We start from the raw sequence: 57671 nt of genomic DNA, 5'->3' as shown, positions 1-57671 counted from the left end.
TGCCTTTGATTCCGCACTCGAAAATCGGCGATAAAGGTTCTATATGGGCCCGCAAAGGAAGGAATATTCATGGCCCGCAGAGACCAGAGCGATGATTGGCGGGACCGCCATGCGCCGACGATCAGCACCTTCGAGTCGCTGGCAATGGAGGCCTACAGCCATCTGCCGGATGAATTCCGCCAGCTGACGACCAACCTCACGATCGAGATCGAGGATTTCCCCGATGACGACGTTTTCGAGGACATGGCGCTGGAAACCCCTTTCGACCTGCTCGGCCTTTTCGAGGGCAGGGGCATTTCCGAACGTTTCACGGTGGAAACCGGCGAGATGCCGAACCGCATCCGCCTCTACCGCCGCCCCATCCTCGATTACTGGGCTGAGAACGATGAGACGCTCGGCGATATCATCACCCATGTCCTGATCCACGAGATCGGCCATCATTTCGGGCTGAGCGACGATGACATGGAGCGGATCGAGGCCAGCGCCGAGGAAGCCGCCGAGCGCTAAACCGCGCGTTTGGCAGAACGCGCTACTGCTCGGAGAGCTTCATCTCAGGATCGTAATCCTTGCCTTCGACATGTTTGACGACGGCCTGGCCGCACTGCATCGCGCCGGTTGCGGCATTGAAGGCATAGGTCGGCGAGCCCTCCAGCGACCAGCCCTTGTTGAGGGCGGCGGTAACCTTGTGGCAGAAGGAAGCATCGTCGGGACCGGTCAGGAAGCGGTAGAGTTTCATCACATCGTCTTTCGTGCTGCAGCCTGGCGGGCTGCGATCAGGCGGGCTTTATGAACCAGACTTTCCGCCTGGACAAGATGCAGCCGCTCGATCATCCGACCGCCTGCATTGATGACGTTCAGCCCCTCGGAAGCGGGATCGGCAAAGGCTGATATGATCGCCTCCGCTTCCGCAATCGCGGCCGGATCCGGGCCGAAATGGCGATTGGCGGGCTCGATCTGCGCGGGATGGATCAGCATCTTGCCGGTAAAGCCCATGGCCCGGCCCTGCTGACATTCGGCATCGAAACCCTGCTCGTCCCTGAAATCGTTGAAGACGCTGTCGATCGCATCGAGCCCGTAGGCGCTGACCGCAAGGACGACCTGCATCAGCCACGGCACGAGATAGCTCCGTCCCGGCTGCGGCAGCACGTCGGTTTCCTTGCGCAGGTCGTTGAGCCCGACGACGAGACAATCGAGCCGCGAGCCCGGCGTGCGCCCGGCCTCGGCGATATCAGCCGCATTCAGGATGCCGCGCGGCGTCTCGATCATCGCCCAGATGCGCAGATCTTCGGGCGCATCCGCCTCGGAGAGAAGGTCGCTGATATCAGTGACATCCTGCGGCTCGTCGACCTTCGGCAGCAGAACGGCATCGGGACCAAGCGCCGTCACCAGCTTCAGATCGGCCAGGCCGAAATTGGACGACAGGCTGTTGATACGGATGATCCGCTCCTTGCCTTGGAGCGGCCGATCCGAAAAAAAGCGCCTCAGGTTTTCCCGCGCTTCCGCCTTCTTTTCCGGCGCCACCGAATCCTCGAGATCGAAGATCACTGCATCGCAATCGACCGCATGGGTCTTTTCGAGGGCGCGGGGGTTGATGGCAGGCACGCTCAGCACCGAACGGCGCAGGCGAGGGGTCACGGGGTTTCGGCTCATGGCGAATTAGTGCCAAGCTTTGACAGCCGAAGCAAGCAACCTGCCCCAGAACATCCAGCAGAACAACAAAAAGCCATGCTTGCCTTGCAGAGAGGAAAGAGAAGGACCACATTCCTTTCCGAAGAAAGGTCTCTAACCATGCAGAACATTCGCTCCATCTTCCTCATGCTTGCCGGCGCCACCGTTTTCGTGGCCATGCTGCTTCTCACCTTTTCGGTGACGCTTGCTGTCGGCGGCATCCTGACCGTACTCATGGTCGGGCGCGCGCTGTCGATGAAGATGAAGCCCGCTCCGATCCGTGCCAAGGCAAACAACAATAAGCCGGAGATGCGGGTGTGGAACGACGGCCGCGGCACGATCATCGATCTCTGATCACCTTTTCACTGAAGATTTCGTTCGCTGAAAAATTTCGGCCGACACTGTCGGATCACGCTTCCATGCTGCGTCCTTGAAGCAGCCAGGCATTCAGCCGGCGCTAAAAACGAATGGAGGACAAGCATGGATGCGACAGAGAGCAACCCGACCAAGATGCCGCCGGTCAAGAATGGCCTGCTGCCCTATCTGACGGTCAATGGCGCGGTGAAAGCTGCGGAATTCTACACGAAGGCTTTCGGCGCCGAAGAGGCCTATCGCGTGCCGGTCGACGAAAACGGCAGAACGATGCATGTGCATCTCTACATCAACGGCAGCTCCCTCATGCTGTCGGATGCCTATCCCGAATACGGCCATCCCTTCAAAGGCCACGAAGGCTTCGCCATCCAGCTGGTTATCGACGATATCGATTTCTGGTGGGATCGCGCGGTTGCGGCCGGCGCCGAAGTCGTCATGCCGGTCGAACTGATGTTCTGGGGCGACCGCTACGGCCAGCTTCGTGATCCGTTCGGCGTCCTCTGGGGGTTGAACGCACCGTCCAAATAAGGGGACCGGCGCAATCGGCAGGCCGCGCGAAACGTCGCGTGGCCGCCATCTGTGAAAGATTCTCCTTCATTTCGACGAAAAACTGGACTAGATGCAAATTCAGAAAGTAGATTTGCTGAAATGGAGCATGGATCATGGATAAATTCGTGAAGCTCACGGGCGTTGCAGCGCCGCTGCCGGTCGTCAACATCGACACCGACATGATCATTCCGAAGGATTATCTGAAGACGATCAAGCGCACCGGCCTCGGCACCGGCCTCTTCGCCGAAGCCCGCTACAATGAGGACGGCTCGGAAAACCCGGATTTCGTGCTCAACAAGCCGGCCTATCGCGATGCCAAGATCCTCGTTGCCGGCGACAATTTCGGCTGCGGCTCGTCGCGCGAGCACGCGCCCTGGGCGCTTCTCGATTTCGGCATCCGCTGCGTGATCTCGACCAGCTTCGCCGACATTTTCTACAACAACTGCTTCAAGAACGGCATCCTGCCGATCAAGGTCAGCCAGGACGATCTCGACAAGCTGATGGACGACGCCTCGCGCGGCTCCAACGCCATCCTGACCGTCGACCTCGAGAGCCTCGAGATCACCGGCCCCGATGGCGGTTCGATCAAGTTCGATCTCGACGAGTTCAAGCGCCACTGCCTGCTGAACGGCCTCGACGATATCGGCCTGACGCTCGAAAAGGGCAAGGCGATCGACAGTTTCGAAAAGAAGAACGCCGCTTCGCACCCTTGGGCGGCCTGAGCACAATCCAATAATTGCCGATCAAGCCGGGCTTTCGCCCGGCTTTTTCTTTACAGTACCGAATTGCCGCAGATCAGAGAAACTTCTCTTTCCAAGCTCTGAGCTTTTCGAGCGATACGCCGATGCCGCCGCAGACTTCGATCAGCGGATTGTCGAAGCGCTGAAGCAGCCCGGCATGCACATCGGCAACGGCAAGGGCGGCACCGCAAGCCGGCTCGACCAGAATGCGCTGCGCATCGGCGAATTTCAGGCAGGCGGCAACGGCATCGGCGTCGCTGACGACGATACTTTCGATCGGATGCTGCTTCGGCAGGTCGAAGACATGCTGCGCCACCTGCCGCGCCCCGAGCGAAGTGGCAATCGAGGTAATGGCGGGAAGGGTGATACGCTCATTCGCCTTGAGGCTGGCGTTCAGCGAGGCCGCCCCTTCCGTTTCGACGGCGATGACGGGCACATCGGATAGCCCGTTTCGCTGCAACCCCGCGACAATGCCGGCAAGCAGCCCGCCACCACCGACGCTGGTGACGACGCAATCGAATTTTGCACCCTTCGCCACCACTTCGTCGATCAGCGTGGCATGGCCATCCCACAGCAGCGGATGGTCGAAGGGGTGCACATAGGTCGCCTTACGGCTCCGGGCGAGTTCGACGGCATGGGCATTGGCTTCGTCGAAGACCGAACCATGGACGAGGACATTGGCGCCCGTCGCGGTAATCGTCTGCCGCACATCGGCCGTCGTCGTCTCCGGCACGACGATCGTGACCGGTATGCCGAGCGCCCGGCCGGCATAAGCCGCGGCAATCCCGGCATTGCCGCCGGAAGCACAGAAGATCTCGCGCGCCCCATTTTCCACCTCGTGCTGGCAAAGCCTGCCGACGCCGCGCAGCTTGAAGCTGCCGGAAGGCTGCAGCGCATCAAGCTTCAGCCAGAGCCGTTTGCCGCTGGCGCTATAACCGGATGCTGTCTGAACCAAGGGCGTGTCGAGATGGAGAGGTGCGAAAGGCATGGGCAACATCCAGGGAAAGAAAAGGGTAGGCCCGCCGTTTCTAATCCGTTTGCAGGCACGGGAGCAACCATCGCGGCGAAGAGCGAAGCGTACCGATTCACCTCTTCTCTCGCTTGAAATGCCCATTTCCGGGGTCTAAGAAGCCGCAACTTGTTTTTCCCAGGAGGGTTTCATGACAGCGCGCAATCTTTTCCTGCTGCCGGGTGACGGCATCGGTCCCGAGGCCATGGGTGAGGTCCGCAAGATCATCGCCTATATGAACGAGGCGATGAACGCCGGTTTCGTCATCGACGAGGGCCTTGTCGGCGGCTCTGCCTATGATGCGCATGGCGCGGCGATCTCGGAAGCCGACATGCAGAAGGCACTTGCCGCCGATGCCGTTCTCTTCGGCGCCGTCGGTGGCCCGAAATGGGATAGCGTGCCTTACGAAGTGCGTCCGGAAGCCGGCCTGCTGCGCCTGCGCAAGGATCTGCAGCTCTTCGCAAACCTGCGTCCCGCCATCTGCTATCCGGCCCTGGCGTCAGCCTCGTCGCTGAAGCCGGAACTGGTCGAAGGCCTTGATATTCTGATCATCCGCGAGCTGACGGGTGGCGTCTATTTCGGCGAGCCGAAGGAGATCATCGACCTCGGCAACGGCCAGAAGCGCGGCATCGACACACAGGTCTACGATACCTACGAGATCGAGCGCATCGCCGGCGTCGCCTTCGAAATGGCCCGCACCCGGCAAAACCGCGTCTGCTCCATGGAAAAGCGCAACGTCATGAAGTCGGGCGTGCTCTGGAACCAGGTGGTGACCGAGACGCACAAGGCGAAATATTCCGACGTCCAGCTCGAACACATGCTGGCCGATGCCGGCGGCATGCAGCTGGTGCGCCAGCCCAAGCAGTTCGACGTCATTGTCACCGACAACCTCTTTGGCGACATGCTCTCCGACGTCGCCGCCATGCTGACCGGTTCGCTCGGCATGCTGCCGTCGGCCTCGCTTGGCGCGCCTGACGGCAAGACCGGCAAGCGCAAGGCGCTCTACGAGCCGGTGCACGGCTCGGCTCCCGACATCGCCGGCAAGGGCATCGCCAATCCGATCGCCATGATCGCCTCCTTCGCCATGTGCCTGCGTTACTCCTTCAACCTGGTGAAGGAAGCCGACGACCTGGAAAAGGCGATCGCCAACGTGCTCGACAAGGGCATCCGCACCGGTGACATCATGGCCGATGGCGCAAGGCAGGTCGGCACCGTCGAGATGGGCGATGCGATCCTGGCCGAGTTCAAGACGTTTTCCGCCTGATATTTCACGTGAAACAGTTCCGGCCCTTCGCATGATGCATGCGGAGGGCTTTTTCTCTCAGGAGCGCGAGCCGCATCGGCTTGGTCGAATTATCCCAACCGGACTATTCTCGGCCACAATCTCGTGTATTTTTGCGCCGGATTTTAACCAGCGCATGACCTCGAAATCGGAAGCGATATTCGGCAAGCATTATGCGCCAATTCAAGTGATAAAACGTCCTTAGCGCGTCCTGTAGGATATGGCGGCGCTCCAGGACAAAATTCGAATGGACGACGGCATGCGGGCATTTTGGGCTTCCCTGGACAGGCGCTGGCGCCGGAGCAGCGCCGGCATGCCGCCTTTGCGCTGGCAGGCCTGCCTCTTCATCACGCTCAATGCCGTCATTCTCTCCATGCTGCTCTTCGATGCGCCGATCGGCGCCAGCGAAGTTCCTGCACCGGTGAAGCAACTCGGCCAGATGCTGACCGGTTTCGGCGATTCCGCCTGGCTGATCTACACCAGCATCCTGCTGTTCTTTCAGGGGCGGGCGGGTTACAAGCTTGTCAAGACGGCGCGCTCCAAGGCGCAGGCGCTCTATGTCAGCTGGATCGGCGCCTATCTCTTCATCACGGTCGTCTTCTCCGGGCTTCTCGCCAATCTGCTGAAACGAGCGATCGGCAGGGCACGTCCCGATCATTTCCACGATTATGGCATGTTTTCCTTCACGCCTTTTTCAGGCCATGCCGCTTTCGAAAGTTTTCCATCCGGCCATTCCACAACGGTCGGCGCTTTCTTCGCCGCATTCGCGCTGCTGTTTCCGCGCTACCGCGTCGCCTTTATCGCCTGCGCCATCTGGCTCGGCATGACGCGTGTCATGGTCGGCGCCCATTATCCGAGCGATGTCATCGCCGGCCTTGCCTTCGGCGCCTGGTTCTCGCTGCTGACGGCGATCGTCTTCGCCCGCTGTGGTCTGCTCTTCACACTGGCGCCGGATGGCTGGCCAATCGCCAAGTGCCTGTTCTCTGACACGAAAAAACCCGGCGCCATGTGAGCGCCGGGCCTTTTCTCAAGTGGAACGCGGCTCAGCCAACCGCTCAATCCATTGCGTGGATATCCCTGTTCTTCGTTTCCGGCAGGAAGATCAGGCCGATCACCAGCGTGATCGTCGCAAAGACGATCGGGTACCAGAGACCGTAGTATATATCGCCCGCGGCAGCGCTCATCGCGAAGGCCGTCGCCGGCAGCAGGCCGCCGAACCAGCCGTTACCGATGTGATAGGGTAGCGACATGCCGGTATAGCGGATGCGGGTCGGGAAGAGCTCGACCAGAAGTGCGGCGATCGGCCCGTAGACCATCGTCACATAGAGGACGAGGATGAACAGGATGGCGATCGTACCGATCCAGTTGACGCGGGCGGGATCGGCGGTCATGGCGAAAGTGCCGCCATTGGCGATGTTGTAGACCGCCATGTCGGTGACGCCATTGGCCTCATCCGCCGTCAGCAGCTTGGTCTCGACCAGCTTGGCGGCCGGCACGGTTTCCTTCGTACCGGCGCGCACGGCATCGGCATTGAGCGACAGTTCCGGATTGGCGGCGATGAAGGCATCGAGCTTGGCATCCGCCACCTTGGCGGCGCCGCGGTTCAGCGGATAGCCGGCATCGTGAAGCGCGATGTTGACGCCCTTTTCGAAGGCGGCGGTCATGCCCTTGGCCTTGTCGCCGGCAGCGACGACGTCAAAGCTCGGGATCGTCGCGTTGCCGACCTTCACCGTTGCCGGCTGTCCGGCTGGACCCGGCACGACATCATAAGGCACCGAATTTCTGGTCAGGAATGCCGTCGCCACGTCGCAGGAACTGGTGAACTTCGCCGTGCCGGTCGGGTTGAACTGGAACCGGCAATCCGCCGGATCAGCCGTGACCGTTGCCCGGATCGAAGCCTGCGCTTCGGCAAGCGCCGGATTGGCCGTCCAGGTCATCGCCTTGAACAGCGGATTATACGTCACCGCCGCGATGAGAAGGCCTGCCATGATGATCGGCTTGCGGCCGATCTTGTCGGAGAGGCCGCCGAAGATGACGAAGAATGGCGTGCCGAGGAGAAGTGCGATCGCGACCATGACATTGGCCGAGAACAGGTCCACCTTCAGCACGTTCTGCAGGAAGAACAGCGCATAGAATTGGCCGCCGTACCAGACGACCGCCTGGCCCATTGTGGCGCCGAGAAGCGCGATGATCGCGATCTTGGCATTTTTCCATGTCCCGAAGGCTTCGGTCAGCGGCGCCTTGGAGCCCTTGCCTTCCGCCTTCATGCGCTGGAACGCCGGCGATTCGTTCATCTTCAGGCGGATCCAGACGGAGATGCCGAGCAGGACGACCGACACCAGGAACGGAATGCGCCAGCCCCAGGCGGCGAACTCAGCCGCACCCATCAGATATTGAACCAGGACGATGACGATCAGCGACAGGAACAGGCCGAGCGTCGCCGTCGTCTGGATCCATGAGGTGAAATAGCCGCGGCGCCCGTTCGGCGCATGTTCGGCGACATAGGTTGCCGCACCGCCATATTCACCGCCAAGCGCCAAGCCCTGCAGCAGACGCAACGCGATCAGGATGATCGGGGCTGCGATGCCGATGGTGGCCGCGCCCGGCAGGATGCCGACGAGGAAGGTCGACAGACCCATGATCATGATCGTCATCAGGAAGGTATACTTGCGGCCGACGAGATCGCCGAGACGGCCGAACACCAGCGCGCCAAAGGGGCGCACCAGGAAGCCGGCAGCAAAGGCGAGCAGCGTGAAGATGTTGCGCGTGGCCTCGGGATACTGGGTGAAATAGGTCGCGCCGATATAGGTGGCGAGCGAACCGTAGAGATAGAAATCATACCATTCGAAAACGGTGCCGAGCGAAGAGGCGAAGATGACCTTCTTCTCCTCGCCGGTCATCGGACCGGCCTTCGCGCCGTCGATGCTTGCGACATTTGCCATTGTCTGTCCTCCACAGAGTGATGAGCAACGCGCGCGACCTACTCTCCTCAAAGCAGACCCCTGGCCGCGACACGCCTGACGGGAGTGTGCCAGAAACGGCAGATCAAAAAGAGAGATGCTTTGGGATTATGACTTTAGTCTAATGATGCCGGGCAGTGTCATGCAGATCCGGCCCTCCGCCGCCGGAGGTTGGATCCGTTACGCTCTCAGCGCCTGCGCCGGCGATTGGCGATAGGCAAGCACTGCCGGCAAAGCGGCGAGGACCGTGGCAAAGACAAGCAGAACCGCCGCAAGCCCGGCATCTTCACGGGCGAAGACGACCGGCATGGTGATCCCGCTCGTCTCGGAGAACATGTCGGACAAGAGGAGGGCCGCAGCATAACCGAGGGCGAATCCGAGCCCAATGCCGACTGCCACCAGGAAGAAGAATTCCAGCCAGACAATGCCGAAAATCGCCCCACGCGGCGCGCCGAAGGCCCTCAGCGCGCCGATCTGGCGGCGACGCTGGCCGATATGGATGACAGTGACCAGCACCAGCGAGGCCGCGACGAGAGCTTGCGCTCCGGAGGCGACCGCGACGAGGATCTGCTTGGCGTCGCCGAGCGTGGCGTAGAGATTGGTCAACACCTCGCCGGGAAAAACGGCGACGGTATTGCCGCTGCGATATTCCTGCCGCAGCTTGTAGGCATCGGCGATCGTCTTCGGCTTGACGAGAATGGCGGGAAGGCCGGGAGCGTCGGCAGTCCAGCTCTCGTCGAGTGCGGCATCCGGGTCAAGCTTGCCGTGATGCTCATGTCCATCGTGATGCTCGCCGGCTTCCTCATGCTCATGGCCATGTTCGGCCGTACCCGTGCCGGACGCCGCTTCATGCTCGTGCTCGTGCTCGCTCTCGGCCCCTTCCTCCGCATGTTCCTCCGCCGCCAGGCCATGGATATGCCAGACGGCCTGGATCGGAACGAGAATAGCCCGGTCCCAGGCGGTCCCGGTCGGCCGCAGGCGGCCGGCGATATGATAGACGAGTTCGATGTGGGTCTCGCCGCCCTCTTCCGGCAAACCGTGCATCGGCTTGATCTCGCCGCCGAGCGACAGTTTGACGGCGGAGCCGATCACCGCCTCGCCCTCGCGCGCAAAAATCTTGCCCTCGATCAAGCCGCCGGACAGGTTTTGCGCCAGCATGGTCGTCGTGCCGACGATCGGATAGCCGGAGAAGGAATCCCCGAAGCCGATCGGAGCGGCCCAGTCGACACGCGGATCCGCGGCAAGCTTGCCCAGCACCTCGCCCCGCATGAGCGGTAAAGGCGAGGGCTGCAGGAAGACGGAAGACAGCACCAGCTGCGTCTCGCTGCCGCCTGCGCCGATGACGAGATCGAACTTGTCGGCGGCGCGCGCGCTGCCGAGGCGAAGCGCCCGTTCCTGCAGCACGACGGAAACGCCAAGCGCGGTCGCAAGCGCCACCAAAAGCACCACCACCAGCGACCCCGCCCAGAGGCGACGAAGATCGGAAAGGATGAAGCGGATCATGCAGCCTCTCCCGCCGTTGCCGTGGAATCTTCGCTGATCCGGCCGGAGCCCAAGGTGATGCAACGGTCGAGGCGGCTGGCCAGGCGCTGATCGTGTGAAACGACGATCAGCGTACTGCCTTCGGCAATGGCAAGATCGAGAATGAGATCGCCGACAGCCTCGCCGCTTTCGGCATCGAGGCTTGCGGTCGGTTCGTCGGCGATGATGACGCCGGGCTTGCGCAGCAGCGCCCGGCCGATCGCCACCCGCTGCATCTCGCCGCGCGACATGGTTTCGATCTTCTGGCCGGGGCGGGAAAGACCAACCGTGCTCAAAAGCGCATGCGCCCGCTCGATGATATCTGCCGTGGCGGCGCCGGCAAACCGCGCCGGCAGAAGCACGTTTTCCAGCGCCGAAAGGCCGGGAAAGAGATGAAACTCCTGCATCACCAGGCCGATATTGGCGGCACGGAACCGGTCGCGCCGGCTTTCTGAAAAACCCGCGATATCCTCGCCGTTCCAGCGGATGCGGCCTTGCCGTGTCCGCTCCAGCCCGGCAACGATATTGACGAAGGTGCTCTTGCCGGAGCCGGACGCCCCTGTAATGGCGACCCTGCTGCCGGCAGCGATCGACAGGTGGCCGATCGCCAGCGCCGGCGAGGACAGGCCAGGGAAGACAACGGAAAGGTTTTCGATATTGAGAGCGAGCATATCGGTTCAGACGGCGGAATATTCGGCCTGGCGGATGCGCAGCAGGCTGACGAAGCCGGTGTCCGGATCCGTCCACGAACCATGTTCCAGCATGCCGCGCACTTCGATGGTCTGGCGCGGCTGCACGAAGGTTTGTTTCTCCAAGAGATAGACGACGACGATATTGTCCGGCCAGTCCGTATCCGAGGAGCAGAAGGGGCAGAGCGACATCGGCACTTCGGTGAGCACGAAGAACTGGGCTTCGGCTTTCAAGGGCGGCGCCATGAAACCTTTCATGCTGACATCTTTGCCGGCAAGGCGCTTCACCTTGTCGGAGAATTCGAGGCCGAGCACGCCGAACTTGCCGTAGAGCTCAGCGAAGCTGATTGAGGAATCCGCAGCAAAACTCGGGCGAACCACAGCCGCGAAAGCCAGCGTACCGATGGCGCCGATCAGGCCGCGGCGGCTGAGATGCCGCGAACGGAGCTTTTCCATGGCGATCTCCAAGAATGAAGTCCCGGCCGTTAGCATCGGCCCGAAAATCGGAACGATTTTCGGAAAGCACGATGCTAGCTTCAAAGTGTTACAGCGTCCTTTTGCGCGTCTGAAAGACGCGCGGCGCTGTAATCGGCCGGGACCATGATCGATGAAAGAGGCAAGGCCGGCAAGCGACCTTGCTGAACGGGCTTCAGATCAATTCGTCTGCTTGGCGCCGAGCGCGAAGGTGTCGGCGAGCACGCGATAGACGTCGCTCTGTTCCATGTAGCCATGGAAACCTTCAGCGCCCGGACCGGCCGACTGCAGGACGACGTCGTCAGCGGCGTGCACGCCGGAGTCGCCGCTCTTCGGAATATTGCCCTGGACGAAGACGGCGCCCGGAACATCCTTATACTGCTCGTTGGCGACATATTCCTTCTTTTCGTTCTGGACAGCCGGAACGAACGGACCGTCGAGCTTCGGACGGAAGGTCTCGTAGTGATCGGGGCCGTTATTGGCACTCAGGAACAGCCGGCGGCTGACGTCGATCCTGTCGGGATAGCCGTCGCCGTTTTCATCCTTGTAGTTCGGGAAGCCGGCCTCGGCATAGATCCCGACCTTTTCGCGCATTTCCGTGCCGGGCTTGTCATCATCGACGGTGCCGATGATCGATACACCATGCGCATGGTCGCCGGTGACGACGATCAGAGTGTCCGGATGGGCCTTCTGGAATTCGCGGGCAACGCCGATGGCCTGGTCGAATTCGATGGTTTCCACGACGGCGCGGTCCCAATCGAGCGGATGGGACATCTTGTCGATCGAGGAACCTTCGACCATCAGGAAGAAACCATCAGGATTCTTGGAGAGGCGGTCGAGCGCAACCTTGGTCATGGCGACGAGACCCGGCTGGTTCGGGAACTTGTCGACGGTGCCCTTCTTCAGGAACTCGCGATCGAGCGTCACGTCCATATTGCCGGTGTGGAAGAGACCGAGCAGATTGCCTTCCGCCGATGCATTGGCTGCGAGCTCGTTCTTGTCGGTCGCAAGCTTGTAGCCGGCATCCTGAAACAGCTTGATGTAGTCCTGGTTGTCCTTACGCTTGGAACCGGCGACCTCCTTGCCGAGGAAATAGGCCGAGCCGCCACCAAGCAGGATTTCGGGCTTGACGTCGAGCAGCATGCCGACCACATCGGCCTTGTCGTTGCGGTTGCGGGTATGGGCAACGACCGCAGCCGGCGTAGCGTCCTCGACCTCGGCCGTTGCAACGATGCCGATCGACTTCTTGGTCAGGCGGCGGACGGCTTCTGCGAAGGTTTCGACACGCGGGTCATCGAGTGAGGCCGGCGTACGGTCCGCGTAGACGCCGATCGCGTTGACTGCCGTCTTGTGGCCCGTCATGTAGGCCGACATTGTATTGGCCGAGTCCGTATCGACGGCGTTGGTCGCCGACGTGCCGATAAAGGCCATGCGCTCGAGATCGTCCATGTTCAAGCGGCCATTCGCCTTCCCTTCAGTCATGCCCTTGGACATGATGCGGGCAGCGGTGCGATGCGCAACGGAAAGCCCGTCGCCCAGCAGGAAGATGATGTTCTTGGCCTTCGGCTGGGCTACGGTTTCGTAAACGTTCCAGGTGACGGACTTCGTCTCGTCTCCGGCAGCAACTTCGACCTTGTAGTCGCCCGGCGCGGAAATCTTCAGGCCGCGCAGCAGGAGAGCAGAGCCGAGAGCCTTGTCATCCTTGCCTTTTTCCAACTCGACGAACTGCGCTTCGCCCCCGAGCACGGTCTTGTAATCCTGGCCGTTGACGGTGATCTTCACGTCTTCGGGCTTGACCTGCTTGTTGAGCTCGATCTTGAAATCGAATGGCGAACCGACGAGGATCGTCGCGCGATCGAGCGGATAGACCGTTGTCGCCTGAGCGGCGCCCGCAAGGATGGTGGTGGCCGCAAAGGCGGCAAGAAGCGTACGCATGGAAAACCCCCGTTTTCGTGCAGACATTGATAACCGGGCCGGGATACCTCCCAAGGATGACAGCGGCATGACAAAACGTCGCAGCGCTGCGGCCGCCGCCTTTGCCTGCCGGCTCGGAGTGCAAAAACCTTGACTCCTGTGGAAAACCTTCTAAGAGCAACAGCGGAAAAGGAATCTCCATGGTTCGCGACGAACACGCCATTGCCGAATGCAATGACCGGGCACGAGTTGCCGGGGTGGACATTGCCGTTCCGGTTTCCGCCAAAACCAAGGCCAAAACGACGACGAAAACCGTCTGACGTCTCTGGCCTGCCGCTCTCTCCCCGGCTCGGCTGGGGACAGGAAGACGCGATCCGTCGCGCCTTTCCCCTCACCGAACAAGAGGAGAGAAGAGAAAGAGAGCTTGAGAAATGGGTTTCAAAGTAGCAGTTGCGGGAGCGACCGGAAATGTCGGCCGGGAGATGCTCAACATCCTCTCCGAGCGCGGCTTCCCCGCCGATGAGGTCGTGGCACTCGCCTCCTCGCGTTCGCAGGGCACCGAGGTTTCCTACGGTGACCGGACGCTGAAGGTCTCCAATCTGGAGAATTACGATTTCTCCGATACCGACATCTGCCTGATGTCGGCCGGCGGCGAGGTCTCCAAGAAGTTCTCGCCGAAGATCGGCCAGCAGGGCTGCATCGTCATCGACAATTCGTCGGCTTGGCGTTACGACGCCGACGTGCCGCTGATCGTGCCGGAAGTGAACCCGGATGCCATCAGCCAGTTCACCAAGCGCAACATCATCGCCAATCCGAATTGCTCGACCGCCCAGCTGGTGGTGGCGCTGAAGCCGCTGCATGACTTCGCCAAGATCAAGCGCGTCGTCATCTCGACCTATCAGTCGGTCTCCGGCGCCGGCAAGGACGGCATGGACGAACTCTTCAACCAGACGCGCGCCGTCTTCGTCGCCGATCCGATCGAGAACAAGAAGTTCACCAAGCGCATCGCCTTCAACGTCATTCCGCACATCGACGTCTTCATGGAGGACGGCTACACCAAGGAAGAGTGGAAGGTGCTGGCCGAGACGAAGAAGATGCTCGATCCGAAGATCAAGGTGACCTGCACGGCAGTGCGCGTGCCGGTTTTCATCGGCCATTCGGAATCGGTCAATATCGAATTCGAAAACGAGATCACGGCCGACCAGGCTCGCGACATCCTGCGCGATGCACCGGGCTGCCTCGTTATCGACAAGCGCGAGAACGGCGGCTACATCACGCCATATGAATCCGCCGGCGAAGATGCGACCTACATCTCACGCATCCGTGAGGATGCGACGGTCGAAAATGGCCTCAACATCTGGGTGGTCTCCGACAATCTGCGCAAGGGCGCAGCGTTGAACGCCATCCAGATCGCCGAGCTGCTCGTCAATCGCGGTCTTGTCAAGCCGCGCAAGCAGGCCGCCTGATACCATTTGTAAACCATAATAGGGTAAAGCCCTGCCGATGAAGGCGGGGCTTTTTGCCGGGCCGTAAGCGCCTCTATTCATAAGCGCTTACTAAAAGGTGATCGTGACAAGATCGCTTTCGGCTGGCATTCTGCCCGGCGTCAAGCCAGGGCGTGCCGCCCGAAACCGTTGAGTGGTTTTGGGAAAACGGCATGCACAGACCGAAGATTTAGGGCGCGTCGCATGGTTCCGATCGGCCGCGGCGCGCTTCAGCAGACTGGAGCGGGGTTTCTCATGCGCATGACAACATTCCTTCTGGCAGCGTTTACGGCAGCCGGCGTTCTTCACGCGCTGCCGGCAGCGGCCCAGGGCGCCCAATGTGGCAACAATAGTAGCGGTTTCAATGCATGGGTCGCCGACTTCAAGCAGGAAGCAGCGGCAAACGGCGTCAACCGCTCGGTCCTCGACCGCGCCTTCGCCAACGTCAATTACAACAAACCGACGATTGCCGCCGACCGTGGCCAGAAGAGCTTCAAACTGTCCTTCGACGCTTTCATGCAGAAGCGCGGCGGTGCCGCCATCATCTCCCGCGGCCGCAGCATGAAGACTGCCAACCAGGCGCTTTTTGCTTCGATCGAGCGCCGTTTCGGCGTTCCGGCTGGCCCACTGATCGCAATCTGGGGCATGGAAACCGGTTTTGGCAGCTATATGGGCAACCAGCATACGCTGTCGGCTGTTTCGACCCTTGCCTATGACTGCCGCCGTTCGGAATATTTCACCGACCAGCTCTATGCCGCGCTCCAGCTCGTTTCCGAAGGTTATCTGAGCCCGCAGGCCAAGGGTGCTGCCCATGGTGAAATCGGCCAGACGCAGTTCCTGCCGCGCAATGTCGTGCGCTTCGGTGCCGATGGCGACGGCGACGGCCGCGTCGACATGGTCGGTTCCCGGGCCGATGCGCTGGCCTCGACGGCGAATTTCCTCAAGGGTCACGGTTGGCGCCCCGGCGCCGGCTATCAGCCCGGAGAGCCGAATTTCGTTGCCATCCAGGGCTGGAACGCCGCCACCGTCTACCAGCAGGCGATCGCCTATATCGGCCAGCAGATCGACGGCAGATAATGCATGTCGCCCGGAAGCGTGCAGCGGTTCCGGGACAACGACATGCATAAAACAAAAGGACTTTAAGTCTTTATCGACACCGATAGCCGGAAACGCCGCTGCGATATGCGGCGTTTTTCATTTGCGGGAATCAAAACCGCCGCCGGACGCCGTCTTGCGTCGCTCCTCCGGGGCCGAAGCCTGCACGATCGGTCCCGAAACCACGCAGTTGCGGCCGGAGGCCTTGGCGGCGTAGAGCGCCAGGTCGGCGCGTTTGACCAGATCCTCGAAGTTCCTGTTGGAGACTTCATTTGCCCGGCCGGCGCATCCGAAACTCGCCGTTACCTTGAGAATTTCGCCGCTCGGCAAGGGGATTTCTGCCGCCTCGATCGCCAGCCGCACACGCTCGGCAACGATTACGGCATCGTCGGGCGTCGAATCCGGCAGAAGCGCCAGGAACTCCTCGCCGCCATGGCGCACCAGCAGATCGAAGGAACGGAAATTCTCGCGCGCAACGCCCGCGACCTGCCGGAGCACGGCATCGCCGGCGTCATGGCCGTGAACATCGTTGGTCCTCTTGAAATGATCGAGGTCGAAGAGCACGACGGAGATCCAGCGCGACCCGTGCTCGGCTTGTGTGAGAAGCGCCGATGCGGCGACCTCGAAGCCGCGCCTGTTGTACAGGCCGGTCAGAAGGTCTGTCTGGGCGGCATTGCGCAACTCGCCCACCAGCGTCTCGCGATCCCGCGTCAGACGGTCGATCAGGCGCAGGCCCCTTGCCGCCAGCACCATCACCAACGTGGCGAGAATGAGCAGGCCGGCGCACAGCGCCAGAATCCGCGTCAGATGTATGTGCGCGCGTCTCGAAAGGCTCTCGCCGGTCTCGTGAATATCTTTTGCGGCCTCGACCATCTTCTGCTGCAGGAAGGTCATGCGTTCGCTCTGCGCGGCGGCCCAGACATCGCGCACGGCCCGCGTCGGCCGCGATCCGGCAAGGATGGCGTCGGTGATCGCATTCGCCTTCACCTGACTGCTGCGGCCGAGATAGGCGACGATCTCGCGCACGATCGGCGCCGCGGAATGAAAGACCATGTGGTCCATGCCCTCACCGAGCATGGTCTTGCCCTGTACGAACTGCTCCACCGGAAATCTGGCGGAAACGCCGCGATCGAGATAGCGGGTGCCGACGCCGGTAATCAGCCTTTCGCCGTAATACGTCAGCAGGATGCCCATCAGCTGGTTGGATTTCTCAAGCAGCATCGGATCGCTGATCAGTGGTGAAAGCGCATCGACGACGGCAAGCTGCTTGAGAGCCGCATACCAGTAGATGGAACCGGGATCGCTGCCGGCATAACGGCCCTGGTCGACGGCGCTGCGCGCGGCAATGATGCGGCTGTATGCAAGGCTGAGAACCGACAATTCGCCGACGAGGCCGTCGTCGAGCGTATCGCGGGAGGGCAGGCTGGCATAGAAAGCGCGGCGCTCGCGATCGAGCGTCACCCGGCTTCGTTGCATTTCGGCGGCAGTCGTGCTGCCGGGGTATGCGAGGTAGAGGCGGGTGGCGGCAATTTCACTCAGGATCTCCGTGGCGGCGATGGATCCGCCGCGGGCAAGCACATCGGCGAACTGCCGGTCCTTTTCGAGATCCCTGTATTGTTTGATTGAAGAGCGTATGACGACGACGCCTTCAATCAGCATGAAGACGAAGGGCAGCAGAATGGCGGCCAGGATAACCCGTTTGATGGTTTCGAACTTCATCGCCAATCGCCACGGTGATCAAAACGTCGGTCGTGAGCGACCAATTGACGGTGAGCTTAACAACAATCCTTAAAAAACTGATAAACCGGCGCGTCCTTAGATTTCGGGACGAATGAAGTCGCGTGTCTCGGCGTCCATGACCCAGAGTTCACCGGTCGAAATGTCGAACCAGGCGCCGTGGAGATGAAGTTTCCCCGCTTCCTCGAGCGCCTTGATGTCGGGAAAGCTTCTGAGATTGCTGATCGAATTGCGAATGGAGACGCGCTCCAGCGCCGTCTGCCGTTCGGCGGCCGTCATCACGTCGTTGCTCTGGATCTGCTCGGCGGCGGGTTTGACCAGCGACATCCAGCGACCGATGAAGTCACCCGGCGACAATGGCTCGGCGTTCGGATCGAGCGCAGCCCGAATGCCGCCGCAACGGCCATGGCCCATGACGACGATATCCGTGACCTTCAACACCTGCACGGCAAATTCGAGAGCGGCCGACGTCGAATGGAAATGGCCATCCGGCTCGTAGGGCGGCACCATGTTGGCGACGTTGCGGATGACGAAGAGCTCGCCCGGGCCGGCATCGAAGATCAGCTCCGGCGCCGCCCGCGAATCCGAACAGGCAACGACCAGCGTATGCGGACTCTGGCCATTTTCGGCCAGCTGCCGATACCTGTCGCGGGCGTCGGCATAACGCCCGTTCATAAAGTTGCGATAGCCGTCCAGAAGAGGTGTTGGAAAACGCTGCATGCTTCTGGATTAGCGCGCGCGGAAGACAAGATCAACTGCTGCACCGCAAAATGAGCGCATTGGCAGATGCGTCATTTTTTCCGCCGCTGCACCGGGTGCACGAGTCGGCGCATCTGCACCATGGCCATCGGCGTCGAAAGACTGGACGCATCGCTCGCCAGCATCAGTTCGTTGCTGCCGCGCTTGACGGCACGCGCGAGGACCTCGAAGACGCTGGCGGTGGCAAGCTGCAGCGCCTTCTCGTCCTCGAGCCCGGAAAGCAGGCGCGACAGGAAGACGGCGGCAAGCAGGTCGCCCAGACCATTCGGCGGATTGTCGACGACGCGGTGCTCGGCAAGAAGCGCGTGACGGCCGGAAAGATAGAGATTGCCGGTGCCGCCCGCCATCATCGGCACGGCCGAAGTGACAAGCATGCGCGATGGTCCGAGCGCCAGCGCCGCCTCCATGATCGCGCCATTGTCTTCGAGCGCTGCCCCTGAAAGCCATGCAAGCTCATAGCGGTTCGGCGTCGCCAGCGAGGCGAGCGGAATAAGGTGGTCGCGAATGGCCTCCGCGGTTGCTTCCGGTACATAAAGGCCGCCGAGATCGCCCATGACGGGATCGCAGACATAGACGAGCTCGGGATTGTTTTGCCGGAGCGCATCGACCAGCCGGGCGACGGAGCGGACCTGAGCGGCGTTGCCGAAATAGCCGGAAAGCACCGCCTTGACTTCGCCGATCCAGGGCGCGCGGATGAGATCGTCGATCGCCGCGTCGAAATCCGTTTCCGCAAAAGTCAGCCTCGTCGAGCGGCCATGGCCGGGATGCCAGGGCAGCACGACGGTCGGCAGGGCCCAGACCGGGTGGCCAAGCGTCTCCAGCGCAAAGACGGCTGCCCGGTTTCCGACCGAGCCACGCACCACATGGCTGGAGATGACGATGACTGCACCCGCTGCATTTTCCGACATGATATCCAGATCCGAATGATGACCGCGTTTGATGATCTTTTTGACGCCACGCTGTCAACCATTGTTCATGCGGGCGTGGAATTGTGCGGCGGAACGAAAATCCTGAAGACGGAACTTTCTCTTTCATTTCGCCACGAAAGCGGAAAATTTCTTGGATTTTCTCGTTTCGAGCGCCAAAAAAGCGCCAAAACAATCCTTCGAACCTCTCTTTTAGAGATTTTTTCGAAGAATCTTCTGCTAGCTTGCAGAAAATCAGACCATTGAGGGAGGCGATCCATGGCTGCCAGAAACAATCCGAAACGGGAAAAGCAGATCGAAAGCGCGCGCAAGATCGCCAAGGCGACGGGCGAGGCGCATCTCGATCCGGAAATTCTCTTCGGCCGGGCAAGCAATGATGATCTCGAACTCTATACGCCTGAAATGCTGGCACTCTCTGCCGTACACTCGGCAAAGGAACTCGCCGCCTGGAGCGGCAAGGCGCCGCGCGTCAGCATCGACACCATTGCCGACGTGACGCCGGATGGCATCGCCGTCTCGGTGCTTTCAGTCACCGACCGGAACATGCCTTTTCTGTTTGAATCGGTCATGGGTGAAGTGACAAGCAGCTATCGCGACCTGTTCATGGCCGTGCATCCCATCCTGGTCATGGAAAAGGGCAAGGCGCCTGCGCTCTATTCCGCCGATCACCCGAGCGACCCGACCAATCGCGTCAGCCATATCCAGCTTCATATTGCGCCGCTCAATTCCACCCAGACCGCCGATCTCGTCAAACGCATCGAAACCGTGCTCGAACAGGTGCGCCTGTCGGTGTCCGACTGGAAGCCGATGCTTTCCAAGGTCGACGGCGTGATCGCCGAGCTTTCGGCCAATGGCACCGGCCGCAAGAAGGCCGATCGCGACGAAGCCGTCGCCTTCCTGACCTGGCTGCGCGACGAGAATTTCACTTTCCTCGGCATGCGTGAATATGTCTATTCCGGCAAGGGGAGCGATGCCAGGGTCGAACGCGACAAGGGCGCAGGCCTCGGCATCCTCTCCAACCCCGATGTTCTCGTGTTGCGCACCGGCAAGGACGCAGTGACGACCACGCCTGAGATTCTTGCCTTCCTCGACGGCCCCGACTTCCTGATCGTCACCAAGGCGAATGTGAAATCGATCGTCCATCGCCGGGCCTATATGGATTATGTCGGCGTCAAGCGCTTCGACGCGCAAGGCAAGGTCACCGGCGAACTGCGTATCGTCGGCCTTTTCACCTCGACGGCCTATACGTCGCTGGCCTCGGAAATCCCGCTGCTGCGTTCGAAGGTCGAGAAGGTGAAGGAGCATTTCGGCTTCGACCCGATGAGCCATTCCGGCCGGATGCTCGACAATACGCTGGAATCCTATCCGCGCGACGATCTCTTCCAGATCGACACGACGCTGCTTGCAAGTTTTGCCGAACAAATCAACGACCTGGCCGATCGGCCGCGCGTGCGCGTCCTGCCGCGCATCGACCATTTCGATCGCTTCGTCTCGGTGATCGTCTACGTCCCGCGCGAGGAATATGACTCGATCGTTCGTGAGCGGATCGGCACCTATCTGAAGACCGTCTATGACGGCCGTGTCTCCGCCTATTACCCGGCTTTCCCGGAAGGCGGCGTGGCGCGCGTACATTTCATCATCGGCCGCTCCGGCGGCAAGACGCCACGCATTCCGCAGGCAAAGCTCGAGCAGATGATCCGTGAGATCACCGCCCGCTGGGACGACCGTTTCGAGGCACTGGCCGGAGCCAAGGCGCCGAAGATATCGGTCGACCAGGCCTTCCAGGATTCCTTCACCCCGGAGGAAACCGTGGCCGACCTTGCCGATATCGGCGCCTGCGCCGCAGGCGAGCCGCTTCGCATCCAGTTCTACCATCGTCAGGAAGAGCAGGGCCGCACCCTTTCCTTGAAGATCTTCCACGCCGGCGGCCAGCTGGCGCTGTCGCGCCGCGTGCCGCTTCTCGAGAACCTCGGCTTCAATGTCGTCAGCGAACGTACCTTCGACATCGGAGTGCCGGCCGCCGATGCAGAAACGAAACTCGTCGTGCTGCACGACATGGAGCTCGAAACCCGCAATGGCGGCGAAATCGATCTGGCGCGTTACGGCGCCGCCCTCGAGGAAGCCTTCGTAGCCGCCTTCGCCGGCACGATCGACAATGACAGCTTCAACCGGCTGATCATTTCGGCCGGGCTTTCGGCGCGCGAGACCAACGTGCTGCGCGCCTATGCGCGTTATCTCCGCCAGGCCGGCATCGCCTATTCGCAGGACTATATCGCAACGACGCTCGACAAATATCCTGTCGTCGCCGCCGCCATCTTTCGTCTCTTCCATGACACGCTCGACACCCGGCTGTCGGAGAAGGTCCGCGTGAAGAAACTTGCCGAGCTGCACCAGGCGATCGAGGCAGAGCTCGCCGACGTGCCGAGCCTTGACGACGACCGTATCCTGCGCCGCTACGTCAATATCGTCGATGCGACGTTGCGCACCAATTATTTCCAGAAGAACCCTGACGGCTCGCCGAAACCGATGCTGGCCTTCAAGCTCGATCCGCACCTGGTCGACGGGCTGCCGGAACCGAAACCCTTCCGCGAGATGTTCGTCTACGGCGTCGAAGTCGAAGGTGTGCACCTGCGCTTCGGCAAGGTGGCGCGCGGCGGCCTGCGCTGGTCGGATCGCGCCGAGGATTACCGCACCGAAGTGCTCGGCCTCGTCAAGGCGCAGCAGGTGAAGAACGCGGTCATCGTGCCGGTCGGCGCCAAGGGCGGCTTCTATCCGAAAAAGCTCCCGGTCGGCGGCACCCGCGACGAGATCTTCAATACCGGCCGCGAGGCTTACAAGACCTATATCCGCACGCTGCTTTCGATCACCGACAACATATCGGGCGCCGATATCGTGCCGCCGAAGGATACGGTCAGGCTCGACGGTGACGACCCCTATTTCGTCGTCGCCGCCGACAAGGGCACCGCGACCTTCTCCGACACCGCCAATGCACTGGCGCAGGAAGCCGGCTTCTGGCTGGACGACGCCTTCGCCTCCGGCGGCTCGGCCGGTTATGACCACAAGAAGATGGGCATCACCGCCCGCGGCGCCTGGGAAACCGTAAAACGCCATTTCCGCGAAATGGACATCGATATCCAGACGACACCCTTTACCGTCGCCGGCGTCGGCGACATGTCGGGCGACGTCTTCGGCAACGGCATGCTGCTGTCTCCAAAGATCCGGCTTATTGCCGCCTTCGATCATCGCGACATCATCATCGATCCCGATCCCGACATGGAAAAGGCGCTGGCCGAACGTCAGCGGCTCTTCGACCTGCCGCGTTCGAGTTGGCAGGATTTCGACAAGAGCAAGCTCTCGAAGGGGGCAATGATCATTTCTCGCTCGGCGAAATCGGTCACGCTGACGCCGGAAGCGGTTGCTGCAATCGGCATCGACAAGGCCGTGGCCACGCCCTTCGAAATCATCACGGCGATCCTGAAGAGTGAGGTCGACCTGCTCTGGTTCGGCGGCATCGGCACCTATGTGAAAGCGCCTTCCGAAACCGACACCGAAGTCGGCGACCGCGCCAACGACCCAATCCGCATCACCGCGGTTGAGGTGCGCGCCAAGGTGATCGGCGAGGGCGCAAACCTCGGCGTTACCCAGAAGGGCCGCATCGCCTATGGTCTGAAGGGTGGACGCTGCAATTCCGACGCCATCGACAACTCGGCCGGCGTCAACACCTCGGACGTTGAGGTCAACATCAAGATCGCGCTGGCCGCCGCCATGCATGACGGACGCCTGACGCGGGCAAAACGCGACCAGCTTCTTTCCTCGATGACCGGCGAAGTGGCGGCCCTGGTGCTGCGCAACAATTACCTGCAGTCGCTGGCGATCTCGCTGACAGAACGCAAGGGCACGGCAAATGGCCTGGAACTTGCGCGCTTCATGACGGTTCTCGAAGGCGCCAAGCAGCTGAATCGCAAGGTCGAGACGCTGCCGGATGACCAGACCCTCGCCGAACGCTATGCTGCCGGCAAGCCGCTGACGCGGCCGGAAATCGGCGTGCTGCTGTCTTATGCCAAGATCGTGCTCTTCGATGCGCTGGCCGCAAGCGATCTGCCGGATGATCCCTATTTCACCGCGACGCTTTCGAATTATTTCCCCGTCAAGATGCAGAAGACGAATGCCGGCGATATCGCCAGCCATCGCCTGAAGCGCGAAATCGTCGCGACGGTGCTTGCCAATGAAGCGATCAACCGCGGCGGGCCGAGCTTCACCGTCGCCATGATGGACGCGACGGCGGCCTCGGCGCCGGAAGTGGTGCGCGCCGCGATCGTTGCCCGCGACGGGTTCGACCTGACCCGGCTCTGGTCCGAAACGGACGCTCTCGACGGCAAGATATCAGGTGAGATGCAGAACCGCATCTACGAGGAAATCAGCCATAGCTTTATCGTGTTGACGCGCCTGCTCTTGAAGACCGGCATGACCAAGGCCGATATGGCGGAGGTGATTAGCCGGCTGCAGGCGGCCCTGAAGAAGCTGAGGCCTGCCTTCGCCGAACAGGCGGCCGGCGATACCGCCGCCCGCCAGGCAGAGTACGGCCACGCAGGCGTGCCCGAAAAACTCGCGGCCGAGATTGCCAACCTCCAAAGCTTCGCGCTGGTGCCGGAGATCATGCAGATTGCCGAACGCACCGGCGAGCCCCTGGTGCGCGCCGCTGAAAACTACTTCGCGGTGTCGCAGACCTTCCGTATCGCTAGGCTGCTGGCGGCCGGCGGACGGATCCTCACCTCCGACCATTACGAGAATCTGGCGCTTGCCCGCAGCATCGACCAGATCGCCAGCGCCAGACGCGACATCGTCATCTCGGCTCTTTCCGATCACGGCAAGGAAAAGCTTCCGGTTCAGGCCTGGCATGCGCAGGATCGCATCCGCATCAACCGTATCCTCGAAGAGCTTTCGAGCCTCAGCGACGGCGGCGATCCCAACCTTGCGCGTATTACCGTTGCCGCAGGTATCCTGACCGATCTTGCGCGCGACCGGGCGAGGTGAGACAGTCCGCGAAAAAAGGAGCGGATGTTGAATCGCATTGACTGGACAGGAACGCAACCGCCGAAGGCCACGGAGAAGGGCATATGGGGGTGGATGTTCTTCGATTGGGCAGCGCAGCCCTTCTTTACCGTGGTCACAACCTTTATCTTCGGGCCCTATTTCGTTTCCCGCCTGACCGATGACCCGGTTTCCGCGCAGACGACGTGGAGCAACATGGCGACGATCTCCTCGGTGATCATCGCCCTGCTCTCACCCGTTCTCGGCTCGATCGCCGACCAGTCCGGCGCACGCAAACCCTGGATCGGCTTCTTCGCCGTCATCAAGATCGCCAGCCTTTCCTGCCTGTGGTTTGCCGCCCCGGGTTCACCAATCCTCTATCCCGTCATTTTCATGATCCTCGCCTCGATCTCGGCGGAGTTTTCGATCGTCTTCAACGATTCGATGATGCCGCGCCTGGTCGCCAGGCACGAGGTCGGAAAACTCTCCAACACCGCCTGGGGGCTCGGTTATCTCGGCGGCATGATCGTGCTCATTGCCGTCGTGACGCTTTTGGCGGCAAGCCCCGAGAGCGGCAAGACCATCCTCGGCCTCGATCCGTTATTCGGTCTCGATCCCAAGACCGGCCAGGATGCACGCATCACCGGGCCGATCTCGGCCGTCTGGTACCTGATCTTCATCCTGCCGATGTTCTTGTTCACACCCGATGTCGGCAAGGGTCTTCCCTTCGGCACCGCCGTCCGCTCCGGCTTGCGGGAGCTCAGAAACACGCTAGCCGAACTTAAGGAGCGCCGCGGCATCCTGACATTCCTCGTTGCCCGGATGATCTATCAGGACGGCGTCAACGGCCTGCTGATCCTCGGTGGAATCTTTGCGGCCGGCATGTTCGGCTGGGCGACAATCGAGATCGGCATCTACGGCATCATCCTGAATGTCGTCGCGATCTTCGGCTGCCTGATCGCCGGCCGCATCGACAAGGGCGTCGGTTCGAAGGTGACCGTCGTCATCAGCCTGACCATGCTGCTTCTCGCCACCATCGGCATCATCTCGACAGGACCGGGTTACACGCTGTTCGGACTGATGCCGCTGCCGATGGCCGATTCCGGTGGCCTCTTCGGGACCGCGGCGGAAAAGGCTTATATCCTCTATGGTCTGCTGATCGGGCTCGCCTTCGGGCCGGTGCAGGCCTCGTCGCGCTCCTATCTCGCCCGCAGCGTCAGCCCCGAGGAGGCCGGCCGCTATTTCGGCATTTATGCGCTTTCGGGGCGCGCCACGAGTTTCATGGCGACGCTGCTCTTCTCGCTGGTGACCTATATCAGCGGATCACCGCGGCTCGGAATGGCAACGCTGATCCTGTTTCTCGCCGGCGGACTGGTGCTCTTGATCCGCACGCCCTATCCGGCCGATCGGGCATAGGAACGGGCCCGATCAAGCCGGAGATGAGCGCGTGGCCGCGCCCGATCCTTATTCAATGGCGGAAATGGCGCATGCCGGTGAACACCATCGCGATGCCGTGTTCGTTGGCGGCATCGATGACTTCCTGGTCGCGCATCGAGCCGCCCGGCTGGATAACCGCGGTCGCCCCTGCGGCGATCATCGACAGAAGACCGTCAGCAAAAGGCAGGAAGGCTTCGGAGGCGACTGCCGAACCATGGGTCATCGGCACGGCAAGGCCGAGCGCCTTGGCGGCCTCCTCGGCCTTCAAAGCGGCGATGCGGGCCGAATCGACGCGGCTCATCTGGCCGGCGCCGATACCGGCTGTCTGGCCGTCCTTGGCATAGACCACGGCATTCGATTTCACATGTTTGCCGACCTTGAAGGCAAACTTCATGTCATCAAGTTCCCGTGCCGTCGGCGCGCGCCTGGTGACGACCTTGAGTTCCAGATCTTCGACCATGCCGTTGTCCCGGCTCTGGACCAGCAGGCCGCCGGAAACGGTCTTTGCCGTCAGGCCTGCGGCACGCGGATCGGGCAGGCCTCCGGCCGACAGCAGCCGCAGATTCGGTTTGCGGGCGACGATCGCCTTCGCCTCCTCCGTCACATCCGGCGCGATGATCACTTCGGTGAAGAGCTTGACGATCTCTTCGGCCGTTTCGGCGTCCAGCGTCCGGTTGAGGGCAATGATGCCGCCGAAGGCGGAAACGGAATCGCAGGCGAGCGCCCGCTGATAGGCTTCGACCAGGCTCGATCCGGTGGCAACACCGCAGGGATTGGCATGCTTGATGATGGCGCAGGCCGGCGCTGTCTCAGGCAGGAACTCGGCGACGAGCTCGTAGGCGGCATCCGTATCGTTGATGTTGTTGTAGGAGAGCTGCTTGCCCTGGAGAAGGGTGGCCGTAGAAACACCCGGGCGCTTCTCGCCGGTGACATAGAAGGCCGCCTTCTGATGCGGGTTTTCGCCGTAGCGCATCTCTTCCTTCAGCGCACCGCCGATGACCCGGTGGTGCGGCGTGTCGATCGACAGCGCCTCGGCGAACCAGTTGGAAATCATCGCATCATAGGCGGCGGTGCGGGCATAGGCCTTGGCGGCCATGCGCTGGCGGAAGGCATAGCCAGTCTTGCCGTCATCTGCGGAAAGCTGCTCCGTGAGTTCGGCATAATCGGCCGGATCGGTCAGAATCGTCACATAGGCATGGTTCTTGGCCGATGCGCGGATCATCGCCGGACCGCCGATATCGATATTCTCGACAGTCGTCGGATAGTCGCCGCCGGCGGCGCGCACCTCCTCGAAGGGGTAGAGATTGATGACGGCGAGGTCGATGCTCTCGATACCGTGCGTTTTCATCGCCTCCTGGTGTTCGCTGTCGTCGCGGATCGCCAGCAGACCGCCATGCACCGTCGGATGCAGCGTCTTGACGCGCCCGTCCATGATCTCCGGAAACCCGGTGACTTCGGAGACATCGGTGACGGCGAGACCGGCAGCAGTGATCGCTTTATAGGTGCCACCGGTCGAAAGCAGGCGGACGCCCCTGGCAGACAGGGCGTGGGCGAGCTCGACGATCCCGGTCTTGTCGAAGACGGAAATGAGTGCGGTCTTGATTTCGACCTTGTCGGGGGCGGGGATCTTCTTGGAAATGACGGCCATGAAACCTTCTCCGTTCGGGCTTCGGGAGATATCCGCGAGGGATGCTCGCATGCTGGCGTCGCGTTAGCACAGCTTTGCCGCCGCGCAAACAGGCGTCGGCACATGATCTAGCCCTTGCGGGACAGGAACCAGCGGATTTCCGTCTTCGCGGCAAGATCGAAATCGATCTCGATCTGGTCCGAACCGCAGATGCCGGAGCTGTCGGCGAAGAAAATGTCCTCGGTGATCAGCACTTCATTGCCGGGTGCCGAAAACAGCCAGCTTTCACCGTCCGGCGCCGTCAACAGCACGGACTCGCCGTCACTCTGATGCAGGACGATCGCGGGATGGATATGAAAACGGGCGACAGCATTCAGGGGCTCGTCACTCTCATATCCTTCGCGGACGACGAGCCGGTCGCGGCCTGTCACGATCGAGCCCGCGGCATTGAGGGTCAGTTCACGCTCGTGCAGCACCCCGAACACCCTGAGATAACCGTCATGGCTGAGCTTGATGCCGTCGCGTCCATCCTCCGTTTCGGCGCGCTCGACGGTGACTGTCTTGACCGGTTCGATGATCGCGTGATTGAGGAAGGGCGAGGGCGAAAAACGGCTGGACGAGGTGTCGTTGAGGATGACGGTCGAATGCGCCGCCGTCGTTCGCGCCATCTGGACATAGCGGTGCCCGGCAAATTTCGGCGAACCGGAATTGACGATGAAGCGATGGCGGCCGGACGACATCTCGAAGGAGAGGCTGCCGGCATGCGCGGTCCGCAGCCCGCCTGCCGAAGGCGGCGTGCCGGTATCGGCAATGATCACGGTCTTCCCGCCGGAAAGCCGCTGATAGCGCGAATGCGGCAAAGCTTTGAACGGCTGACCGGCGGTCTCGTCATATCGCAGCACCGACATCAGCTCGTTTGCGAGCGTCGAGGTCGCTCCGTTGAAGAGCGCCAGGTCGCCGTCCTGATGGCGAAAGAACCGCAATGCCGGATACATGCGGTCGATGCCGGAGATCAGCTTCTGCGGCAGGTCATGACCGAGATTGACATAGGTCTGCCTGAGCGGCAGCAGATCAAGCAGCAATTCCAGCCCGACACGTGGATTGCGCGAGATATGGCCGCCATCCGACAGAATCTGGCTATCGAACTCGCGGTCGAGCGCCTGCGCCGCCCTTCTGAGCGTGGAGGCGCGCGCCGGCATGGCAACGGAGGCCATGGCGAGCGCAATACGCAGCCGAAACAGCTCCAGGCCGCCGAGGGTGAACGGCGCCATGCGGTGCAGGAACCTCACCTGGAACGCCAGCGACTTCATGAAGCGGCGATAGAAGCCGCGATCGGCGTTCTGCAGCACCACCGGTGAATGCGACAGCCAGGCAATGACGCGCTGGGCGGTGACGTCGGTCTCCCAGGCGACCCCCTCCATCCGGCCGGCATGGATGGAAAGCCAGCTGTCGACGATCGCGCGGGCGGCAGCCGAGCTGCGCTCCGTCTTGTTCGCCCGCATATGACGCAACCAGCCGAAGCTATGAAGACGGATCGCGAAGGGGCGCGAGGGCAGGGTGAAGGTGAAGGGCGACTTTCCGTTGGTTTCCAGCATCCGCCCGGCCAGGAGAAAACGTCCGTTGAGGATCTCGTCGGCCACATGCGGATCGATGCTGCGCAGATCGGTCGGCGCGACGATCAGACGCTCGGGCACCTTGATCGAATGGCGAAAGAGCTTCAGGCGCAGCAACGCGACGCGGCGCAAGGCGCGCCGCCAAGCCTCCCGAACATACATGCTCGCAAAACGCCGACCAAACTGCATATTCTATTGTCTATTGACCCTCGTGGTTAAGAATAGGTGAAAAGCGGCCGATTTCATCGTCCGCAATGAATTAATTCGTGATAAGGTTCGAATATACGCAATTAACGCGTTTCAACGGCATCATGCGGGCGGTTTTGTGAGAACGGCATGCGTGATGCCGGGCTGTGAAATGTCTGGCTTGGCGGAGATTCGCCTGGGCGCGCTCAAGCCTGCAATCAGGCCACGCGACGCAGCACGGCCGCATAGAAGCCGTCGAGGCCGGAGGCGATGCCATCGGGCATTTTCAGCATGGTGGGAAGCGTGCGGAATTCGCCGAGTGGTGTGATCGCCGCCTCGAGGCCGGGCCAGTCGCCGGCACCGATCGAAACGCGCTCGACCGCATCCGTATCGGAAAGAACACGGGCGACGACGTCCTCACCCTCGGCAGGGTCGAGCGAGCAATTCGAAAAAACCAGCGTGCCGCCCGGCTTCAGCAATGTCAGCGCATGGCGCAGCAGCCGTTCCTGTAGCGCCGCCAGCCTGGCAATATCCTCAGCTCCTTTGGTCCACAGCACGTCAGGGTGCCGGCGTGTCGTGCCGGTGGAAGAGCAGGGGGCATCGAGCAGGATCGCATCGAAACGCTCCGCCGGCTCGAACGTCGTCAGGTCTGCCGCAATCGTCTCGGCTTTGAGGCCAAGCCGGTCGAGATTCGACCGCAGCCGTCTTAGCCGGCTTTCCGACTGGTCGAGGGCGGTGACTTCGCCACCGGCAAGAATGAGCTGCGCCGTCTTGCCGCCGGGCGCGGCGCAGAGATCGGCGGTACGTCTGCCCGAGAGATCGCCGAAAAGCTTGGCGGGGATGCTTGCTGCCGCATCCTGCACCCACCATGCGCCCTCATCGAAGCCTTGGAGCGCAGGAATGCCGCCGTCGAAGGCTGCAAGCCGCACACCGCCCGTCGGCAGGACGACACCGTTCAGCCGCTTGGCCCAGCCTTCAGGGTCGGACTTGACGGTCAGATCGATCGCGGCCGGCTCGAGCTGAGATTCCGAAATCGCCAGCGCCGCATCCCGGCCATAGGCCTTCTCCAGCCTGGCGATGAACCAGGCTGGCATCGGCGGGACCTTGCCGATCTCACCAAGCACCTCAGCCTTTTCGCGGCCGAGCCGACGGAGGATGGCATTGACCAGCTTGGCGAAACGGCGATTGCGCGGGTCCTGATTGGCCTGCTCGACGGCAAGATCGACAGCCGAATGATCGGGCACGTCGAGATAGAGGATCTGCGCCGCGCCGATCGCAAGCACATGATGCAGCGCCCTTGCCCCCTCCGGCAGCGGCGAATCCAGCAGCCCGGCAATAGCGGCATCGATGCGCGGCAGATGACGCAGCGTCGTGTTCAGGATGGCGCGGACGAGCGCCCGGTCGCTTTCGCCGAGCGCCCTATAGGCCGGATTACCGTGTTCATGATCGAGAGCGCCGTCGAGCGGCAGCTTGCGGTCGACGACGGCAGCAAGAATTTTTGCCGCAGCGGCCCGCGCCTGCATGCCGGGTTTAGCCGGTGCGGAACGCTCGGCGGAGGGCTTTTGCTTGCGGAATGGCTTCTTCGTGCCGTCTGAATTCAAGACCACGGACCTTTTGGCGGTTGCGAACCACCGCGACCAAGGCCCGTATCCGGAACAGAGCGCGATTTGCGCGACGGATTAGCAGCACGCGCCGGCGACGTCGAGACATTCATGCCGCCTTGCGCCATGTCATACAGGGCAGCGATGCGGTTTTCCGTGTTCGGATGGGTGGAAAACAGATTGTCCATCCGCTCTCCGGAGAGCGGATTGATGATGAACATATGTGCCGTCGCCGGATTGCGCTCGGCATCTTCGTTCGGAACATGGGCGGCACCGCGCGCGATCTTGCCGAGCGCCGAAGCGAGCCAGAGCGGATTGCCGCAGATCTCGGCGCCGCGGCGGTCGGCCGAATATTCGCGCGTGCGGCTGATCGCCATCTGCACCAGCATGGCGGCGAGCGGCGCCACGATCATCGCGACGATGACGCCGATGAAGCCGAGAGGATTGCTGTTGTTGTCACGATTGCCGCCGAAGAAGAAAGCGAAGTTGCCAAGCATGGAGATCGCACCGGCCAGTGTTGCCGTGATCGTCATCGTCAGCGTGTCGCGGTTCTGAATATGCGCCAGTTCATGCGCCATTACGCCCGCGACCTCTTCGGGAGACAATGCGCTGAGCAGGCCGGTCGAGGCGGCCACGGCAGCATTGTCGGGATTGCGGCCGGTGGCGAAGGCATTCGGCTGCGGGCTGTCGTAGAGATAGACCTTCGGCATCGGCAACCCGGCATTGCCGGCGAGATCGCGCACGATCCGGAAAAACTCAGGCGCGTTGCGCTCGTCGACCTCCTGCGCGCGATAGGCCGAAAGCACCATCCGGTCGGAATTCCAGTAGGAGAAGAAATTCATGCCGGCGGCAATGACGAAGGCGATCATCATGCCGGCCCGACCGCCGATCAGGAAGCCGACGAACATGAAAAGCGCCGTCATGAAGGCAAGCAACATGGCAGTGCGGACGAGGTTCATTGCGGATCTCCATCTCCGATTTCGGCGTCCCAAGCTTTCAATCCCGGCGCCAGCGCATTATGATTTGGTTATTCACCAGCCATTTTCAATATTTTCCGGCAGGAGAAGGCATGCAGGACGCTGATAATGACAATAGCGAAACGCCGGTAGCCGAGGGGTCGGAGCCGCGGCGCAAGATGCTGTCCCCGGCTGCCAGGCGCGCGCTTGCCGAAGCCGAAGAGCGGCGGAAGAACCAGAAACCGCTGGAACTGCCGCCGGAGACCGGCGGTCGCGGCGGAGCCGAACCGGCGCGCTTCGGCGACTATGAGATCAACGGCCGGGCGATCGATTTCTGAGTAATATTCCTATTGGCGTCTTTCGATCGGAATATGCGGATTTACGAAATCACTATGTCGAATCCGGCTAACGAGCCTTAGGCTCCAGTATTTTTGCCGTATCCTGATGTCGTCTTGACGGACGGACGTTGCCTCACCGAGGGCTTCGCCCGTGATTGCGGTCAACGCACGCCAATGCGTCGACGAAATGGGAGCCGCTCCGGAAGCCGCGAGGTACGGAGCGGCTCCATATCTCAGGCCGTCGCCTTGTTCTGCCGGTTGGCGATCAGATCGTCGACCACGGCGGGATCGGCGAGCGTCGAGGTGTCGCCGAGTGCACCGAAATCGTCCTCGGCGATCTTGCGCAGGATGCGGCGCATGATCTTTCCGGACCGGGTCTTCGGCAGGCCGGACGCGAACTGGATCTTGTCGGGCGCGGCGATCGGGCCGATTTCCGCCCGCACATGTTTCACCAGTTCCTGGCGAAGCGCGTCCGAACCATCGTGACCAGCCATCAGCGTCACATAGCAATAGATACCCTGGCCCTTGATCGGATGCGGATAACCGACAACAGCAGCTTCCGAAACCAGATTGTGCGAGACGAGTGCCGATTCCACCTCTGCTGTGCCGAGCCGATGGCCGGAGACGTTCAGCACGTCGTCGACACGGCCGGTGATCCAGTAATAACCGTCCGCATCGCGCCGGCAGCCGTCGCCGGTGAAATACTTGCCCTTATAGGTGGAGAAGTAGGTCTGGATGAAGCGCTCGTGATCGCCGTAGACCGTGCGCATCTGACCCGGCCAGCTGTCGGTGATGCACAGATTGCCGTCGGCCGGGCCGTCCAGCACCTTGCCCTCATTGTCGACCAGCTGCGGTTTGATGCCGAAGAACGGGGTCGTCGCCGAACCGGGTTTCAGATCGGTGGCACCTGGCAGCGGCGTGATCATATGGCCGCCGGTTTCCGTCTGCCACCACGTGTCGATGACAGGGCAACGCTTGTCGCCGACGACATTGTAGTACCACTCCCAGGCTTCGGGGTTGATCGGCTCGCCAACGGTGCCGAGCAGGCGCAGCGAAGAGCGCGAGGAGCGCGTGACGAAGTCGTCGCCGGCGCCCATCAGCGAGCGGATCGCTGTTGGCGCCGTATAGAAGATATTGACGTTATGCTTGTCGATGACTTCCCAGAAACGGCCCTGGTCCGGGAAATTCGGCACGCCCTCGAACATCAGCGTCGTTGCGCAATTGGCGAGCGGCCCATAGACGATATAGGAGTGGCCGGTGACCCAGCCGACATCGGCCGTGCACCAGTAGACGTCGCCGTCGTGATAATCGAAGACATATTCGTGCGTCATCGCCGCATAGACGAGATAACCGCCGGTCGTGTGCAGCACGCCTTTCGGCTTACCGGTTGAGCCTGACGTATAAAGAATGAAGAGCGGATCTTCCGCCTTCATCTTCACCGGCGGGCATTCCGCCTTCACGGTGGCGATTTCCTGGTGATGCCAGAGATCGCGGCCCGGCGCCCAGCCGGTCTTGCCACCGGTGCGGCGAACGACCAGAACCTTCTCCACGATCACGTGCTGGCGTGCCGCGATATGAATTGCGGTATCAGTATTGTCCTTCAGCGGCACCGGCTTGCCGCCGCGCACACCTTCGTCGCATGTGATGACGAAGGTGGATTCGCAGTCAACGATGCGCCCCGCTAAGGCCTCCGGCGAGAAACCGCCGAAGACGACCGAATGCACCGCGCCGATGCGGGCGCAGGCGAGCATCGCATAGGCGGCTTCCGGGATCATCGGCATATAGATGGTGACGCGATCGCCCTTTTTGACGCCGTGCTTCTTCAAGACGTTCGCCATCCGGCAGACATGCTCGTAGAGCTCGTTATAGGTGACCTTCTTGTCGATATAGGGGTTGTCGCCTTCCCAGATGATCGCCACCTGGTCGCCATTCGTTTTCAGATGGCGGTCGATGCAGTTGTAGGAGACGTTGGTCTGGCCGTCCTCGAACCATTTGATCGAGACCTTGCCGGTAAAGGAGGTGTTCTTGACCTTGGTATAGGGCTTGAACCAGTCGATCCGCTTGCCGTGCTTGCCCCAGAACTTGTCCGGGTTCTCGACGCTTTCCTCGTACCATTTCAGGTACTTTTCCTTATCGATCAGGGCGCGCGCCTTCACCGGCTTCGAAACCGGATAGATCTTCTCCGACATGGAACTCCTCCTCATGGGACATGCGATGGGCCGCGCCGGCGAAGCGGGCCTGGATTTCAAATCAGGGCAATTCATAGCAGTTCGCATCGTGGCGGCAATTAGACAAAGGTCATTTCATTTTGGAAGAATTGCAATTCTGCGACAGTGCGGTTATATAGCGGCATATTTCCCGGACATTGTGGTGACAATCCACGGACCGCGACCGGCGCGGACGATAGAAGGACTATATCCATGGCTCAAACACTGCTCATGCCGAAGGCGACAGCCATCTGGCTCGTCGACAATACGGCACTGTCTTTCGATCAGATTGCGCAGTTCTGCAAACTGCATCCGCTCGAAGTCAAGGCGATCGCCGATGGCGAAGCGGCGCAGGGTATCAAGGGCCTCGACCCGATCTCGACGGGACAGCTCTCCCGCGACGAGATCGCCCGCGCCGAAGCCAATCCGAACCACAAGCTGAAGCTTTCCGAACCAAAGGTGCGCGTGCCGGAATCCAAGCGCCGCGGCCCGCGTTATACGCCGGTTTCGAAGCGTCAGGACCGCCCCAACGCCATTCTCTGGCTCGTTCGCAACCATCCGGAGCTGAAGGACGCGCAGATTTCCCGCCTCGTCGGCACGACGAAATCGACCATCGAGCAGATCCGCGAGCGCACCCACTGGAACTCGGCCAACCTCGCGCCGATGGATCCGGTAACGCTCGGCCTCTGCAGCCAGATCGATCTGGACATGGAAGTGGAAAAGGCCTCCAAGGGTCGTCCGCTGCCGACCGCCGCCGAGCTTGGCGCGACGCTGCAATCGGCACAGGAAACCGAGCGCCTGACCCCGAGCTACGAGCGCGAAGAGGAAAAGGAAATCGATGCCGACGCTGTCTTCCGCAAGCTGAGCTCGCTGCGCTCGGCCCCGAAGGACGAGGACGACGACCAGTACTGAGATATCGGTTATCTCATGAAAAACCCCGCCGGGGCCGGCGGGGTTTTTTTATTGCCTATTGCCTGTAAAGGATCGCGACGCGCTTTAGCTGCGGAACAGGGTGAGGATGTTCTGGGCCGAGCTGTTGGCGATCGAGAGCGACTGGACGGCCAGTTGCTGCTGCGTCTGCAACGCCGAGAGCCTGCTCGATTCCTCTTCCATATCGGCATCGACCAGGCGTCCGACGCCGGAGTCGATTGAATCGTGAAGACCGCTGACGAAATTTTCCTGGAGCTGGATACGGGTCGAGATCGAGCCGAGAGCCGAGCCGGCGGCGGTCATGGCGCCGAGGACCAATTCGACGCCGGTCAAGGCCGCGTCGAGCTGGCCCTGGGTGAAACCGGTAATGTCGAGATCATAGATCGACGCCATGACGATAACTTTGCCGCCATAGGTTCCGTTGAAAGCCGTGCCGATGATACCGCTGGTCGTTTCGATCGCGCCGGTGCTGGTCATGCCGAAGAGCACGTTTCCAAGCGTGCCTGAATCGAGCACATAGTCCGTCGTCTTGACCGAGACGGCATTGCTGCCGTCGCGGACGAAGGACGAGACGACGCTCTTCGTGCCGGAAGCGCCGGCGACCCAGTTTTCACCCGAGAAGGATGCCGATTGGGCGATGCTGAGCAGCTGCTCCTGCAGCTGGTCGAGCTCCTGCTGGATCTTCGTCTTGTCGACGCCATTTTCCGTGGCGGCGACGATCTTGGCCTTGATTTCGCTGACAATGTCGAGGGCGCTGTCCATGGCCGAATAGGCGGTATCGACCTTCGCCGCGCCGAGACCGAGGGCATCCGAGACGGCCGAAAGCGCTTTATTGTCAGAACGCATGGTCGTTGCAATCGACCAATAGGCGGCATTATCAGCCGCCTTTTCAACACGATAACCCGAGGAAACGCGACCCTGGGTGTCCTTGAGACTATCGTTTACACCGCGCAAAGTCTGCAGCGCTGCCATGGCAGCGTTGTTGGTGAGGATGCTTGTCATGATCCGTTCCACAATCGTTGAGAAAGGGGCAATCCGGACTAAGCCGGTAACGGCGACCGCGTCATGCAAAGCCTGCTATGCAAGCCATTGCCGTTAACAAATGCTTGCATCGATATGGTTAACAATTCCTCAATTAGACTTACCGAAAGTTTAATTCACATCGGCAGCGAGCCGAACCCGCGCGCCCGCAGCGCCTCGCCGATTTCCTCCAAAATCGTTGGATCATCAATGGTTGCAGGCATTTTCCAGGGTATGCCGTCGGCGATCTTCTGCATAGTGCCGCGCAGGATTTTGCCGGAACGCGTCTTCGGCAACCGGTTAACGATGATGGCCATCTTGAAGGCGGCGACGGGTCCGATCGAATCACGAATCATCGCCACGACCTCTGATTCGATCACCGTCGCCTCACGGGAAACATGGCGCTTCAGCACCAGGAAACCGCAGGGCACCTGACCCTTCAGCGCATCGATCACTCCGATAACAGCGCATTCGGCGATATCGGAATGACGCGCACAGACTTCCTCCATCGCCCCTGTCGAGAGCCGATGACCGGCGCAATTGATGATGTCGTCGGTGCGCGACATGATGAAGAGATAGCCGTCCTCATCGACATATCCGGCGTCAGCCGTCTTGTAGTAGCCCGGAAACTCATCGAGATAAGCCGATCGAAAACGCTCGTCGGCGTTCCAGAGGGTCGGCAGACAGCCGGGCGGCAAGGGCAGCTTCACGACGATATTGCCGAGCGTTCCGGCCTCGATCGGATGGCCGGCATCGTCGAGCACCGCAATCTCATAACCGGGCATCGGCAGCGCCGGCGAACCGTGCTTGACGGGAAGGGCGCCGAGACCGAGCGGATTTGCAGCGATCGGCCAGCCGGTCTCCGTCTGCCACCAATGATCGATGACGGGTATGCCGAGCATGCGCTCCGCCCATTTCAGGGTCTCCGGATCCGCCCTTTCGCCGGCAAGAAACAGCGCCCGCAAATCCGGCATCGGATATTTGCGTATCAGATCGCCGTCCGCGTCCTCCCGCCGAATGGCGCGGAACGCCGTCGGCGCCGTGAAGAGCACCCGCACCTTATGCTCCGAAACGATCCGCCAGAATGTGCCGGCATCCGGAGTACCGACCGGTTTTCCCTCGAAGATCAAGGTGGTTACGCCTGATATCAGCGGAGCATAGACGATATAGGAATGCCCGACGACCCAACCGATATCCGAAGCCGTCCAGAAGACCTCACCCGGCTTCAAGCCGTAGATATTCCGCATCGACCAGTTGAGCGCAACCATATGGCCGCCATTGTCGCGTACCACACCCTTCGGCTGGCCCGTGGTGCCGGAGGTGTAGAGGATATAGAGCGGATCGGTCGCCTTAACCGAAACACAGGCGACCTCGGCGCCGCGATGCCGCGCCACCGCCGTCTCGAAATCCTGATCGCGGCCATTGACGAGATCTGCCCGAAGCTCCGGCCGCTGCAGCACTAGGCAACGCTCCGGCTTCGAACCCGCGATCTCGATCGCCTGGTCGACCAAAGGCTTATAGGCAATGGTACGGCCGGGCTCGAGCCCACAGCTTGCGGTGATCACCAGCTTCGCACCGCAATCGTCGATGCGCGCTGCAAGTTCGCTGGCGGCAAATCCACCGAAAACGACGGAGTGAACCGCACCGATGCGAGCGCAGGCGAGCATCGAAAAGACCGCCTGCGGTAGCATCGGCATATAGAGGATCACGCGATCGCCCCTGCCGATGCCGAATTCGAGCAGCGTTGCGGCGATCGCCTTTACCTCGACAAGCACCTCGTCGTAAGTGAAACGCCGCTTCTCGCCGGTCATCGCGCTGTCGAAGATAACGGCTGTCTCGCCGCCGCGCCCGGCAGCGATATGCCGGTCCAGGCAATTGTGGCAGGTATTGGTTTCCCCGGCTGAGAACCAACGGCCATAGACACCGTCGTCGGGCGAGAACACCCGTTCCGGCGGTTTGAACCAGTCTATGTCGGCAGCGGCTTCACGCCAGAAGGCTTCGGGATCGCGTTTCCAGGCCGCGTAGACCTGATGATAGTCGTTCTGCATCTGCTCCTCCCCAGGACATGCACGCCTCGATATCAATCTAGACAGCGGTAAGAGGAACGGGAAGCCCGACCAAAGCAGAGTTTCAGCGCGCGCCGAAAATCGCCGATCCGACGCGGACGCTGGTGGCGCCGAAGGCGATTGCCGTCTCGTAGTCACCGGACATTCCCATGGAAAGTTTTCCGACGCCGCATTTGGACGCAAGTCTTGCCAGCAGGGCAAAATGCGGCCCGGGATTTTCCTCGGCCGGCGGAATACACATCAAACCTTCAACGGAAAGGCCGAGTTCGTCGCGACAGAGCGCCACAAAGGCTGGCGTGTCGTCAGGAGCGATACCGGCCTTCTGCGGTTCGAGCCCGGTATTGACCTGGACGTAGAGCCGCGGCGTCTTGGCCTGCCGCTTCATCTCCTCGGCAAGCGCGCGGGCGATCTTTTCCCGGTCCACCGTCTCGATGACGTCGAAGAGCGCCACCGCATCCGCCGCCTTGTTCGATTGCAGCGGCCCGATCAGATGCAATTCGATATCCGGACGCTCGGCCTTCAGCGCCGGCCACTTGCCCTGGCTTTCCTGCACCCGGTTCTCGCCGAAGACGCGCTGTCCCGCTTCGATGGCCGGGCGGATCGCGTCCGCCTCGAAGGTCTTCGACACCGCGACCAGCTGAACGGAACCCGCCGGACGACCTGCCGCGTGTTCCCCGGCCGCAATCCGTGATCGCACCTCGTTCAACCGCTCTTGAAGTTCCATCGTTCTGCCTCGACATACCAGCATGAAAGGATTGGCAATGAACTAACCAGCCAACCTGTGCTTGCCAAGACCCGCCTTCGCGAAATCGCTTGCACGTGATCAAGATCGGACGCTTGCAGCGCCTGCAAAACTTGACGCTACGGTGGTTTCATGGTGAAGGTCTCGACCAACTCCCCTGATTTTCCGGAAATACGAATACGATGGCCACCGAACGTTATAATCCGCGCGATGCCGAGCCCCGCTGGCAGCAGAAATGGAATGAAGACAAGGTCTTCGAGACCGACAATGCCGATCCGCGCGAAAAATATTACGTCCTCGAAATGTTCCCCTATCCATCGGGGCGCATCCACATGGGCCATGTCCGCAATTACGCCATGGGCGATGTCGTCGCCCGCTATAAGCGCGCGCGGGGCTATAATGTGCTGCACCCGATGGGCTGGGACGCTTTCGGCATGCCGGCAGAGAACGCCGCCATGGAGCGCGGCGTGCATCCCGCTTCCTGGACCTACCAGAATATCGGCTCGATGAAGGCGCAGTTGAAGGCCATGGGGCTCTCGCTGGACTGGAGCCGCGAATTCGCCACCTGCGATGTCGAATATTACCAGCACCAGCAGCATCTCTTCCTGGATTTCCTGGAAAAGGGCTTGGTTTACCGCAAGCAGTCGAAGGTCAATTGGGATCCTGTCGACAACACTGTGCTCGCCAACGAACAGGTGATCGATGGCCGCGGCTGGCGTTCCGGTGCGCTGGTCGAACAGCGCGAACTGACGCAGTGGTTCTTCAAGATCACCGATTTCAGCCAGGATCTGCTCGACGCGCTGGACACGCTTGAACAGTGGCCGGAAAAAGTGCGGCTGATGCAGAAGAACTGGATCGGCCGCTCGGAAGGCCTGACGATTCGTTGGGAGATTGTGCCGGAAACGGCGCCTGCCGGCGAGAGCGAGGTCACGGTCTATACCACCCGGCCGGACACGCTGTTCGGCGCCTCCTTCCTGGCGATCGCCGCCGATCACCCGCTGGCAAAGGATGCCGCCGCAAAGAATGCCGATATCGAAGCCTTCTGCGAGGAGTGCCGCCGTGCCGGCACGTCGCTCGCCGCACTCGAGACCGCCGAAAAGAAAGGCATGGATACCGGTATCCGCGTCAGGCATCCGCTTGATCCCTCCTGGGAGCTGCCCGTCTATATCGCCAACTTCGTCCTGATGGATTACGGCACCGGCGCGATCTTCGGCTGCCCGTCAGGCGACCAGCGCGACCTTGATTTTGCTCGCAAATACGGCCTGCCGGTCGTGGCCGTCGTCATGCCGAGGGATGGCGACGCTGCGAGCTTTGCCGTCGGCGATACCGCCTATGACGGTGAGGGCGTGATGATCAATTCGCGCTTCCTCGACGGCAAGACGACGGAGGAGGCCTTCAATATCGTTGCCGACCGCCTGGCGGCCGCTTCGCTCGGCAATGCGCCGCAGGGCGAGCGCAAGGTCAATTTCCGCCTGCGCGACTGGGGCATTTCCCGTCAGCGTTATTGGGGCTGCCCGATCCCGGTCATCCACTGCGATGATTGCGGCGTCGTGCCGGTGCCGAAGAAGGACCTGCCGGTCAAGCTGCCCGACGACGTCACCTTCGATCAGCCCGGCAACCCGCTCGACCGTCATCCGACCTGGCGTCATGTCTCCTGCCCGACCTGCGGCAAGGATGCCCGCCGCGAGACGGATACGATGGATACTTTTGTCGATTCGAGCTGGTATTTCACCCGCTTTACCGCGCCCTGGGAAGGAAAACCAACCGATCCCGAAGCCGCGAACCGCTGGCTGCCGGTCGACCAGTATATCGGCGGCATCGAGCACGCGATCCTGCACCTGCTCTATTCGCGCTTCTTCACCCGCGCCATGCGCGAAACCGGTCACGTGGCGGCCACCGAACCCTTCAAGGGTCTCTTCACCCAGGGCATGGTGGTCCACGAAACCTATAGCCGCGGTGCCGGCGCCAGCCGCGAGTGGGTGGCCCCTGCCGATATCCGCATCGACGAACTCGACGGCAAACGCCGGGCCTTCCTGCTGACCAACAACGAGGAAGTTGCGATCGGCTCGATCGAGAAGATGTCGAAGTCGAAAAAGAACGTCGTCGATCCCGACGATATCATCGCCTCCTATGGCGCCGATACCGCCCGTTTCTTCGTTCTGTCCGACTCTCCGCCCGAGCGTGATGTCATTTGGTCCGAGGCGGGTGTCGAAGGCGCCCATCGTTTCACCCAACGCCTGTGGCGGCTGATTTCGGAAGCCGCGGACGCACTCTCCGCCGTCGCAGCTGCGCCGGCGAGCGAGGGGGAAGCCTTGCCGATCTCACAGGTCGCCCACAAGACGCTGAAGGCTGTCGAAAACGATTATGACAAGCTCTGGTTCAACAAGGCCGTCGCCCGCATCTATGAACTCGTGAACGCACTGGCCGCACCGCTGACCAGGGTTGCGGCGGGCGAGGGTGATGCCGCCTATCGCGCGGCAGTCCGCGATGCCGCAGAGATCCTGATCCAGCTGGTCGCACCGATGACGCCGCATCTGGCTGAGGAGTGCTGGACGGCGCTCGGCAATGAAGGGCTGCTTGCCCGGACAAGCTGGCCGCGCTACGACGAAACGCTCGTTGTCGAAAACGACGTCGTTCTGCCGGTCCAGATCAACGGCAAGAAACGCGCCGAATTGACAATTTCTCGCGATGCAGATCAGAATGCCGTCACCGCCGCCGTGCTGGATCTGGATGCGGTGAAGAACGCGCTGAACGGACAGGCACCGAAGAAGATCATCGTGGTTCCCCAAAGGATTGTAAACATTGTCGTTTGATATCGCTTGCAAGCTGGCTCGCAATGCCGGCATCGCCATGATCCTTGCCTCCGCGGCTTTTCTCTCTGCCTGCCAGGTCCGGCCGCTTTACTCCGAGAATTCCGGTCTCACCGAAAAGCTTTCCTCCGTCGGCTTTTCCCCGGCAGGCAGCCGGGTTGAGCAGCAGGTTCGCAATCACCTGATCTTCTTTGCAGCACGTGGCGCCGGCGAAGCCGCAAACCCGCAATATCAGGTTGAGATGCACGCCACCTCGAGCGTCGCCGATACGCTGCTTCAGGAATCCGGCGATACGTCGAAAGCCGGCCGGGTGACCGTCACCGTCACCTACACGCTGCGTGCCATAACCGACAATCATGTCATCAAGGCCGGTAGCCGTCAGGCCACGGCGCTGGTGGATTTCTCCGAACAGCAATTTGCCAAGCAGCGGGCGATCCGTGATGCCGAGAACCGCGCAGCGGATCAGGCGGCGGAATTCGTAGGGGCCGACATCGCCGCTGCCCTCAGCCGCTGAGGCGAGATGTGGCAGAGATAAAATCCCACGAATTCGAGATCTTTCTGCAGAAATCGGCGCTGAACTATCGGATCTTCGTCATCTATGGGCCGGATCGCGGCCTCGTTTCGGAACGGGCGGGTCTGCTTGCCGGTAAAAGTGGTGTGGCCCTCGACGACCCATTCTCGCTGACGAAGCTCGATATCGGCGATCTGCAGAAGGATCCCGGACGATTGGTCGATGAGGTCCAGTCGATCGGGCTGTTCGGCGGTGAGAAGCTGATTTGGATCCGCGGCGCCGCAAACGAAAAATACCTCGTCGATTCCCTGGCCCTGCTCGCCGAAAAACCACTCGAAGCCGCCTATCTAATCGTGGAGGCCGGCGACCTGAAAAAGGGTTCGCTGCTGCGCAAGACCGCCGAAGCCGCGCGATCCGTCATGACGATCCCCTCTTACGCCGATGACAGCCGTGCTCTGAATACGCTGATCGATACCGAACTCGGTGCAGAGAAACTCGGTATCACGCCGGCCGCGCGGCAGGCGCTGATCGCACTGATTGGCGGTGATCGCATCGCTTCCCGAAACGAGGTGCGCAAGCTCGCGCTCTATTGTCGCGGCGCCGATACGGTTGAAGAACATCACGTTACCGAAATAATTGGCGATGCCAGCGCGATCTCCGTCGACGATGCCGTCGACGCGATTCTCAGCGGCGATCTCACGGCCTTTCTGCACGCCATGCAGAAGATCAGCAGTTCAAAAACCGCAATCTTTCTCGTGCTTCAGGCATGCCTGAAGCAGTTTCAGCTTCTCGATACGATGCGCGCTGAAATGGAGGAAAAACGCCTGCAGCCGCCTCAGATCATGCAGACCATGGGGCGGCATCTGCATTTTCGCCGCAAGCCGATCATCGAACAGGCGCTGCGCCAGTGGACCGCCGAAAGCATCGCCCGTGAATCCAATCGCCTGCAGGCCGCAATTCTGCAGAGTCGGCGGCGCCAGGTACTGGAAGACAGCGTTGCGATGCAAACGCTTCTTTCCACCACCCTTCAATCCGGTCGAAAATCGGCGTGATTTGGAGCGCTTCAGCTGCTAACCGAAGCACGCTCTGCCCCTTCACGCCCTTCTGGACGGAAAACCGCTTCGCTATTTTCTGGGAATCGCTCTAACGCCGCTCGAGCAAGCGGCAGATTTCCTCGAGCTGCTCCAGCGACTTGTAGGAAATTTTAATCTGCCCGCCACTGGTTTTGTGATTGATCGCAACGTCAAGGCCGAGGGCATCGGAAAGTGTTCTTTCCAGGGCCAGCGTGTCGGAATCCTTCTGATCGCGCCGTAGGGCCGGCGGAGGCTCGGATTGTGCCTTGATATTGTTCTGCGCCAGCTTCTCCGCATCGCGGACCGACATGCCCTTCGCAACGATCGTACGGGCAAGACTGGCCGGATCCGGCGTCGAAACCAGCGCGCGTGCGTGCCCGGCCGACAGGCTGCCGGCAGCAAGCAGATCACGAACCGGGTCCGGCAGTTTCAACAGGCGCAGAGAATTGGCAACGTGGCTGCGGCTTTTGCCGATGATCTCGCCGAGGTCGTTCTGGGTGTAGCCATATTCTGCGATGAGCTGCTCATAGCCCAAGGCTTCCTCAAGCGGATTGAGATCCGCGCGCTGCACGTTTTCGACAATGGCGATTTCCAACGCCGTCTTGTCATCGACGTCACGGACAATGACTGGAATTTCGATCAATCCGGCAAGCTGAGCGGCGCGCCAGCGGCGCTCACCGGCGATGATTTCATATCGATCCCGCGACATCGTTCGCACCACGATCGGCTGCACGATACCATGCTGACGAATGGAGCTTGCGAGATCGTGCAGCTCAGTGTCATCGAAGAAACGACGAGGATTGCGGGGGTTACGGCTGACGAACTCGATCGGGATCATCCTGTCGGCACTGATGGTCCGCTCGGCTTCCACCGGGACAGGCTGATCCATTTCGCCTATCAGCGCCGCGAGGCCACGGCCCAATCGCCTTTTCGATACATCGTCATTCATGATCTACACTCACCTACACCCCTGAAATGATATTACGCGGCCAGTCTCTGGCGCTCCCGTTGAATGACCTCTGAGGCCAGTTGCAGATAGGCCTGGCTGCCCGCGCATTTCAGATCATAGAGAATAGCTGGCTTGCCGTAGGACGGCGCCTCGGAAACCCGGACATTGCGCGGAATTAACGTATGGTAAACCTTTTCGCCGAGATGGGTGCGCACATCATTGACCACTTGCTGGGCGAGATTGTTGCGCGCATCAAACATTGTCAAGACGATCCCCTGGATATCCAGGCGCGGATTCACCGTTCGACGAACCTGGCTGACGGTCTCGAGCAACTGGCTCAGCCCCTCCAGCGCGAAAAATTCACATTGCAGCGGCACCAGCACGGAATGCGCGGCCGCCATGGCATTCATCGTCAAAAGATTGAATGACGGCGGGCAATCCAGAAGAATATAGGAGAACGCCATTGCTTCAGGCGAAGACAAGGCTTTCCGCAATTTGAAGACTCGATCGCTTTGCTGCGAGATTTCCATCTCGACGCCAAGCAGATCCATCGTCGACGGGACGATAAAAAGATTGGGAACCACTGTTTCGAGCGTCACCTCGGTGATACCGCGATCACCAACCATCAGATCATAGGAGGAGAGTTTGCGATCGCGACGGTCGATACCGAGGCCGGTGCTGGCATTGCCTTGCGGATCGAGATCAACGATCAAGACACGCTCGCCAATGGCAGCAAGAGCCGTTGCCAGGTTGATTGCGGTGGTTGTTTTGCCAACACCACCCTTCTGATTTGCGATGGTGATAATCCGGTGTCGTTCGCCAGCCATTGCCGCAATATCCGATCTGTTAAACCAAGCGCCGGAGATTTGATACTTCCAAAATAACAGATTCCTGCTCGACGGCGCTCTTATGTTCTAACAGATCGAATTCCCACCGACCACGTGCTTTGTCGATTTCCCGCAGGTAATCCCGGCCTTTATGAAAAAAGCCACGGCAATTTTGCTTGCCCAGCATCCACGGAGCCGAATAGTCCATGAGCCCGTCCAGGTCGGCCAACGCTCGGGCTGAAATCGCACCGCAGTCGCCAATCTCGGCATAGGCATCTTCGATTCGATTGGTATGCACACTCCCACGCGCCTGCGTCTCTCGCAGCGCTGTCCGCAGAAAGGCCGCCTTTTTATGGTTGCTTTCGACCAGATGCACCCAGCCGCTTTGCAGCTCGGCCAGAAAAATCGCCGTAATAACGCCCGGAAAGCCCCCGCCACTGCCGAGATCAACCCAGGTGATCGGTTGAGGATGGATCTGAAACACCTGGCTGCTATCAGCGATATGCCGGTGCCATAGATCTTCGAGTGTCGACGGCGCCACCAGATTGATCGTTTTGGCCCACTTCTGAAAAAGTACCGCGAAGTGTTGAAGCCGTTCCTGTGTTTCACGTGAAACACGCAAACCGTTTAATTCCATTCTGAAAGACTTTCAAATCTCGTCGTCAGGCGCTTTGAAGCTCGGCAGACGTTAGGCGGCGCAAATGCACAAGCAGCAATGCGATTGCCGCCGGCGTCATCCCCTCAACGACGGAGGCCTGGGCAATGTTGAAGGGGCGAGCCGCGCTGAGTTTCACCTTGAGTTCGTTGGAGAGGCCGGAAAGCGCATCGTAATCGAAATCGAGCGGTATCTGCCGTTGCTCGTCGCGTTGCTGATCGGCAATCGCCGTGGCTTGCCGATCCAGATAAACTGAATAGCCGGCCTCGATTTCCAACGCTTCCGCGACCTTGGATCCCATCGTACCACATGTCTCAGGCCAAACACGGCGAAGTTCAGCAAAATCATAATTTGGATAGGACAACAAATCATAAGCGGTTCGGCGCTGCCCATCGAGATTGATATTCAAGCCGGCCCGCCGCGCTTCATTCGGCGTAACGGTGAGCGACTGCAAGAGCGCTCGACCCATGTCCATCTCAGCCTGATAGGCTGTAAATCGCTGCGCGCGTGCGCCGCTGGCGCAGCCCAACCGCATGGCCAATGGCGTCAACCGCATATCGGCATTGTCAGCACGCAAAGTCAGCCGATATTCCGCCCGCGAGGTAAACATTCGATACGGCTCCGTAACGCCACGTGACGTGAGATCGTCGATCATGACGCCAATATAGGAGCTGGTCCGACTAAAATGAAACGGATCCGAATCGCTGCTCTGCAGTGCCGCGTTTAGACCGGCGGCCAAGCCTTGGGCGGCCGCCTCCTCATAGCCGGTGGTGCCATTGATCTGGCCCGCAAGAAAGAGACCTTTCAGCCGTTTGACTTCCAACGACGGCGTCAACTCTCTCGGGTCAACATGATCATATTCGATTGCATAGCCGGGTTGCAGAATTCTTGCCGCTTCAAGCCCGGGAATTGTCTTGATGAAATCTGCCTGGACGTCTGCCGGCAAAGAGGTGGAAATACCGTTCGGATAAACTGTGTCGTCGTCCAGTCCCTCGGGCTCGAGAAAGACTTGATGCCCATCCCGCTCTCCAAATTTTACCAGCTTGTCTTCGATAGACGGGCAATAGCGAGGACCGACGCCTTCGATCTGTCCGGAATACATCGCCGATCGCATGATGTTGTCGACAATGATGCGATGGGTCGCTTCAGTCGTCCTGGTGACCCCGCATTCGATCTGCGGCGTCGTAATCCTGTCGGTCATAAAGGAGAAGGGCACGAGTTCCTCGTCAGCCCCCTGCCGGCCGACGGATTGCCAGTCTATGGTCTTTCCGTCCAACCGCGCCGGTGTCCCGGTCTTCAGTCGTCCCAAGCGCAATCCCAGCCTGGCCAGCGTGGCGGACAGCCCGATCGACGGCGCTTCACCGACACGACCGGCCGGCGTCTTTTCCGAACCGATATGAATAAGTCCACGCAGGAAGGTTCCAGTCGTCAAAACGACGGCAGGAGTCTTTAGGGTTCGACCATCCTTCATGACCACCCCGGCAACACGCCCGTCGACAACGTCCAGATCAAACGCATCGCCTTCGACGATGTCCAGACCAGGTGTGGCCTCAATCGCCGCCAGCATCGCCAAACGATAGAGCTTTCGATCGGCCTGGGTTCGCGGTCCTCGAACGGCTGCCCCTTTTTTCTTGTTCAGCATCCTGAACTGAATGCCCGCAGCGTCGGCGATACGACCCATCAGGCCATCCATAGCGTCGATCTCGCGAACCAAGTGACCCTTACCGAGCCCGCCGATTGCCGGATTGCAGGACATCACACCGATCGTGTCCCGCCTGTGCGTCACCAAGGCGGTTTTCGCACCGAGCCGCGCAGCCGCACTGGCGGCTTCCGACCCCGCATGGCCGCCACCGATCACGATCACATCATAGACATTATCAGTCATTCAAGACTCCAGATCGTGTGTACGTTTCACGTGAAACCAGCCATAAACGTGACACCGATCGCGTTTCACGTGAATCATTTCCCGATACAAAACTCCGAGAAGATCACCCCAAGCAGCTGTTCGACATCCACTCTTCCGGTAATTCTCCCCAAATACTCGGCGGCAATTCGAAGCTGCTCGGTCCGCAGTTCGAGATTTACGTCCTTCTGCGTAATCGCAGTATCAAGCGCCGCCAAACATTTCGTTAGCGAATCTTTATGCCGTTGCCGACTGGGGATCGCCATCGACAAACCACTGAAACGCGCTGCGACGCTGTTGCCGATCAATTGACGCAATTCCGGCAGGCCGTCACCCGTTGCCGCCGAAATCTGCAAATCATACCGACCCGAGACGACATCGATGAGATCCTTCTTCGTTCCAACAGTAACATGAGGCCAGGTTCGCTCCAAGTCGTCAGGAATCAGCGGATTGGTCATGTCCACCAGCAGCAGCACAAGATCGGCATCGCCAAGCGCAAGACGCGCGCGCCGAACGCCCTCTATTTCAACCCGGTCGTCGGCATCGCGCAGGCCGGCTGTATCATAGAGCTTGATCAGGTAGCCATCGATATCGAGATCAACCTGCAGGACATCGCGGGTGGTGCCGGCGATCTCGGTGACGATCGCAACATCGCGCCGTGCCAGAGCATTCAGCAGGCTTGATTTTCCGGCATTCGGCGCACCGGCAATAACCACCTTAAAGCCGTCCCTGATAATCTCACCTGCCGAAGCCGCACCCAAATGGTGCGCGATATCGGCGCGTAGCTCACTCATATCGGCCCAGACCATATCCGATACCGACCCTGGAACATCATCCTCGTCGGGAAAATCGAGTTCCGCCTCAATCAGCGCTCGTGCGCGGGTTAATCGTTCCGCCCACGAATCGTAAATTATGGAAAGTCCGCCCGCGCTATGTTCGACCGCAAGCCGTCGCTGCATTTCCGTCTCGGCACCGATAAGGTCGGCCAGACCTTCGACTTCGACCAGGTCAAGCTTGCCGTTCTCAAAAGCCCGGCGGGAGAACTCACCCTCAACAGCCATTCGAACACCTGGAATGTCGCCAAGCGTCTGAAACAGCGCCGCCAGGACAGCCTTGCTGCCATGGAGCTGTAGCTCCGCGACATCTTCCCCGGTAAATGAATTTGGCCCCGGAAAAAACAGCACCAGACCACTGTCGATCGGTTGGTCGTTACGAGTCCGAATCGTTCGGTGCGATGCGTATCGAGCTTTCGGCACCGAGCCGACGAGGCTCACCAATATGTCTCTGGTCAGCGGACCGCTGATGCGAATAACCGAAACACCTGAAGGTGCAGCACCGCTCGATAGCGCATATATGGTATCATTCAACATGGCCATATTGCCTGGTTAATCTTCGAATTCGAATCGGTTCCTCCTAAATAGAAAAGCTGGCGACATCATCATGATGCCTCCAGCTCTCATAGGATGAATCCGGCTAAGGATTATGTATTCATCGAATCGAAGAAGTCGGAATTGTTCTTCGTCTGCTTCAGCTTGTCGATCAGGAATTCGATCGCATCGGTCGTGCCCATTGGCGCAAGGATGCGGCGGAGCACAAAGATCTTCTGCAGATCCTGGCGTGGGACGAGAAGGTCTTCCTTGCGCGTGCCGGACTTGAGGATGTCCATCGCCGGGAAGATGCGCTTGTCGGCGACCTTGCGATCAAGGACGATTTCCGAGTTGCCGGTGCCCTTAAATTCTTCGAAGATCACTTCATCCATACGGCTGCCGGTATCGATCAGCGCCGTGGCGATGATCGTCAAGGAACCGCCTTCCTCGATATTGCGCGCCGCACCGAAGAAGCGCTTCGGACGCTGCAACGCATTGGCGTCGACACCGCCGGTCAGGACCTTGCCTGAGGAGGGAACCACGGTGTTGTAGGCACGGCCGAGGCGCGTGATCGAATCGAGCAGGATGACGACGTCGCGCCCATGTTCGACAAGACGCTTTGCCTTTTCAATGACCATCTCCGCCACCTGGACGTGACGTACGGCCGGTTCGTCGAAGGTCGAGGAGATGACCTCGCCGCGAACGGAACGCTGCATGTCGGTCACTTCCTCAGGACGCTCATCGATCAGAAGAACGATGAGATAGCACTCCGGATGGTTCGCGGTAATCGAATGCGCGATATTCTGCAGCAGCACGGTCTTACCGGTGCGGGGCGGCGCGACGATCAGTCCACGCTGGCCCTTGCCGAGCGGCGCCACCAGGTCGATCACGCGCGGCGACAGATCCTTGGTGGTGGGAATATCGAGTTCCATCTTGAAACGCTCGTTCGGATAGAGCGGCGTCAGATTGTCGAAATGAACCTTATGACGAATCTTTTCCGGATCGTCGAAATTGATAGTGTTGACCTTGAGCAGCGCAAAATAGCGCTCGCCTTCCTTCGGCCCGCGGATGGGGCCTTCGACCGTATCACCTGTTTTCAGCGAGAAACGGCGGATCTGCGAGGGGGAGATATAAATATCATCTGGGCCTGGCAGATAGTTGGCATTTGCGGAACGCAGGAAACCGAAACCATCCTGGAGCACTTCGACGACACCTTCGCCGATGATTTCGACATCCTGGCTGGCGAGCATCTTGAGGATAGCAAACATCAATTCCTGTTTGCGCATCGTGCTGGCATTCTCAACCTCGAGCGATTCGGCGAAAGCCAGAAGATCCGTCGGGGATTTGCTCTTAAGTTCCTGAAGCTTCATTTCAGCCATGAAGTGACCAATACTCTTTTCAATTTCGAAGGGGAAAGGCGATGTTGGGTCGTATTCGGTACTGCGAAAGGGCTCGCAGACGACTGAACTCTACACACATGCCACGTAGATGAGATGCGCGGAAAATAGCGACTCGCAATCGCTGCCGCAAGAGGGCTGCTTAAAATGAAGCAAATTTAACCTGAGTATGGATTTTGCCTCAGAATGGCTTCACCACGACGAGGATCACGATCAGGATCATCAGCAATGTCGGTGCCTCGTTCATGAACCGCCAATAGCGCGCAGAGCGGCGGTTTTCATCCCGCTCGAAGGCTCTGACGGCACGGCTGAAGAACATATGAACGCCCGTCAGCAGCACAACGAGACCGATCTTGGCGTGCAGCCAGCCGCCTTGGAATCCATAGACCGACCAAGCGAGATAGAGGCCAAAAATCCACGTCAGCATCATCGCCGGCGTCATGATGATTCGAAGCAGCCGGCGTTCCATCACCTTGAAGGTTTCCGATTGCACCGAACCCGGTTCGGCATCGGTGTGATAGATGAACAGCCGCGGCATATAGAACAATCCAGCCATCCAGGAAATGACCGCGATGATGTGCAGTGCCTTGATCCAGAGATAGAGATTATCGGGGTTCCAGGCGAAAAGCCCGACCGCCATCAGCGCGAAGAAGACCAGCGCAAAATGGGCTCGGCGCCGGGCGTAAGCGCCAGGTCTCCGATCGGTCTGCTTCTCCATCGTCACGCCCCGCCTCGCATCCGCCCGCCACGCACACGATCGACCAGCAGACGCACATGCTCGGGGTCGGCCTGCGGCGTGATGCCGTGACCGAGATTGAAGATCAGCGGCCCATTGCCGAGATGCTGCAGAATATCGTCGATGCCCTCTTCAAGCGCCCGACCGCCGGCAACGACGCGCATAGGATCGAGGTTGCCCTGCACCGGCCCGTCCTTTTGAAGTTCGGCGGCAAAGGCCAGCGGGACAGACCAGTCGAGACCGATCGCATCCGCACCAGTCTTCTGGCGATAGGTTTTCAGCTGGTAGCCGGCGCCCTTGGCGAAAGCGATGATGCGCGCGTGTGGCCGCTGCGATTTGACCGAAGCGATCATCCGCGCAACCGGCCTGATCGCGAACGCCTCGAATTCCCTCTCACCGAGAACGCCGGCCCAGGAATCGAAAATCTGCACGGCATCGGCGCCGGCATCAATCTGGGCCACGAGATAATCGGCCGATACGTCAGCAAGCAGCATCAGCAGATGCTCGAAGGCGCGAGCATGCCGATACGCGAAAAGGCGGGCAGGCGCCTGATCCGGCGTGCCACGTCCGGCGATCATATAGGTCGCGACCGTCCAAGGCGCGCCGCAGAAGCCGAGCAGCGTCGTCTCGGCTGGCAGCCCCTCACGCAGCCGCCGCACCGTCTCCAGCACCGGCCTGAGATAATCGACAACCTCTTCGCCATTCAATCTGCTGATCCCGGCTTCATCGATTGGATCCATCTCAGGACCATGGCCTTCGGTGAACCGGACGTTCCGCTTCATTGCATCGGGAATGACCAGGATATCGGAAAACAGGATGGCTGCATCGAAGCCATAGCGGCGGATCGGCTGCAATGTCACTTCGACGGCGTGATCGGGCGTATAGCAAAGATCGAGAAAACTTCCCGCCTTTGCCCGTGTCTCCCGATACTCCGGCAGATAGCGCCCCGCCTGCCTCATCAGCCAGAGAGGAGGAGGGGAGAGGCTTTCGCCATCCAGAACCCTCATGATCTTTCGGCGCGTCTCGCTCAAGCGCTTCTTCCCTATAAAAAATCAAAGATATTTTAAAAGGTTTCTATTTCTTAGAGTCGGTGTCTATCAAGGATTAAAATCCATCCACTGCCGATGCCATTTGTCGCGCACCTGCAAAAAACATTGGAAGGATCTCGCCGTTGTTTCCGAGGTTCGGGGAAAAGCTGAATCTGAAAATGATTCCAAGCCCTTCGGAATGGGTGATTTTTTTCGTGGCTGTGGATAGGCTGTGGACCAGTTTTCCAGAAATCGATCTTCTCCCCATCGTCCACAGGGCCAACCGAAACCGATCCGCAAAATCCGAAATGTGGATAAGCAGGCATGTTTTCCCTTGCCGGAGGCTGCCTCGGCACCGTAGCTCTGTTTCATCCAGTCTTTTCAACAGGCAGCGGAAAATAGCGTGGAGAACAGAACGAACTTCTTTCATCTGCATCTGATTTCTGACTCAACGGGAGAGACTCTGATCTCCGCCGGCCGCGCCGCGTCGGCGCAGTTCAGATCCGCTCAGCCGATCGAACATGTCTATCCGCTGATCCGCAATCGCAAGCAGCTGCTGCCGGTTCTCCAAGCGATCGATGACGCCCCCGGCATTGTGCTCTACACCATTGTCGACCGGGAGCTCGCGAGCCTGATCGATGAGCGCTGCGTCGAGATGGGCGTTGCCTCGGTGAATGTGCTGGAGCCGGTCATGAATGCATTCCAGATCTATCTCGGTGCCCCGTCGCGCCGCCGGGTCGGAGCACAGCATGTGATGAATGCCGGCTACTTCGCGCGCATCGAAGCGCTGAATTTCACCATGGATCACGACGACGGTCAGATGCCGGACGATTATAACGATGCCGATGTCGTCATCATCGGCATCAGTCGTACGTCGAAAACACCGACCAGCATCTATCTCGCCAACCGAGGCATCAAGACGGCAAACATTCCGATCGTCTACGGCGTGCCATTGCCGGAGAGCCTCTTTGTCGCGACGAAACCGCTCATCGTCTGCCTGATCGCCACCACCGACCGTATTTCCCAGGTGCGGGAAAATCGGGTGCTCGGGGTGACGCAGGGCTTCGATCGCGAACACTACACCGACCGCGCCGCGATTTCGGAGGAGTTGAAATATGCCCGCTCGCTCTGTGCCCGTCACAACTGGCCGCTGATCGACGTCACGCGCCGCTCAATCGAGGAAACAGCCGCGGCAATCGTTGCCCTGCGCCCGAAGCTGCGCTAAGCGCTGACGAAATGCCGGCACTCCGAGGAACCCATGACGCCGAAACTCATTCTTGCATCGTCGAGTCCCTTTCGCCGGATGCTGATGGAAAATGCCGGTCTACCCTTCGAGGCGCATGCCGCAAGGATCGATGAACGGGCGGTCGAAGTACCTCTGGAAAAAGCTGGCGCCAAGCCGGATGCCGTCGCTCTCGTCCTGGCCAAAGCCAAGGCCGAGGAAGTGAGCAGCCGTTTTCCGGATGGCTTGGTCATCGGTTCGGATCAAACTATGTCGCTCGGCGACCGCGTTTTCCATAAGCCGAAGGACATGGCCGACGCGGCTGGTCATCTTCAAGCGCTTTCGGGAGTGTCCCACCGATTGAACAGCGCCGTTGCGATCGTCCGCGATGGCGTGCTCTTGTGGGAATATCTGGCGCATGCCGAACTGACGATGCGGCCGCTGACAGCGGATTTCATCGCCAGGCATCTGAGCCGGGTTGGCGAACGCGCGCTTTCCAGCGTCGGCGCCTATCAGTTGGAGGGAGAGGGCATCCAGCTTTTCGAAAAGATCGAGGGGGATTATTTCACCATTCTTGGCCTACCGATGCTGCCGCTCTTAAAAAAATTGCGAGAACTGGGAGCGATCGATGGGTGATTCACGTGAAACATTTGGGCCGAAAGCGTTTGTCACGGGCTTTCCCATCAAGCATTCGCGCTCGCCGTTGATCCACGGATATTGGCTGAAGACGCTCGGCCTGCCAGGCAGCTACCGCGCTCATGAAGTCGCCCCCGAGGCCTTTGGTGATTTCATTCGTGCGCTGAAGGACGGCAGTTCCGGCTTTGCCGGAGGCAATGTCACCATTCCCCACAAGGAAATGGCGTTCCGGCTCGCCGATAAACCGGACGCGTTGTCACGCGAACTTGGCGCCGCGAACACGCTCTGGCTGGAGGATGGCGTCTTGCATGCTACAAACACCGACGGTCGCGGCTTCATCGCCAATCTTGATGAACGCCATCCAGGCTGGGACCGGCACCGCAGAGCCGTCGTCTTTGGTGCCGGCGGCGCCAGCCGGGCGATCATCCAGGCGGTCCGGGATCGTGGTTTCCGCGAGATCCATGTCGTCAATCGCACCGTCGAACGCGCGCGTGAACTCGCGGACCGTTTTGGTCCGAGTGTTCAGGCCCACCCTGCCGGGGCGCTTGCCGAAGTCATGAAGGGTGCCGGCCTCTTCATCAATACCACCTCGCTCGGCATGGACGGCGAGGCTGCGCCCCAGCTCGATTTTTCACCTCTTGCAGCCGATGCCGTGGTCACCGACATCGTCTATGTGCCCTTGAAGACGCCGATCCTGGCACAGGCAGAAGAGCAAGGATTTCCTATTGTGGATGGTCTCGGCATGCTGTTGCATCAGGCCGTGCCCGGATTCGAGAGATGGTTCGGACAGCGTCCCGTTGTCGACGCTGCACTGCGTGCGCTCATCATTGCAGATATGGAATCACACTGATGCTGAAGATCGGTCTCACCGGCTCCATCGGAATGGGAAAATCGACGGCATCAAAGCTCTTTGCCGATGCCGGAATCCCGGTGAACGATTCTGATGCCGTGGTCCACGATCTCTATGCCGGCGAGGCTGCGCCCCTGGTGGATGCCGCCTTTCCCGGCACGATGAAGGATGGAGCAGTCGATCGGCATGAACTTGGCCGCCAGCTCGCTCTTGATCCCGACGGCTTTAAACGCCTGGAAGCGATCGTCCATCCGCTGGTTCGCAAACGCGAGATGGAATTTCTGGCGCAACAAGGTGCCGCTGGCGCCGACATGGTACTGCTCGATATTCCGCTGCTCTTCGAAACCGGCGCTGAGGAAAGAGTCGACGTCATCGTCGTCGTCAGCACTGATCCACAGATTCAGCGTCAAAGGGTGCTTGCGCGTCCCGACATGACCGAGGAAAAATTCAGCATGATTCTCTCCCGCCAGACACCGGACGCGGAAAAACGGCGGCGGGCCGATTATCTGATCGACACCAGTCACAGTATCGCGGAGACGAGGGAACGGGTGCTCGAGATCGTCGCCGACCTGAAAACGCGGATTGCCAAGGGAGATTTCCGGAATGCGTGAGATCATCTTCGATACGGAAACCACCGGTCTCGACAATCGCGCCGACCGCATCATCGAAATCGGCGGCATCGAGCTCTTCAACCATTTCCCTACAGGCAACACGATCCATATCTTCATCAATCCCGGAGATCAGAAGGTTCATCCGGATGCGCTCGCCGTACACGGCATCACCGATGAATTCCTGAAGGACAAGAAGCCTTTTGCGGACGTCGCCGAAGAAATCCTTACCTTTTTCGGCGATGCGAAGTGGATTGCCCACAACGCCACCTTCGATATGGGCTTCATCAACGCGGAGTTCGCGCGGATCGGCTTGCCGCCGATCCTGCCGGAAAGGGTGCTCGATACCTTGTCGATGGCCCGACGCAAACATCCGATGGGGCCGAATTCGCTCGATGCGCTTTGCCGGCGTTACGGCATCGACAATTCGCACCGGACCAAACACGGCGCGCTGCTCGACTCCGAACTGCTTGCCGAAGTCTATATCGAGATGATCGGCGGCCGACAGGCAGCCTTCGGTCTGAGCACGGTCAGCAAATCCAACCAGGCAGCTCGCGGTGACATGGCTGGGGATGACGATGAAGTGATTGCCGCAGTGCTCGAGCGGCCCCGCCCGCTTGGTAGCCGCCTCAGCCAAACCGAGGAGCAGGCGCATGAGGCGCTCGTCGCTAAGCTCGGGGAAAAAAGTATCTGGGCGAAATACGCCAACCTTGATTGGACCAGCCACAATTGAAAATGCCCGGGACCAGCCCGGGCATCCGTATTTCAGTGAAGAAAGATCCGCTCAGTTTGGAACGGCTTGAACCTTGGCGCGGGCCTGTTCTTCGGCGACGCGCTGGGCGAACATCTGCGTAAAGTCGATCGGGTCGATCATCAGCGGCGGGAAACCGCCGTTGCGGGTGACGTCGGCGATGATCTGACGGGCGAAGGGGAAGAGCATGCGCGGGCACTCGATAAAGAGAACCGGCAGCATGTGCTCCTGCGGGAAACCGGCCACGCGGAAGACGCCGCCATAGGCGAGTTCGGTATGGAAGACCGTCTTGTCGCCATCCTTGGCTTCGGCGTTCAGCGACAGCACGACATCGAAATCCGTATCGGAAAGCGGGTTGGCGTTGACGTTCACATTGATGTTGATCGTCGGCGCCTTGTCGCGGGCCTGCAGCGAACGCGGCGCACCCGGATTTTCGAAGGAGAGATCCTTGGTATATTGCGCAAGGATCGAAAGGGTGGGGTTGGCCGCACCGTTGTTGTTGTTATCGTCTGCCATTGGCTTTTCCTCGAGGGGCATGGGAATGGTGCCGCCATCTAACATTTCAGGGAAAGGCTTACAACCCTGAGCGCTTGGCGCGGTTGATCAGCCGCAGTGCCTCAATCGCCGAGATGCTTGCCGGACCACGGCGAGTTGCGATCCGGCTCTCTATGATAGTCCTCCTCGTCGAGATCGACCACCTTTGAGTTTGGCTTGCGGTCGCGAAAATCGGGTTGTGGCTCGGAGGAAAAACCGCCCTTGGCGTTGACGACGACGAAGCGTTTGGCAATCGCCCGCCAGACCAGATCGCGCACCGGCGGAATGAGAATGAGGATGGCAATGATATCCGTGAGGAAGCCGGGAATGATCAGCAGCAGCGAGGCGATGACGTTCATCGCCGGCCGCAGCAAATCTCGGCCAGGCATCACCCCGTTTCGTCCTTCGCTCGACATGCGGCGCAAAATACCGATGCCTTGCCGGCGCAGCAGAACCACGCCGAGAACGAAACCCAGCATGACGAGCGCGAGCGTCAGCCACAATCCGATCGCCCGGCCGACGACGACGAAACCGGCAATTTCGGCGAACGGGAGCAGCAGAATGAAAGCTGGCAGGATCGAAAAACGCATGTCTGTCATGTCCCGGACGTGCCGGTCTCCTCTTGGCGCCGGCGAAGATGCCAGCCATCATTTGAATCATCTGTATAGGCGGACTATATGGGAGTACAAATCAGAGATGTTAACGGCGGCTGCGATACGATATGAGTTCGAACGACTTCATCACATTATTTTTCCTGGTGGCGGCTGTGCTGATTTTCTTTCAGCTTCGCTCCGTGCTCGGGCGCCGCACAGGAAATGAGAAGCCGCCGCGCGATCTCTATACGCCGCGGGATGCGGCTCCGGCCGATGCCGCCGATGCCG

General features: G+C 60.3%; 53 protein-coding genes (1 of these 53 only partly in view). 23 read left to right on the top strand and 30 right to left on the bottom strand.

Annotation, left to right across the window (positions count from 1 at the left end; genetic code table 11):
- The first annotated feature begins 69 nt into the window (after positions 1 to 69).
- On the top strand, positions 70 to 507 hold the full coding sequence (locus FHT69_RS20910) for a metallopeptidase family protein (protein ID WP_028759144.1): 438 nt from the start codon (positions 70 to 72) through the stop codon (positions 505 to 507).
- Positions 508 to 529: 22 nt separating this feature from the next.
- Here the strand turns inward: FHT69_RS20910 and FHT69_RS20905 are convergent, their stop codons facing one another.
- On the bottom strand, positions 530 to 736 hold the full coding sequence (locus FHT69_RS20905; RefSeq protein ID WP_017962591.1) for a DUF1737 domain-containing protein: 207 nt from the start codon (positions 734 to 736) through the stop codon (positions 530 to 532).
- Entirely contained in the window at positions 736 to 1650 is a 915-nt protein-coding gene (locus tag FHT69_RS20900; protein WP_063473863.1) for an HpcH/HpaI aldolase/citrate lyase family protein, read from the bottom strand. Before FHT69_RS20900 ends, FHT69_RS20905 begins: the two co-directional genes overlap by 1 nt.
- 138 nt (positions 1651 to 1788) lie before the next feature.
- Here FHT69_RS20900 and FHT69_RS20895 point away from each other — a divergent pair, with 138 nt between their 5' ends.
- The 3 genes from FHT69_RS20895 (at position 1789) to leuD (ending at position 3311) form a co-directional block, all read left to right on the top strand.
- Positions 1789 to 2022 carry a hypothetical protein gene (locus FHT69_RS20895; protein ID WP_183905908.1) on the top strand — a complete coding sequence of 78 codons (234 nt, stop codon included), beginning with the start codon at positions 1789 to 1791 and terminating at the stop codon, positions 2020 to 2022.
- Between the two features lie 126 nt (positions 2023 to 2148).
- Entirely contained in the window at positions 2149 to 2568 is a 420-nt protein-coding gene (locus tag FHT69_RS20890) for a VOC family protein (protein WP_063473864.1), read from the top strand.
- Between the two features lie 134 nt (positions 2569 to 2702).
- Positions 2703 to 3311: a 3-isopropylmalate dehydratase small subunit gene (gene leuD, locus FHT69_RS20885; protein WP_047615835.1), complete on the top strand. Its 609-nt coding sequence runs from the start codon at positions 2703 to 2705 to the stop codon at positions 3309 to 3311.
- A 73-nt stretch (positions 3312 to 3384) separates the two neighbouring features.
- Here the strand turns inward: leuD and FHT69_RS20880 are convergent, their stop codons facing one another.
- The gene (locus tag FHT69_RS20880) at positions 3385 to 4317 is read right to left on the bottom strand and encodes a pyridoxal-phosphate dependent enzyme (RefSeq protein ID WP_183905907.1); all 933 of its coding nucleotides are present in this window, start codon (positions 4315 to 4317) and stop codon (positions 3385 to 3387) included.
- Positions 4318 to 4489: 172 nt separating this feature from the next.
- Between FHT69_RS20880 and leuB the strand changes: the two genes are divergently transcribed.
- Both leuB and lpxE read left to right on the top strand, forming a co-directional pair.
- Positions 4490 to 5602: a 3-isopropylmalate dehydrogenase gene (gene leuB / locus FHT69_RS20875; RefSeq protein ID WP_183905906.1), complete on the top strand. Its 1113-nt coding sequence runs from the start codon at positions 4490 to 4492 to the stop codon at positions 5600 to 5602.
- A 277-nt stretch (positions 5603 to 5879) separates the two neighbouring features.
- Positions 5880 to 6632 carry a lipid A 1-phosphatase LpxE gene (gene lpxE / locus FHT69_RS20870; protein WP_183905905.1) on the top strand — a complete coding sequence of 251 codons (753 nt, stop codon included), beginning with the start codon at positions 5880 to 5882 and terminating at the stop codon, positions 6630 to 6632.
- A gap of 43 nt (positions 6633 to 6675) precedes the next feature.
- Here the strand turns inward: lpxE and FHT69_RS20865 are convergent, their stop codons facing one another.
- The 5 genes from FHT69_RS20865 to FHT69_RS20845 all read right to left on the bottom strand — a co-directional run bounded on the left by FHT69_RS20865 (position 6676) and on the right by FHT69_RS20845 (position 13199).
- Positions 6676 to 8562, bottom strand: a complete 1887-nt coding sequence (locus FHT69_RS20865; protein ID WP_132574450.1) for an MFS transporter — start codon at positions 8560 to 8562, stop codon at positions 6676 to 6678.
- Positions 8563 to 8760: 198 nt separating this feature from the next.
- Positions 8761 to 10083 carry an ABC transporter permease gene (locus FHT69_RS20860; protein ID WP_183905904.1) on the bottom strand — a complete coding sequence of 441 codons (1323 nt, stop codon included), beginning with the start codon at positions 10081 to 10083 and terminating at the stop codon, positions 8761 to 8763.
- Positions 10080 to 10772 (bottom strand): ABC transporter ATP-binding protein, encoded by a 693-nt coding sequence (locus FHT69_RS20855; protein WP_183905903.1) that lies wholly within the window; start codon positions 10770 to 10772, stop codon positions 10080 to 10082. Before FHT69_RS20855 ends, FHT69_RS20860 begins: the two co-directional genes overlap by 4 nt.
- 6 nt (positions 10773 to 10778) lie before the next feature.
- Complete coding sequence (locus FHT69_RS20850) at positions 10779 to 11246, bottom strand: hypothetical protein (RefSeq protein WP_047616073.1); 468 nt, start codon at positions 11244 to 11246, stop codon at positions 10779 to 10781.
- Between the two features lie 198 nt (positions 11247 to 11444).
- A complete protein-coding gene (locus FHT69_RS20845; protein WP_063473869.1) occupies positions 11445 to 13199 on the bottom strand; it encodes an alkaline phosphatase in 1755 nt (584 codons plus the stop codon).
- 86 nt (positions 13200 to 13285) lie between these two features.
- On the opposite strand from FHT69_RS20845, the gene FHT69_RS34695 reads away from it, so the two are divergent.
- The 3 genes from FHT69_RS34695 (at position 13286) to FHT69_RS20830 (ending at position 15739) form a co-directional block, all read left to right on the top strand.
- Positions 13286 to 13498, top strand: a complete 213-nt coding sequence (locus FHT69_RS34695; RefSeq protein WP_028759181.1) for a hypothetical protein — start codon at positions 13286 to 13288, stop codon at positions 13496 to 13498.
- Between the two features lie 111 nt (positions 13499 to 13609).
- Positions 13610 to 14644, top strand: coding sequence for an aspartate-semialdehyde dehydrogenase (locus FHT69_RS20835; RefSeq protein WP_047615853.1), 1035 nt, complete (start codon positions 13610 to 13612; stop codon positions 14642 to 14644).
- 273 nt (positions 14645 to 14917) lie between these two features.
- Positions 14918 to 15739, top strand: a complete 822-nt coding sequence (locus FHT69_RS20830; protein ID WP_047616076.1) for a lytic transglycosylase domain-containing protein — start codon at positions 14918 to 14920, stop codon at positions 15737 to 15739.
- Between the two features lie 117 nt (positions 15740 to 15856).
- On the opposite strand, the gene FHT69_RS20825 is transcribed toward FHT69_RS20830, so the two are convergent.
- From FHT69_RS20825 to pdxY, 3 genes are all read right to left on the bottom strand, one after another.
- A complete protein-coding gene (locus tag FHT69_RS20825; protein ID WP_048338413.1) occupies positions 15857 to 17476 on the bottom strand; it encodes a GGDEF domain-containing protein in 1620 nt (539 codons plus the stop codon).
- Positions 17477 to 17572: 96 nt separating this feature from the next.
- A complete protein-coding gene (locus FHT69_RS20820; RefSeq protein ID WP_047615856.1) occupies positions 17573 to 18214 on the bottom strand; it encodes a carbonic anhydrase in 642 nt (213 codons plus the stop codon).
- 71 nt (positions 18215 to 18285) lie between these two features.
- Positions 18286 to 19161: a pyridoxal kinase PdxY gene (gene pdxY, locus FHT69_RS20815; RefSeq protein ID WP_063473870.1), complete on the bottom strand. Its 876-nt coding sequence runs from the start codon at positions 19159 to 19161 to the stop codon at positions 18286 to 18288.
- Positions 19162 to 19179: 18 nt separating this feature from the next.
- On the opposite strand from pdxY, the gene FHT69_RS20810 reads away from it, so the two are divergent.
- From FHT69_RS20810 to FHT69_RS20800, 3 genes are read left to right on the top strand one after another with little or no spacing between them, the layout of a single operon-like run.
- Positions 19180 to 19425, top strand: coding sequence for a hypothetical protein (locus tag FHT69_RS20810; RefSeq protein WP_176707331.1), 246 nt, complete (start codon positions 19180 to 19182; stop codon positions 19423 to 19425).
- A gap of 12 nt (positions 19426 to 19437) precedes the next feature.
- Positions 19438 to 24213 (top strand): NAD-glutamate dehydrogenase, encoded by a 4776-nt coding sequence (locus FHT69_RS20805; protein ID WP_097544597.1) that lies wholly within the window; start codon positions 19438 to 19440, stop codon positions 24211 to 24213.
- Positions 24214 to 24237: 24 nt separating this feature from the next.
- A complete protein-coding gene (locus tag FHT69_RS20800) occupies positions 24238 to 25626 on the top strand; it encodes an MFS transporter (RefSeq protein ID WP_183905902.1) in 1389 nt (462 codons plus the stop codon).
- Positions 25627 to 25678: 52 nt separating this feature from the next.
- Here FHT69_RS20800 and purH read toward each other — a convergent pair whose 3' ends face one another.
- The 4 genes from purH to htpX all read right to left on the bottom strand — a co-directional run bounded on the left by purH (position 25679) and on the right by htpX (position 31633).
- Complete coding sequence (gene purH / locus FHT69_RS20795; protein WP_183905901.1) at positions 25679 to 27295, bottom strand: bifunctional phosphoribosylaminoimidazolecarboxamide formyltransferase/IMP cyclohydrolase; 1617 nt, start codon at positions 27293 to 27295, stop codon at positions 25679 to 25681.
- A 107-nt stretch (positions 27296 to 27402) separates the two neighbouring features.
- Positions 27403 to 29076, bottom strand: coding sequence for a heparinase II/III family protein (locus FHT69_RS20790; protein WP_183905900.1), 1674 nt, complete (start codon positions 29074 to 29076; stop codon positions 27403 to 27405).
- 215 nt (positions 29077 to 29291) lie between these two features.
- Positions 29292 to 30680: an RsmB/NOP family class I SAM-dependent RNA methyltransferase gene (locus FHT69_RS20785; RefSeq protein ID WP_183905899.1), complete on the bottom strand. Its 1389-nt coding sequence runs from the start codon at positions 30678 to 30680 to the stop codon at positions 29292 to 29294.
- Entirely contained in the window at positions 30671 to 31633 is a 963-nt protein-coding gene (gene htpX, locus FHT69_RS20780) for a zinc metalloprotease HtpX (protein ID WP_047615869.1), read from the bottom strand. Before htpX ends, FHT69_RS20785 begins: the two co-directional genes overlap by 10 nt.
- Before the next feature lie 110 nt (positions 31634 to 31743).
- On the opposite strand from htpX, the gene FHT69_RS20775 reads away from it, so the two are divergent.
- Entirely contained in the window at positions 31744 to 31968 is a 225-nt protein-coding gene (locus FHT69_RS20775) for a DUF1674 domain-containing protein (protein WP_183905898.1), read from the top strand.
- Positions 31969 to 32201: 233 nt separating this feature from the next.
- Here FHT69_RS20775 and acs read toward each other — a convergent pair whose 3' ends face one another.
- The gene (acs, locus tag FHT69_RS20770; RefSeq protein ID WP_183905897.1) at positions 32202 to 34157 is read right to left on the bottom strand and encodes an acetate--CoA ligase; all 1956 of its coding nucleotides are present in this window, start codon (positions 34155 to 34157) and stop codon (positions 32202 to 32204) included.
- 231 nt (positions 34158 to 34388) lie between these two features.
- Between acs and FHT69_RS20765 the strand changes: the two genes are divergently transcribed.
- The gene (locus FHT69_RS20765; RefSeq protein ID WP_047615874.1) at positions 34389 to 35087 is read left to right on the top strand and encodes a DUF1013 domain-containing protein; all 699 of its coding nucleotides are present in this window, start codon (positions 34389 to 34391) and stop codon (positions 35085 to 35087) included.
- A gap of 84 nt (positions 35088 to 35171) precedes the next feature.
- On the opposite strand, the gene FHT69_RS20760 is transcribed toward FHT69_RS20765, so the two are convergent.
- The 3 genes from FHT69_RS20760 to FHT69_RS20750 all read right to left on the bottom strand — a co-directional run bounded on the left by FHT69_RS20760 (position 35172) and on the right by FHT69_RS20750 (position 38915).
- Positions 35172 to 36107 (bottom strand): flagellin, encoded by a 936-nt coding sequence (locus tag FHT69_RS20760; RefSeq protein WP_183905896.1) that lies wholly within the window; start codon positions 36105 to 36107, stop codon positions 35172 to 35174.
- Between the two features lie 155 nt (positions 36108 to 36262).
- Complete coding sequence (locus FHT69_RS20755) at positions 36263 to 38173, bottom strand: propionyl-CoA synthetase (RefSeq protein ID WP_183905895.1); 1911 nt, start codon at positions 38171 to 38173, stop codon at positions 36263 to 36265.
- Positions 38174 to 38255: 82 nt separating this feature from the next.
- Positions 38256 to 38915: a YggS family pyridoxal phosphate-dependent enzyme gene (locus FHT69_RS20750; RefSeq protein ID WP_183905894.1), complete on the bottom strand. Its 660-nt coding sequence runs from the start codon at positions 38913 to 38915 to the stop codon at positions 38256 to 38258.
- A 200-nt stretch (positions 38916 to 39115) separates the two neighbouring features.
- Between FHT69_RS20750 and leuS the strand changes: the two genes are divergently transcribed.
- The 3 genes from leuS to holA are packed head-to-tail and all read left to right on the top strand — an operon-like array spanning position 39116 to position 43306.
- Entirely contained in the window at positions 39116 to 41746 is a 2631-nt protein-coding gene (gene leuS / locus FHT69_RS20745) for a leucine--tRNA ligase (RefSeq protein WP_063473876.1), read from the top strand.
- On the top strand, positions 41736 to 42257 hold the full coding sequence (gene lptE / locus FHT69_RS20740) for an LPS assembly lipoprotein LptE (protein WP_183905893.1): 522 nt from the start codon (positions 41736 to 41738) through the stop codon (positions 42255 to 42257). The genes leuS and lptE overlap by 11 nt, the downstream gene beginning before the upstream one ends.
- Before the next feature lie 8 nt (positions 42258 to 42265).
- On the top strand, positions 42266 to 43306 hold the full coding sequence (gene holA, locus FHT69_RS20735; RefSeq protein ID WP_132574474.1) for a DNA polymerase III subunit delta: 1041 nt from the start codon (positions 42266 to 42268) through the stop codon (positions 43304 to 43306).
- A gap of 91 nt (positions 43307 to 43397) precedes the next feature.
- On the opposite strand, the gene FHT69_RS20730 is transcribed toward holA, so the two are convergent.
- The 9 genes from FHT69_RS20730 to FHT69_RS20690 all read right to left on the bottom strand — a co-directional run bounded on the left by FHT69_RS20730 (position 43398) and on the right by FHT69_RS20690 (position 52561).
- A complete protein-coding gene (locus FHT69_RS20730) occupies positions 43398 to 44276 on the bottom strand; it encodes a ParB/RepB/Spo0J family partition protein (protein ID WP_047615886.1) in 879 nt (292 codons plus the stop codon).
- Between the two features lie 32 nt (positions 44277 to 44308).
- Entirely contained in the window at positions 44309 to 45103 is a 795-nt protein-coding gene (locus FHT69_RS20725) for a ParA family protein (protein ID WP_063473880.1), read from the bottom strand.
- Between the two features lie 19 nt (positions 45104 to 45122).
- Positions 45123 to 45740 (bottom strand): 16S rRNA (guanine(527)-N(7))-methyltransferase RsmG, encoded by a 618-nt coding sequence (gene rsmG / locus FHT69_RS20720; protein ID WP_047615890.1) that lies wholly within the window; start codon positions 45738 to 45740, stop codon positions 45123 to 45125.
- 25 nt (positions 45741 to 45765) lie between these two features.
- Entirely contained in the window at positions 45766 to 47643 is a 1878-nt protein-coding gene (gene mnmG / locus FHT69_RS20715; protein WP_183905892.1) for a tRNA uridine-5-carboxymethylaminomethyl(34) synthesis enzyme MnmG, read from the bottom strand.
- 74 nt (positions 47644 to 47717) lie between these two features.
- Complete coding sequence (gene mnmE, locus FHT69_RS20710; protein WP_183905891.1) at positions 47718 to 49037, bottom strand: tRNA uridine-5-carboxymethylaminomethyl(34) synthesis GTPase MnmE; 1320 nt, start codon at positions 49035 to 49037, stop codon at positions 47718 to 47720.
- 104 nt (positions 49038 to 49141) lie between these two features.
- A complete protein-coding gene (gene rho, locus FHT69_RS20705) occupies positions 49142 to 50407 on the bottom strand; it encodes a transcription termination factor Rho (RefSeq protein ID WP_011654069.1) in 1266 nt (421 codons plus the stop codon).
- A 199-nt stretch (positions 50408 to 50606) separates the two neighbouring features.
- Entirely contained in the window at positions 50607 to 51143 is a 537-nt protein-coding gene (hemJ, locus tag FHT69_RS20700) for a protoporphyrinogen oxidase HemJ (RefSeq protein WP_047615896.1), read from the bottom strand.
- 2 nt (positions 51144 to 51145) lie between these two features.
- Entirely contained in the window at positions 51146 to 52192 is a 1047-nt protein-coding gene (hemE, locus tag FHT69_RS20695; RefSeq protein ID WP_183905890.1) for a uroporphyrinogen decarboxylase, read from the bottom strand.
- Positions 52193 to 52258: 66 nt separating this feature from the next.
- Positions 52259 to 52561 (bottom strand): hypothetical protein, encoded by a 303-nt coding sequence (locus FHT69_RS20690; protein ID WP_183905889.1) that lies wholly within the window; start codon positions 52559 to 52561, stop codon positions 52259 to 52261.
- Positions 52562 to 52592: 31 nt separating this feature from the next.
- Between FHT69_RS20690 and FHT69_RS20685 the strand changes: the two genes are divergently transcribed.
- The 5 genes from FHT69_RS20685 to dnaQ are packed head-to-tail and all read left to right on the top strand — an operon-like array spanning position 52593 to position 56238.
- Positions 52593 to 53414, top strand: a complete 822-nt coding sequence (locus tag FHT69_RS20685) for a pyruvate, water dikinase regulatory protein (RefSeq protein WP_047615900.1) — start codon at positions 52593 to 52595, stop codon at positions 53412 to 53414.
- Between the two features lie 33 nt (positions 53415 to 53447).
- Entirely contained in the window at positions 53448 to 54047 is a 600-nt protein-coding gene (locus tag FHT69_RS20680; RefSeq protein WP_047615902.1) for a Maf-like protein, read from the top strand.
- On the top strand, positions 54040 to 54897 hold the full coding sequence (locus tag FHT69_RS20675; protein ID WP_047615904.1) for a shikimate dehydrogenase: 858 nt from the start codon (positions 54040 to 54042) through the stop codon (positions 54895 to 54897). The genes FHT69_RS20680 and FHT69_RS20675 overlap by 8 nt, the downstream gene beginning before the upstream one ends.
- Positions 54897 to 55508 carry a dephospho-CoA kinase gene (gene coaE / locus FHT69_RS20670; RefSeq protein WP_047615905.1) on the top strand — a complete coding sequence of 204 codons (612 nt, stop codon included), beginning with the start codon at positions 54897 to 54899 and terminating at the stop codon, positions 55506 to 55508. Before FHT69_RS20675 ends, coaE begins: the two co-directional genes overlap by 1 nt.
- Positions 55501 to 56238 carry a DNA polymerase III subunit epsilon gene (dnaQ, locus tag FHT69_RS20665; RefSeq protein ID WP_183905888.1) on the top strand — a complete coding sequence of 246 codons (738 nt, stop codon included), beginning with the start codon at positions 55501 to 55503 and terminating at the stop codon, positions 56236 to 56238. The genes coaE and dnaQ overlap by 8 nt, the downstream gene beginning before the upstream one ends.
- A gap of 51 nt (positions 56239 to 56289) precedes the next feature.
- Here dnaQ and secB read toward each other — a convergent pair whose 3' ends face one another.
- Complete coding sequence (gene secB, locus FHT69_RS20660; RefSeq protein ID WP_047616084.1) at positions 56290 to 56772, bottom strand: protein-export chaperone SecB; 483 nt, start codon at positions 56770 to 56772, stop codon at positions 56290 to 56292.
- Between the two features lie 101 nt (positions 56773 to 56873).
- Complete coding sequence (locus FHT69_RS20655) at positions 56874 to 57380, bottom strand: FxsA family protein (RefSeq protein WP_048338427.1); 507 nt, start codon at positions 57378 to 57380, stop codon at positions 56874 to 56876.
- 131 nt (positions 57381 to 57511) lie between these two features.
- Between FHT69_RS20655 and FHT69_RS20650 the strand changes: the two genes are divergently transcribed.
- Positions 57512 to 57671: the beginning of a Tim44/TimA family putative adaptor protein gene (locus FHT69_RS20650; protein ID WP_047615912.1), read on the top strand. The gene runs 545 nt beyond the window's last position; the window shows 160 of its 705 coding nt (coding positions 1–160); the start codon lies at positions 57512 to 57514; the stop codon falls past the right edge of the window.

It is taken from the genome of Rhizobium sp. BK008 (assembly GCF_014197345.1).
GTDB lineage: Bacteria > Pseudomonadota > Alphaproteobacteria > Rhizobiales > Rhizobiaceae > Rhizobium > Rhizobium anhuiense.
Note: the sequence above shows the minus strand (reverse complement) of the source record. Positions and strands in the feature narration are given on the sequence as shown.

Coding starts and splice junctions, on each gene's coding strand:
- FHT69_RS20910 (WP_028759144.1), top strand. CDS start 70: ATGGCCCGCAGAGACCAGAGCGATGATTGGCGGGACCGCCATGCGCCG.
- FHT69_RS20905 (WP_017962591.1), bottom strand. CDS start 736: ATGAAACTCTACCGCTTCCTGACCGGTCCCGACGATGCTTCCTTCTGC.
- FHT69_RS20900 (WP_063473863.1), bottom strand. CDS start 1,650: ATGAGCCGAAACCCCGTGACCCCTCGCCTGCGCCGTTCGGTGCTGAGC.
- FHT69_RS20895 (WP_183905908.1), top strand. CDS start 1,789: ATGCAGAACATTCGCTCCATCTTCCTCATGCTTGCCGGCGCCACCGTT.
- FHT69_RS20890 (WP_063473864.1), top strand. CDS start 2,149: ATGGATGCGACAGAGAGCAACCCGACCAAGATGCCGCCGGTCAAGAAT.
- leuD (WP_047615835.1), top strand. CDS start 2,703: ATGGATAAATTCGTGAAGCTCACGGGCGTTGCAGCGCCGCTGCCGGTC.
- FHT69_RS20880 (WP_183905907.1), bottom strand. CDS start 4,317: ATGCCTTTCGCACCTCTCCATCTCGACACGCCCTTGGTTCAGACAGCA.
- leuB (WP_183905906.1), top strand. CDS start 4,490: ATGACAGCGCGCAATCTTTTCCTGCTGCCGGGTGACGGCATCGGTCCC.
- lpxE (WP_183905905.1), top strand. CDS start 5,880: ATGCGGGCATTTTGGGCTTCCCTGGACAGGCGCTGGCGCCGGAGCAGC.
- FHT69_RS20865 (WP_132574450.1), bottom strand. CDS start 8,562: ATGGCAAATGTCGCAAGCATCGACGGCGCGAAGGCCGGTCCGATGACC.
- FHT69_RS20860 (WP_183905904.1), bottom strand. CDS start 10,083: ATGATCCGCTTCATCCTTTCCGATCTTCGTCGCCTCTGGGCGGGGTCG.
- FHT69_RS20855 (WP_183905903.1), bottom strand. CDS start 10,772: ATGCTCGCTCTCAATATCGAAAACCTTTCCGTTGTCTTCCCTGGCCTG.
- FHT69_RS20850 (WP_047616073.1), bottom strand. CDS start 11,246: ATGGAAAAGCTCCGTTCGCGGCATCTCAGCCGCCGCGGCCTGATCGGC.
- FHT69_RS20845 (WP_063473869.1), bottom strand. CDS start 13,199: ATGCGTACGCTTCTTGCCGCCTTTGCGGCCACCACCATCCTTGCGGGC.
- FHT69_RS20835 (WP_047615853.1), top strand. CDS start 13,610: ATGGGTTTCAAAGTAGCAGTTGCGGGAGCGACCGGAAATGTCGGCCGG.
- FHT69_RS20830 (WP_047616076.1), top strand. CDS start 14,918: ATGCGCATGACAACATTCCTTCTGGCAGCGTTTACGGCAGCCGGCGTT.
- FHT69_RS20825 (WP_048338413.1), bottom strand. CDS start 17,476: ATGAAGTTCGAAACCATCAAACGGGTTATCCTGGCCGCCATTCTGCTG.
- FHT69_RS20820 (WP_047615856.1), bottom strand. CDS start 18,214: ATGCAGCGTTTTCCAACACCTCTTCTGGACGGCTATCGCAACTTTATG.
- pdxY (WP_063473870.1), bottom strand. CDS start 19,161: ATGTCGGAAAATGCAGCGGGTGCAGTCATCGTCATCTCCAGCCATGTG.
- FHT69_RS20810 (WP_176707331.1), top strand. CDS start 19,180: ATGACCGCGTTTGATGATCTTTTTGACGCCACGCTGTCAACCATTGTT.
- FHT69_RS20805 (WP_097544597.1), top strand. CDS start 19,438: ATGGCTGCCAGAAACAATCCGAAACGGGAAAAGCAGATCGAAAGCGCG.
- FHT69_RS20800 (WP_183905902.1), top strand. CDS start 24,238: ATGTTGAATCGCATTGACTGGACAGGAACGCAACCGCCGAAGGCCACG.
- purH (WP_183905901.1), bottom strand. CDS start 27,295: ATGGCCGTCATTTCCAAGAAGATCCCCGCCCCCGACAAGGTCGAAATC.
- FHT69_RS20790 (WP_183905900.1), bottom strand. CDS start 29,076: ATGCAGTTTGGTCGGCGTTTTGCGAGCATGTATGTTCGGGAGGCTTGG.
- htpX (WP_047615869.1), bottom strand. CDS start 31,633: ATGAACCTCGTCCGCACTGCCATGTTGCTTGCCTTCATGACGGCGCTT.
- FHT69_RS20775 (WP_183905898.1), top strand. CDS start 31,744: ATGCAGGACGCTGATAATGACAATAGCGAAACGCCGGTAGCCGAGGGG.
- acs (WP_183905897.1), bottom strand. CDS start 34,157: ATGTCGGAGAAGATCTATCCGGTTTCGAAGCCGGTGAAGGCGCGCGCC.
- FHT69_RS20765 (WP_047615874.1), top strand. CDS start 34,389: ATGGCTCAAACACTGCTCATGCCGAAGGCGACAGCCATCTGGCTCGTC.
- FHT69_RS20760 (WP_183905896.1), bottom strand. CDS start 36,107: ATGACAAGCATCCTCACCAACAACGCTGCCATGGCAGCGCTGCAGACT.
- FHT69_RS20755 (WP_183905895.1), bottom strand. CDS start 38,173: ATGCAGAACGACTATCATCAGGTCTACGCGGCCTGGAAACGCGATCCC.
- FHT69_RS20750 (WP_183905894.1), bottom strand. CDS start 38,915: ATGGAACTTCAAGAGCGGTTGAACGAGGTGCGATCACGGATTGCGGCC.
- leuS (WP_063473876.1), top strand. CDS start 39,116: ATGGCCACCGAACGTTATAATCCGCGCGATGCCGAGCCCCGCTGGCAG.
- FHT69_RS20730 (WP_047615886.1), bottom strand. CDS start 44,276: ATGAATGACGATGTATCGAAAAGGCGATTGGGCCGTGGCCTCGCGGCG.
- FHT69_RS20725 (WP_063473880.1), bottom strand. CDS start 45,103: ATGGCTGGCGAACGACACCGGATTATCACCATCGCAAATCAGAAGGGT.
- rsmG (WP_047615890.1), bottom strand. CDS start 45,740: ATGGAATTAAACGGTTTGCGTGTTTCACGTGAAACACAGGAACGGCTT.
- mnmG (WP_183905892.1), bottom strand. CDS start 47,643: ATGACTGATAATGTCTATGATGTGATCGTGATCGGTGGCGGCCATGCG.
- mnmE (WP_183905891.1), bottom strand. CDS start 49,037: ATGGCCATGTTGAATGATACCATATATGCGCTATCGAGCGGTGCTGCA.
- rho (WP_011654069.1), bottom strand. CDS start 50,407: ATGGCTGAAATGAAGCTTCAGGAACTTAAGAGCAAATCCCCGACGGAT.
- hemJ (WP_047615896.1), bottom strand. CDS start 51,143: ATGGAGAAGCAGACCGATCGGAGACCTGGCGCTTACGCCCGGCGCCGA.
- FHT69_RS20690 (WP_183905889.1), bottom strand. CDS start 52,561: ATGAAACAGAGCTACGGTGCCGAGGCAGCCTCCGGCAAGGGAAAACAT.
- FHT69_RS20680 (WP_047615902.1), top strand. CDS start 53,448: ATGACGCCGAAACTCATTCTTGCATCGTCGAGTCCCTTTCGCCGGATG.
- FHT69_RS20675 (WP_047615904.1), top strand. CDS start 54,040: ATGGGTGATTCACGTGAAACATTTGGGCCGAAAGCGTTTGTCACGGGC.
- coaE (WP_047615905.1), top strand. CDS start 54,897: ATGCTGAAGATCGGTCTCACCGGCTCCATCGGAATGGGAAAATCGACG.
- dnaQ (WP_183905888.1), top strand. CDS start 55,501: ATGCGTGAGATCATCTTCGATACGGAAACCACCGGTCTCGACAATCGC.
- secB (WP_047616084.1), bottom strand. CDS start 56,772: ATGGCAGACGATAACAACAACAACGGTGCGGCCAACCCCACCCTTTCG.
- FHT69_RS20655 (WP_048338427.1), bottom strand. CDS start 57,380: ATGCGTTTTTCGATCCTGCCAGCTTTCATTCTGCTGCTCCCGTTCGCC.